This window comes from Lentilactobacillus raoultii (assembly GCF_900411375.1).
Lineage (GTDB): Bacteria > Bacillota > Bacilli > Lactobacillales > Lactobacillaceae > Lentilactobacillus > Lentilactobacillus raoultii.
Genome location: NZ_LS423004.1, coordinates 1 through 57,671, shown reverse-complemented (window position 1 = coordinate 57,671; position 57,671 = coordinate 1). Strand labels below are relative to the sequence as shown.

Annotated in this window: 54 protein-coding genes, 1 pseudogene and 1 riboswitch (1 of these 56 running past the window's edge); of the genes and pseudogenes, 17 read left to right on the top strand and 38 right to left on the bottom strand. The window is 42.0% G+C overall.

Annotation, left to right across the window (positions count from 1 at the left end; genetic code table 11):
- The 3 genes from ED605_RS13475 to ED605_RS13465 form a co-directional block, all read right to left on the bottom strand.
- Positions 1 to 284: part of a ferrous iron transporter B coding region (locus ED605_RS13475; RefSeq protein ID WP_162919815.1), annotated on the bottom strand (this coding region is incomplete at its 3' end). The annotated region extends 680 nt beyond the left edge of the window; the window shows 284 of its 964 annotated nt.
- Positions 285 to 288: 4 nt separating this feature from the next.
- The gene (locus ED605_RS13470; RefSeq protein WP_121979406.1) at positions 289 to 762 is read right to left on the bottom strand and encodes a FeoA family protein; all 474 of its coding nucleotides are present in this window, start codon (positions 760 to 762) and stop codon (positions 289 to 291) included.
- A 494-nt stretch (positions 763 to 1,256) separates the two neighbouring features.
- The gene (locus ED605_RS13465) at positions 1,257 to 2,705 is read right to left on the bottom strand and encodes an MFS transporter (protein ID WP_121979405.1); all 1,449 of its coding nucleotides are present in this window, start codon (positions 2,703 to 2,705) and stop codon (positions 1,257 to 1,259) included.
- Positions 2,706 to 2,954: 249 nt separating this feature from the next.
- On the opposite strand from ED605_RS13465, the gene ED605_RS13460 reads away from it, so the two are divergent.
- The 3 genes from ED605_RS13460 to ED605_RS13450 all read left to right on the top strand — a co-directional run bounded on the left by ED605_RS13460 (position 2,955) and on the right by ED605_RS13450 (position 4,119).
- A complete protein-coding gene (locus ED605_RS13460; RefSeq protein ID WP_191981386.1) occupies positions 2,955 to 3,308 on the top strand; it encodes a hypothetical protein in 354 nt (117 codons plus the stop codon).
- A gap of 105 nt (positions 3,309 to 3,413) precedes the next feature.
- Positions 3,414 to 3,698, top strand: a complete 285-nt coding sequence (locus ED605_RS13455; RefSeq protein WP_121979404.1) for an ArsR/SmtB family transcription factor — start codon at positions 3,414 to 3,416, stop codon at positions 3,696 to 3,698.
- Positions 3,699 to 3,783: 85 nt separating this feature from the next.
- Positions 3,784 to 4,119, top strand: coding sequence for a hypothetical protein (locus ED605_RS13450; RefSeq protein WP_121979403.1), 336 nt, complete (start codon positions 3,784 to 3,786; stop codon positions 4,117 to 4,119).
- A 99-nt stretch (positions 4,120 to 4,218) separates the two neighbouring features.
- On the opposite strand, the gene ED605_RS13445 is transcribed toward ED605_RS13450, so the two are convergent.
- From ED605_RS13445 to ED605_RS13435, 3 genes are all read right to left on the bottom strand, one after another.
- The gene (locus ED605_RS13445; RefSeq protein ID WP_121979402.1) at positions 4,219 to 4,554 is read right to left on the bottom strand and encodes a hypothetical protein; all 336 of its coding nucleotides are present in this window, start codon (positions 4,552 to 4,554) and stop codon (positions 4,219 to 4,221) included.
- Between the two features lie 232 nt (positions 4,555 to 4,786).
- Entirely contained in the window at positions 4,787 to 7,423 is a 2,637-nt protein-coding gene (locus tag ED605_RS13440; protein WP_121979401.1) for a family 78 glycoside hydrolase catalytic domain, read from the bottom strand.
- A gap of 338 nt (positions 7,424 to 7,761) precedes the next feature.
- Positions 7,762 to 8,427, bottom strand: coding sequence for a Fic family protein (locus tag ED605_RS13435; protein WP_121979400.1), 666 nt, complete (start codon positions 8,425 to 8,427; stop codon positions 7,762 to 7,764).
- Positions 8,428 to 8,868: 441 nt separating this feature from the next.
- On the opposite strand from ED605_RS13435, the gene ED605_RS13430 reads away from it, so the two are divergent.
- Positions 8,869 to 9,720 carry a C40 family peptidase gene (locus tag ED605_RS13430; protein WP_121979399.1) on the top strand — a complete coding sequence of 284 codons (852 nt, stop codon included), beginning with the start codon at positions 8,869 to 8,871 and terminating at the stop codon, positions 9,718 to 9,720.
- 127 nt (positions 9,721 to 9,847) lie between these two features.
- Here ED605_RS13430 and ED605_RS13425 read toward each other — a convergent pair whose 3' ends face one another.
- Positions 9,848 to 10,204, bottom strand: coding sequence for a YisL family protein (locus ED605_RS13425; protein ID WP_121979398.1), 357 nt, complete (start codon positions 10,202 to 10,204; stop codon positions 9,848 to 9,850).
- A gap of 229 nt (positions 10,205 to 10,433) precedes the next feature.
- Positions 10,434 to 10,571: a hypothetical protein gene (locus ED605_RS14665; RefSeq protein ID WP_162919814.1), complete on the bottom strand. Its 138-nt coding sequence runs from the start codon at positions 10,569 to 10,571 to the stop codon at positions 10,434 to 10,436.
- A gap of 423 nt (positions 10,572 to 10,994) precedes the next feature.
- On the opposite strand from ED605_RS14665, the gene ED605_RS13420 reads away from it, so the two are divergent.
- On the top strand, positions 10,995 to 11,174 hold the full coding sequence (locus tag ED605_RS13420) for a YegP family protein (RefSeq protein ID WP_121979397.1): 180 nt from the start codon (positions 10,995 to 10,997) through the stop codon (positions 11,172 to 11,174).
- A 146-nt stretch (positions 11,175 to 11,320) separates the two neighbouring features.
- Here the strand turns inward: ED605_RS13420 and ED605_RS13415 are convergent, their stop codons facing one another.
- The 15 genes from ED605_RS13415 to ED605_RS13350 all read right to left on the bottom strand — a co-directional run bounded on the left by ED605_RS13415 (position 11,321) and on the right by ED605_RS13350 (position 27,684).
- Complete coding sequence (locus ED605_RS13415; RefSeq protein ID WP_121979396.1) at positions 11,321 to 12,943, bottom strand: peptide ABC transporter substrate-binding protein; 1,623 nt, start codon at positions 12,941 to 12,943, stop codon at positions 11,321 to 11,323.
- Between the two features lie 34 nt (positions 12,944 to 12,977).
- Positions 12,978 to 13,394, bottom strand: a complete 417-nt coding sequence (locus tag ED605_RS13410) for an OsmC family protein (RefSeq protein ID WP_121979395.1) — start codon at positions 13,392 to 13,394, stop codon at positions 12,978 to 12,980.
- A 138-nt stretch (positions 13,395 to 13,532) separates the two neighbouring features.
- Complete coding sequence (locus tag ED605_RS13405; RefSeq protein ID WP_225419160.1) at positions 13,533 to 14,099, bottom strand: DUF5839 family protein; 567 nt, start codon at positions 14,097 to 14,099, stop codon at positions 13,533 to 13,535.
- Positions 14,100 to 14,510: 411 nt separating this feature from the next.
- Complete coding sequence (locus ED605_RS13400; RefSeq protein ID WP_121979394.1) at positions 14,511 to 16,451, bottom strand: ABC transporter ATP-binding protein/permease; 1,941 nt, start codon at positions 16,449 to 16,451, stop codon at positions 14,511 to 14,513.
- A gap of 200 nt (positions 16,452 to 16,651) precedes the next feature.
- Positions 16,652 to 17,617, bottom strand: a complete 966-nt coding sequence (locus ED605_RS13395; RefSeq protein ID WP_121979393.1) for an ABC transporter substrate-binding protein — start codon at positions 17,615 to 17,617, stop codon at positions 16,652 to 16,654.
- Positions 17,614 to 18,624 carry a FecCD family ABC transporter permease gene (locus ED605_RS13390; protein ID WP_121979392.1) on the bottom strand — a complete coding sequence of 337 codons (1,011 nt, stop codon included), beginning with the start codon at positions 18,622 to 18,624 and terminating at the stop codon, positions 17,614 to 17,616. The genes ED605_RS13395 and ED605_RS13390 overlap by 4 nt, the downstream gene beginning before the upstream one ends.
- Complete coding sequence (locus tag ED605_RS13385; RefSeq protein ID WP_225419159.1) at positions 18,621 to 19,646, bottom strand: FecCD family ABC transporter permease; 1,026 nt, start codon at positions 19,644 to 19,646, stop codon at positions 18,621 to 18,623. The genes ED605_RS13390 and ED605_RS13385 overlap by 4 nt, the downstream gene beginning before the upstream one ends.
- A gap of 30 nt (positions 19,647 to 19,676) precedes the next feature.
- Entirely contained in the window at positions 19,677 to 20,393 is a 717-nt protein-coding gene (locus tag ED605_RS13380) for an ABC transporter ATP-binding protein (protein WP_225419158.1), read from the bottom strand.
- A gap of 309 nt (positions 20,394 to 20,702) precedes the next feature.
- Positions 20,703 to 22,274: a hypothetical protein gene (locus ED605_RS13375; protein ID WP_121979390.1), complete on the bottom strand. Its 1,572-nt coding sequence runs from the start codon at positions 22,272 to 22,274 to the stop codon at positions 20,703 to 20,705.
- Positions 22,275 to 22,544: 270 nt separating this feature from the next.
- Positions 22,545 to 22,985 (bottom strand): hypothetical protein, encoded by a 441-nt coding sequence (locus ED605_RS14810; protein ID WP_225419157.1) that lies wholly within the window; start codon positions 22,983 to 22,985, stop codon positions 22,545 to 22,547.
- A 17-nt stretch (positions 22,986 to 23,002) separates the two neighbouring features.
- The gene (locus ED605_RS14805; RefSeq protein ID WP_225419156.1) at positions 23,003 to 23,377 is read right to left on the bottom strand and encodes a hypothetical protein; all 375 of its coding nucleotides are present in this window, start codon (positions 23,375 to 23,377) and stop codon (positions 23,003 to 23,005) included.
- A 218-nt stretch (positions 23,378 to 23,595) separates the two neighbouring features.
- The gene (thiE, locus tag ED605_RS13365; protein WP_121979389.1) at positions 23,596 to 24,249 is read right to left on the bottom strand and encodes a thiamine phosphate synthase; all 654 of its coding nucleotides are present in this window, start codon (positions 24,247 to 24,249) and stop codon (positions 23,596 to 23,598) included.
- Positions 24,246 to 25,067 carry a bifunctional hydroxymethylpyrimidine kinase/phosphomethylpyrimidine kinase gene (gene thiD, locus ED605_RS13360; protein ID WP_121979388.1) on the bottom strand — a complete coding sequence of 274 codons (822 nt, stop codon included), beginning with the start codon at positions 25,065 to 25,067 and terminating at the stop codon, positions 24,246 to 24,248. Before thiD ends, thiE begins: the two co-directional genes overlap by 4 nt.
- Positions 25,068 to 25,101: 34 nt before the next feature.
- Complete coding sequence (gene thiM / locus ED605_RS13355; RefSeq protein ID WP_121979387.1) at positions 25,102 to 25,890, bottom strand: hydroxyethylthiazole kinase; 789 nt, start codon at positions 25,888 to 25,890, stop codon at positions 25,102 to 25,104.
- A gap of 210 nt (positions 25,891 to 26,100) precedes the next feature.
- A riboswitch (TPP riboswitch) is annotated at positions 26,101 to 26,208 on the bottom strand.
- A gap of 618 nt (positions 26,209 to 26,826) precedes the next feature.
- On the bottom strand, positions 26,827 to 27,684 hold the full coding sequence (locus ED605_RS13350) for an oxidoreductase (RefSeq protein WP_121979386.1): 858 nt from the start codon (positions 27,682 to 27,684) through the stop codon (positions 26,827 to 26,829).
- 227 nt (positions 27,685 to 27,911) lie between these two features.
- On the opposite strand from ED605_RS13350, the gene ED605_RS13345 reads away from it, so the two are divergent.
- The 4 genes from ED605_RS13345 to ED605_RS13330 all read left to right on the top strand — a co-directional run bounded on the left by ED605_RS13345 (position 27,912) and on the right by ED605_RS13330 (position 31,636).
- The gene (locus tag ED605_RS13345) at positions 27,912 to 28,394 is read left to right on the top strand and encodes a GNAT family N-acetyltransferase (protein WP_121979385.1); all 483 of its coding nucleotides are present in this window, start codon (positions 27,912 to 27,914) and stop codon (positions 28,392 to 28,394) included.
- A gap of 104 nt (positions 28,395 to 28,498) precedes the next feature.
- Positions 28,499 to 29,347, top strand: coding sequence for an aldo/keto reductase (locus ED605_RS13340; protein ID WP_121979384.1), 849 nt, complete (start codon positions 28,499 to 28,501; stop codon positions 29,345 to 29,347).
- Between the two features lie 400 nt (positions 29,348 to 29,747).
- Positions 29,748 to 31,166 (top strand): 23S rRNA (uracil(1939)-C(5))-methyltransferase RlmD, encoded by a 1,419-nt coding sequence (rlmD, locus tag ED605_RS13335; protein WP_121979409.1) that lies wholly within the window; start codon positions 29,748 to 29,750, stop codon positions 31,164 to 31,166.
- A 32-nt stretch (positions 31,167 to 31,198) separates the two neighbouring features.
- Entirely contained in the window at positions 31,199 to 31,636 is a 438-nt protein-coding gene (locus ED605_RS13330; RefSeq protein WP_121979383.1) for a hypothetical protein, read from the top strand.
- A gap of 72 nt (positions 31,637 to 31,708) precedes the next feature.
- Here the strand turns inward: ED605_RS13330 and ED605_RS14660 are convergent, their stop codons facing one another.
- The 3 genes from ED605_RS14660 to ED605_RS13320 all read right to left on the bottom strand — a co-directional run bounded on the left by ED605_RS14660 (position 31,709) and on the right by ED605_RS13320 (position 33,972).
- Positions 31,709 to 31,885 (bottom strand): hypothetical protein, encoded by a 177-nt coding sequence (locus ED605_RS14660; RefSeq protein ID WP_162919813.1) that lies wholly within the window; start codon positions 31,883 to 31,885, stop codon positions 31,709 to 31,711.
- A gap of 139 nt (positions 31,886 to 32,024) precedes the next feature.
- The gene (gene glpK / locus ED605_RS13325; RefSeq protein ID WP_121979382.1) at positions 32,025 to 33,539 is read right to left on the bottom strand and encodes a glycerol kinase GlpK; all 1,515 of its coding nucleotides are present in this window, start codon (positions 33,537 to 33,539) and stop codon (positions 32,025 to 32,027) included.
- Between the two features lie 190 nt (positions 33,540 to 33,729).
- Positions 33,730 to 33,972 (bottom strand): hypothetical protein, encoded by a 243-nt coding sequence (locus ED605_RS13320; RefSeq protein WP_121979408.1) that lies wholly within the window; start codon positions 33,970 to 33,972, stop codon positions 33,730 to 33,732.
- 470 nt (positions 33,973 to 34,442) lie between these two features.
- Between ED605_RS13320 and ED605_RS13315 the strand changes: the two genes are divergently transcribed.
- Positions 34,443 to 34,649 carry a hypothetical protein gene (locus tag ED605_RS13315; protein WP_225419154.1) on the top strand — a complete coding sequence of 69 codons (207 nt, stop codon included), beginning with the start codon at positions 34,443 to 34,445 and terminating at the stop codon, positions 34,647 to 34,649.
- Between the two features lie 86 nt (positions 34,650 to 34,735).
- Here ED605_RS13315 and ED605_RS13310 read toward each other — a convergent pair whose 3' ends face one another.
- On the bottom strand, positions 34,736 to 35,356 hold the full coding sequence (locus ED605_RS13310; RefSeq protein ID WP_121979380.1) for a hypothetical protein: 621 nt from the start codon (positions 35,354 to 35,356) through the stop codon (positions 34,736 to 34,738).
- Between the two features lie 444 nt (positions 35,357 to 35,800).
- Here ED605_RS13310 and ED605_RS13305 point away from each other — a divergent pair, with 444 nt between their 5' ends.
- Positions 35,801 to 36,457, top strand: coding sequence for a YczE/YyaS/YitT family protein (locus ED605_RS13305; protein ID WP_121979379.1), 657 nt, complete (start codon positions 35,801 to 35,803; stop codon positions 36,455 to 36,457).
- Here ED605_RS13305 and ED605_RS13300 read toward each other — a convergent pair.
- Positions 36,454 to 37,302 (bottom strand): alpha/beta hydrolase, encoded by an 849-nt coding sequence (locus ED605_RS13300; RefSeq protein WP_121979378.1) that lies wholly within the window; start codon positions 37,300 to 37,302, stop codon positions 36,454 to 36,456. The genes ED605_RS13305 and ED605_RS13300 overlap by 4 nt on opposite strands.
- 947 nt (positions 37,303 to 38,249) lie before the next feature.
- On the opposite strand from ED605_RS13300, the gene ED605_RS13295 reads away from it, so the two are divergent.
- The gene (locus tag ED605_RS13295; RefSeq protein WP_121979407.1) at positions 38,250 to 38,519 is read left to right on the top strand and encodes a type II toxin-antitoxin system RelE/ParE family toxin; all 270 of its coding nucleotides are present in this window, start codon (positions 38,250 to 38,252) and stop codon (positions 38,517 to 38,519) included.
- 68 nt (positions 38,520 to 38,587) lie between these two features.
- Here the strand turns inward: ED605_RS13295 and ED605_RS13290 are convergent, their stop codons facing one another.
- The 3 genes from ED605_RS13290 to ED605_RS13280 form a co-directional block, all read right to left on the bottom strand.
- Positions 38,588 to 39,337 (bottom strand): LiaF transmembrane domain-containing protein, encoded by a 750-nt coding sequence (locus tag ED605_RS13290; RefSeq protein ID WP_121979377.1) that lies wholly within the window; start codon positions 39,335 to 39,337, stop codon positions 38,588 to 38,590.
- A gap of 4 nt (positions 39,338 to 39,341) precedes the next feature.
- On the bottom strand, positions 39,342 to 39,791 hold the full coding sequence (locus ED605_RS13285) for a LytTR family DNA-binding domain-containing protein (protein ID WP_121979376.1): 450 nt from the start codon (positions 39,789 to 39,791) through the stop codon (positions 39,342 to 39,344).
- A 227-nt stretch (positions 39,792 to 40,018) separates the two neighbouring features.
- Positions 40,019 to 42,124: an alpha-galactosidase gene (locus ED605_RS13280; RefSeq protein WP_121979375.1), complete on the bottom strand. Its 2,106-nt coding sequence runs from the start codon at positions 42,122 to 42,124 to the stop codon at positions 40,019 to 40,021.
- Positions 42,125 to 42,319: 195 nt separating this feature from the next.
- On the opposite strand from ED605_RS13280, the gene ED605_RS13275 reads away from it, so the two are divergent.
- Both ED605_RS13275 and ED605_RS13270 read left to right on the top strand, forming a co-directional pair.
- Positions 42,320 to 43,258 (top strand): helix-turn-helix domain-containing protein, encoded by a 939-nt coding sequence (locus ED605_RS13275; RefSeq protein ID WP_121979374.1) that lies wholly within the window; start codon positions 42,320 to 42,322, stop codon positions 43,256 to 43,258.
- Positions 43,259 to 43,276: 18 nt separating this feature from the next.
- The gene (locus tag ED605_RS13270) at positions 43,277 to 43,477 is read left to right on the top strand and encodes a hypothetical protein (protein WP_121979373.1); all 201 of its coding nucleotides are present in this window, start codon (positions 43,277 to 43,279) and stop codon (positions 43,475 to 43,477) included.
- A gap of 19 nt (positions 43,478 to 43,496) precedes the next feature.
- Here ED605_RS13270 and ED605_RS13265 read toward each other — a convergent pair whose 3' ends face one another.
- The 4 genes from ED605_RS13265 to ED605_RS13250 form a co-directional block, all read right to left on the bottom strand.
- The gene (locus ED605_RS13265; RefSeq protein WP_121979372.1) at positions 43,497 to 44,885 is read right to left on the bottom strand and encodes an MFS transporter; all 1,389 of its coding nucleotides are present in this window, start codon (positions 44,883 to 44,885) and stop codon (positions 43,497 to 43,499) included.
- Between the two features lie 5 nt (positions 44,886 to 44,890).
- Positions 44,891 to 46,162, bottom strand: a complete 1,272-nt coding sequence (locus tag ED605_RS13260) for a glycoside hydrolase family 27 protein (protein WP_121979371.1) — start codon at positions 46,160 to 46,162, stop codon at positions 44,891 to 44,893.
- 371 nt (positions 46,163 to 46,533) lie between these two features.
- Entirely contained in the window at positions 46,534 to 48,201 is a 1,668-nt protein-coding gene (locus ED605_RS13255; protein ID WP_121979370.1) for a glycoside hydrolase family 13 protein, read from the bottom strand.
- Positions 48,202 to 48,258: 57 nt separating this feature from the next.
- Positions 48,259 to 49,635, bottom strand: a complete 1,377-nt coding sequence (locus tag ED605_RS13250; RefSeq protein WP_121979369.1) for an SLC45 family MFS transporter — start codon at positions 49,633 to 49,635, stop codon at positions 48,259 to 48,261.
- A gap of 179 nt (positions 49,636 to 49,814) precedes the next feature.
- Between ED605_RS13250 and ED605_RS13245 the strand changes: the two genes are divergently transcribed.
- Positions 49,815 to 50,801 (top strand): LacI family DNA-binding transcriptional regulator, encoded by a 987-nt coding sequence (locus ED605_RS13245; RefSeq protein ID WP_121979368.1) that lies wholly within the window; start codon positions 49,815 to 49,817, stop codon positions 50,799 to 50,801.
- A 210-nt stretch (positions 50,802 to 51,011) separates the two neighbouring features.
- Here ED605_RS13245 and ED605_RS13240 read toward each other — a convergent pair whose 3' ends face one another.
- The 3 genes from ED605_RS13240 to purB all read right to left on the bottom strand — a co-directional run bounded on the left by ED605_RS13240 (position 51,012) and on the right by purB (position 54,727).
- A complete protein-coding gene (locus ED605_RS13240) occupies positions 51,012 to 52,277 on the bottom strand; it encodes an L-rhamnose isomerase (RefSeq protein ID WP_121979367.1) in 1,266 nt (421 codons plus the stop codon).
- Between the two features lie 26 nt (positions 52,278 to 52,303).
- Complete coding sequence (locus tag ED605_RS13235) at positions 52,304 to 53,080, bottom strand: SDR family oxidoreductase (RefSeq protein ID WP_121979366.1); 777 nt, start codon at positions 53,078 to 53,080, stop codon at positions 52,304 to 52,306.
- Between the two features lie 351 nt (positions 53,081 to 53,431).
- Positions 53,432 to 54,727: an adenylosuccinate lyase gene (purB, locus tag ED605_RS13230; RefSeq protein WP_121979365.1), complete on the bottom strand. Its 1,296-nt coding sequence runs from the start codon at positions 54,725 to 54,727 to the stop codon at positions 53,432 to 53,434.
- Between the two features lie 228 nt (positions 54,728 to 54,955).
- On the opposite strand from purB, the gene ED605_RS13225 reads away from it, so the two are divergent.
- Both ED605_RS13225 and ED605_RS13220 read left to right on the top strand, forming a co-directional pair.
- Positions 54,956 to 56,242 carry an adenylosuccinate synthase gene (locus ED605_RS13225; RefSeq protein WP_121979364.1) on the top strand — a complete coding sequence of 429 codons (1,287 nt, stop codon included), beginning with the start codon at positions 54,956 to 54,958 and terminating at the stop codon, positions 56,240 to 56,242.
- 95 nt (positions 56,243 to 56,337) lie between these two features.
- Positions 56,338 to 57,308, top strand: a pseudogene (locus tag ED605_RS13220) (GMP reductase).
- Positions 57,309 to 57,671 lie beyond the last annotated feature (363 nt).

Genomic DNA, 57,671 nt, shown 5'->3' with positions numbered 1-57,671 from the left:
CGTTCCAAGTTGGTTGCATCAACCACATCTAAAATTTCACTGGGTAAATCATCCAGTAAATATTTTCGAGTGATTAACTCTTCCGAACTGTAAGGCGACAGCGAATAAATTCCCGGCAAATCCTGGACCAGGATTGACTTATCAGACTTTAATTGGCCGCTCTTTCGTTCCACCGTGACACCCGGCCAATTACCAATATGCTGATTAGACCCGGTTAAAGCATTAAATAGCGTTGTTTTACCACTGTTGGGATTGCCCACCAGTGCTAATGATGACAGTTCCATGAGCCTAGACCTCCTCAATCAACACACAACTTGCATCCCGTTTCCGCAAACTCAATTTATAGCCGCGGACCATTAATTCAATTGGATCACCCAATGGCGCGATCTGATTAACCTTAATGACCGTATTATTAGTTAAACCCATGTCCAATAATCGGCGACGCAGAGCACGATCACCGACCATCTTTCGAACAATGCCGGTTTTGCCAATCTTTAAATCAGATAACGATCGTAATTTATCCCCTGCCTGCTCCTTGACGTCCCGGACGACAATGCGTTCCGCAATATCCAAACTGATTGCCAAGCGCTGCCCTTGAAAGTAAATCATCATGCCACTTGAATCCGTTGAAAGTGAAATGACCGTTACCTTTTTACCGGAAATCATTCCCATTTCAGATAAACGTCGGACAATTGCCCGATCTCCCAAAACGTTCATAATAATGTATTCACCACGATGTTTGGTTTCAGATAAAGCTTCCATTGCCAGTCACTTCTTTCGATTTTATACTTTTGGAATATTTAAATATGTAATAAACTTCAATTTTATTGGCCTAAAATACATTAACATGGCATATATGATAATCAAATCATAGATGTAAACTTAAAAAATGTCAATATGATAAGAAAAATGAAAATAGTTCTAATTATTTGTTGAGAATGATTCTAAGTTTTCATCGTTAAAATAACGCGGTTTACCCCGACCTATAGGGAAAAATCCTAAAAATTGGTTGAATTTATTATTTTTTTCTCGTATACTCGTAGATAGTTGAGTAACCATCATGAATGGTACTCCAATAGGTATCAGTCATTTTATATTTCGTAAGTCTTCGAGTGCAGCGGGACGGTAAATGAAAATACTGCACGCCAAAGCAGTTGGCTGACATGGGCCGGTTGCTTTTTTTACATAAAAGCGCCCCACCAAATCGATAGGTTCAACTATCGAATTGGTGGGGCGCTTGTTATCCATGACCACTCTTAGGCAGATTCTTTGGTCCCTGAATCTTTTTGAACAGCCACTTTTCTTGATTTTAAATATCTAACCAGTACAATTACCAAAGCTAAACCGGAAATGGCTGTTGCAATCCAGAATACATTATAGAATGCTTGGACAAATTTATCGCCAACTGCTGGCGTAATTCGAGTAACACCCGGCAGCTGGAAGAATAACGTAGAGGAAGCAAAACTGATCCCAACTGTCATCCCTAGGGTCCTGGCAAAGGAGTTAAACGAACCGGCAATACCGGCAAACTTTTTATCAACCATGCCCATTGTCAATGCATTATTCGGTGATAGGAAAGTGGCCATCCCCATCCCGTTTAAAATAATGGGCGGTACGATTTTCAACATATCTAAATGATTCGGGAAAAACGCATAACCCACCTGAGAGAACATCAGGACAGCCAAGCCGACAACCGTCATTAGTTCCCGATTGACCCGGTCAGCTAAGAAGCCGGCAAATGGTGTCGTTACCAGCATCATAATTGATTGAAGCATAATGACCAAGCCACTGGTAAAGGGGCTCATCCCATTGTAGCTTTGAAGATAAAATGGCAATAAAATATTAGAAATGGCGTTAACCAGCATGACTAAACTCAAAGCTAAAATGGACGTCATAAAGCCACGATTTCGTAAGATTTCCGGTGCAATCCATGGTAGATTGGCTTTGTCATCTTGAATAAACGAATAGACGGTAATAGCACTACCAATCAGGAAAAAGACCAGCCCCATCAGCAGGTGATCCCGACCACTTTGAAAGAACGAGCCACTCAAGAAGAACAGGATAATCCCAATTGTAAATAAATTTTGCCCGGTCCAATTAGCACCTTTCGTAACGGCTCGGACGTGGTGCCAGGTTTCCTTTGGAATTGGCAAAAATTTAAAGCCCAGCCAAAGTACCAAGATCCCCAGCGGAATGTTGATCCAATAAATCCACCGCCAACTGGCAGCCGAAATAATGAAACCACCAATCCCCGGTCCGGAAATTGACCCGACCGAAATGAACATTGAAATCATCGCCAGCGCTTCGGCCCGTCGATTATCCGGAAAGTATTGTGTGACAATGCCCATTGAGTTAGCCATGATCATGGCCGAGCCAACCGCTTGAATCACCCGGCCAATTAAGATAACAATGAAATCGGGCGCAAAGCCGGTGATGGTTGAACCGATTAAAAAGGCCACACCACCGGCCAAAAAAACAGCATTTTTAGATAAGATATCACCAATGTGGCCAAACATGACCAGCAAAATTGCCGTCGTAATCAACCCGATTTGGACAATCCAAGTGGCGGCACTACTTGAAATGTCCATTGAAATCGCAATTTTGGGAATAGCCAGGTTGGTACTGGAGCCTGATAATGATGTCAAAAACGAGAACATTCCCAAAACGCCAATGATCGATAGATTTTTCCCCCGACTATCAGCCATTGTTAACTCCCCCTTAGCAAATTAATTGAAATTGATCAAAAGCTGTTGATTTTTTAATTTTTAATTTCATTTCCATGATGTATCAATACATTTATAACACCAACTCGACAAAAATTTGAAAATAGTGACTTCCTAATTTACTGCTAAACCAAATTAATCGTTAATATTTTTGCATCACATATATAAATGTGTTTATATGTAGGTGGAACCTCAAATGGTTATCTTTTAAAGTATAGGAGGATGATTTCGATGGCAGATTCAAATGTTGATCCTAAAGTGGATCCAAAAGAATTAAATCCAAATCACACACACAGCTTGGCTTGTGGCCACACCAAGATTCTTCATAATGGTCACATTGATTACGTAGAGGCAAATGGTCATCTACATCACAAGCACGGCGATCATTGGGATGAATGCAAGATTGAAGTATCTGACAAGAATCCCGACGCTGAAAACCATGTCGAGGGTGAATTACACAACCAATATTGCGGTCACGAACGCATTCCACACGGCGACCACTACGACTATTTAGTTAACGGTCGTTTGCAACACGTTCATGGTGATCACGTTGACGACCATGGGCCGGTTGATGTGGTTAACTAAAACGATTATAATAAAGTGATAGCTTTGGCTGATAACTGCTTCTTTGATGTCGGTTATCAGCCATTGTTTTACCTTGATCAACTTAAAGATTGGAGGTCACTTAATATGGTTACTCTCTATCGTCGTTTATTTGTCATGACCAGAGCACTTAATCACCCGGTTCGATTGCAACTCCTATACTACTTAATGGAAAATGGCAAAAGCAATGTGACACAGCTAGTGGATCAGGTTGAGGTTTCCCAGCCGGCCGTTTCACGTCATCTTAGGATCTTGGAAGACGCTCAATTAATTACCAGGGATCAGGCTGGCAAAGAACATTTTTATTCTCTTAAGGACCAGCACGTCAAAGCACTACTAGACAACCTCCGGAATCATGTCCAAGAAAAATAAGCAGGCGAATTAGTTGCACTTCATATCAAAATATGTTTATATATAAATGTAAACAGTTACAGAAGCATTCAAGGAGGTCCTTTCAATGGCAAACGATCCAAAAGCAGAAGTAAACTCAAACCATACTCATAGTCTCGCATGTGGCCACACTAAGATTTTACACGAAGGCCATATCGATTACGTTGAACCAAATGGCCATCTTCATCACAAACATGAAGATCATTGGGACGAATGTAAGATCGAAGTTACCAGTCAAAATCCCGATACTGAGGCACCAGTAAAGGGTGAACTCCATAACGAATACTGTGGGCACCAACAAATTCCTCATGGTGATCATATGGACTACCTGGTAAACGACCGACTTCAACACGTTCATGACGGTCACGTTGACGACCACGGCCCACTTGATATTATTGAATAAGCTAAAAAAATGAAGCCGAGAAACTAAATTCTCCGGCTTCATTTTTTATTGCCGCCTTAAATACAAATTTTTAACTGATTGTTTTTTAGAAAGAATTTCTTACCACTTCATCCAACCTTGATGATAGATCCCTTTAACAACCCAGATCGTATTTGAGGATCGCTGCAGGTAAGGGGCTTTCACCACCCATCCCCACGTTGTGGTATTTTCAACTTGAATTTTAGAATTTTCCAAAAGAACCATTTTTTGTTTAACTCGTAAATTTTCGGGATTCATTTGATAAACCTTCACAGGATACTTCACGTGAACCGTCCGTGGTCGATACCAATACGAGGAATAATAGCCGGGCAACCCACTGGCATGTGACGGGGTTGTGATCAGCCCTGCCGCTAACATTAATCCAACTGTTAAAAAGAACAACAACTTTCTGGCCATGTCGGATTCCTCCTTCACACTATCCTCACCTTTAACATAGTCCTGGAATGCGACAATCCTGTAAATTTGATGTAAAGGTTACGTAAAAGATCGATGACCAAGAAATTTTTTCTAAAGTTTAAGCATCCCTAGAGTCATTCACAATGATAGTCAAAGATATCCAGGCACGCACGGTAGCAACTGTCCGGATATCGTATTAATCATATTTAACTTTCACTAAACACTGTAAAACCTAATTTGATAAATCATGGTTTCCTGAAGTTAACTCTATTTTAGTGTAAGAAACACTGCTGCCCATAGTTGGCAAGTAAACGATAGCGTGCGTATTAGCAGGAACTGTGACCTTAACCGACAATTTCGAACCAGTCTTCTGATACGCAACCAAAATTGTGCCCTTAATAGTTGGCACTTTAATTGCTGCACGGCTAACTGTTCCCGGTTGCAGTTTAATCTGAAATTCTTTGAATCCAGGTTTTAGTGGTTTAATGCCAAACATGCCACTAACAATTTGAGTTATTGGTGCAGATCCCCAAGGATGTGAAAATGTCATGTTAGGTTTAAGTGAGGGGTCCCAAGCTTCCGGTGTGATTGTCGCATGAAGGTCGTTCAAAACATGTCCCCAACTTCGCAAGCCATTTGAGTTTAGTAGTTTAACCGCTTGATCACTATTATTCCCTTCATAAAGCCCTTTCAAAACAAAGTATGCATCAAAAATACTTGTGTGAAACTCATCCCCTCGATTGTCAATTACTTGCGTCAATTTATGCGTTATATCAGAATTATCAACAATCCCAAAGGCCAAAGGGAAAGCCTGAGCATGTTCGGATGCATGATCGGTATTCTCTGAGTCTCTAAATTCACCACTCTTACTGTTATAAAGTACCTTCATCATCCCTTGCTTTACATTTTCAGCGAGTGAACTATATTGTTCCTGATCCTTGGTCTTACCAAGTACGTGAGCTATTTTGGCCATGTCACTATAGGCCCCATAGCCAATCGCATTAAATACTGTATCATAATCACCAAATACATAATCGTCTCTTTCCGATTGTGGCCAATCCATCAGCACAGCGTTCATCGTACTGGAAGTTGTATTATCATTTTTAATCAACCCATTAGCATCAATTTGATTCATGAACAAATTGTTTCGGCCTTTTTTCAATTGTTCATACACTTGAATTAATAAAGACTTGTCACCCGTGTATTGATAATCGTTCCAAGCATTCATTACGGAGAAGAATCCATATTCTGCTGGCCAAGTCGGATTATTAATGCCCCAAAGTGTACTAAATCTTGGCATCGAATATTGGCTCTCAACTGCATATGATGCAAGTGAATTAATTAACGTATCACCTTCATAGACCCCACGTTCGCGAGATTGAGAATCAACCATTAGATCTTGATTTGTAGCCTTAATGGTATATTTGGAAAGACCATAGAGCTGATTAAGCCGACTATCACTTGATTCAAATGACGCCGCTTGATCGTCAAATGGTTGTCGAAGCGCTAAACCTTCTACATTATTTTTTGTTAAATCAGCTGGACAATTTGAAATCTCAACATATCGATATGTTAATAAGTCCGTATTAGCTAATGTTTGATTACCGCTTTTTAACGTCCAGTATTCATCATAGTTGTTAGTTGTTCTCATTGGATACTTAACGGCTCCCTTGGCTAACTCCTCGCCATACCGGATCTCCATTTCACTAGCATGGGGCATTCTAAGATTTTTCAGGCCAAAACTACCAATAATCTCTCTCCCAAAATCAATTAAGTAATGACCGTTACCTTTTTTAATCACTGAAGTTGGTTTGAGTACATGACGTTTAACGTTTTCAGATGGATATGAAACAAGTGACTGATCAGGCCCCAAAAATTGCCCATCATTAAACGGTGTTGTCCAGCCTCGTTGATTAGTCTTAACGGTTGGTTTATTCCAGTTCACAGGAAAGTATTTTTGATTCAAGTTTTCAGCTGCCGCTTTGTAATAGAAAGTGCCCAAATTCATCAAATCATTCTCGCCAAACGCTTTGGTGCCGTCCATTACTTGCCATCCTGAATGGGGTTGTCCACTATTAGCTAATATCTTTTTGGTACCATCCTTATAATAAATAGTTAACTGGCTCAGGAATCCTTGATCCTCATTAGCATAATTGATTGCTCCAAGCATATTTCGGCCAGCTCGTAAATACTTAGTGATATCGTAATTATTATAATAATAAGTTTTTTGATTATTTCTGGCTGGTCCCTCGCCTACAAAGTGATTATTAACGAAGTATGAATCAATAAATTGACGGCTGGTTGTATTGCTCCTACCAGTGACGCTGACAATCGCTTTTTGAATTTTTTGAGGATCCTTAATATCAATCGCTTTTCTTGCAAAGATGAAATCAGCCGGTACCTTTGTCCCCTTTTTGAGTGCCCAAATCATGTTAGTTGATTGCCAACTGGTCTTAGTTGTAAATGCCTGAGGCGTTGAAAACTGGCTAGCTTGTCCGTGATTATCTTTAACCCTGACCTGCCAATAATATAGTTGATTATTGCTAAGCCGATTAATCTTCTTAATATGCACACCATTAGAGAGACTGGCATTTACCCAGCCAGTATCAATCACTGGATTTGTCTTTGGATTTCCTTTCATTATCTGGATCTCATAAGCAGTTTGTTGACTACCATTAATTGAATCAGACATTGCCCAAGAAAATGACGGATTACTTTGCTGATCAATCCCATAGGGGTGCGTCATTAAATTTAACGTTTGCTGAAATGTTGAGACACTTGACTCTGCAGATGCCTGAACATTTATTGATATTAACCCAACAACTGAAAAAAATACCCCAAGGAAGATCGCCAAAAATCTTTTTTGCATAATTACTAATACCCCTCCCAAATCTTTTAACCAAAGAATTATTAATAGCGATAATGATAACGCTTACTTTTCAATATAAATAATATTAACGCTTTCATTTACTAAAGTAAATATATTTTTAGTAAAATATAAAAAATGCTATGATGCTTTTACTGAATTTGCCAACATATAAAAAAGGTTATCTTATGTATTCTCCCCTTCAACTATGATCGGTTTATTCAAATGCTTTTAGACCTTTATCTATATATAATGACTCCATAAAAAAGCCCTTTTCTCTCGTACCGTTAAGGGCACATAAAGAAAAAGGCTTTAAATATTAGCGACTATCATTAAACAACTTATTTAATCATGAAGTCAGTTAAAAGACACCCCTCATACAGCCAAACCATTAAATCACTATCATGACCATTATTATAATAATTTTGAAGCAGTTTATAAAACTCCGACAACTGCTGATCATCAATAATTAATAATCCGGCACCTGCTCTAATCAAAATATCGTTGGCTGACAAAAGTGCTGTTCGCTTGTTACCATCCCAGTAGAGTTGCTTCCGCATAATATAGAGCATAACCTTTAACGCTTTCCAAGTCGCACTCTGATCGGTAGACATGATGCTGGTCAGATCGGCCACAACCTGATCATACTCTGGAATTGGTGGTAAATAATTGGTGCCACCAATTTTAACTTTGCCGGTTCGCAATTTACCCCAGGCAAGTGATTCGTCTTTGGCCACCAATCCATTGATTGCGTGACTGACCTTCAACGAAAAGGGCGCTTGGTTTCTAATAATTAGTTCAACCGCACTTTGAAGCTGGCGAATAATTTTCATATCGTCAGCCGAGAGACCATAAACATCCGACCCCAAAATAATCGTCTCGGTTTGGCGGAACGTTGCCCGATCATCTTCGAATCGGGAAGCCGTATAGACTAACCGAACCATTTCTTTGATCGCAAGTTTTTGATTCTGATATTGTGTCAACTGAAACTTGTCTGGAAAATCCATTTTTGCTTCTCCTCACTTAAGCATCCCAGTCCGCTCATCATTTCTAAACGGACCAGCAAATTAAATCATAGGCGAACCTGATAGACTTGTCTACTAAAATCACCAATTTTTCAATTGGCTTCACCAGATTTCAAGTCATCCTCCTTATACTCTAAAAATCATTAAAAATATCCTTTTAAAACCCACTCAATTATAAGCTCCCTCACAAGCCTAAATTTTTATTGCTTGCAATATTACAAAAATGTTTCAATTGATACTTAATCAATGCTTGGCATAATCCTTAAGAACATTTAAGGGTTGGGGTAAAAGCAATTGAAACCATTTCACTTCATTCGATTTGATCAGCAAATTTGTAACAGTCTTGTTACAAACCGAGCGTAGAAACATGGTATGGTATAGGTGTCTTAATAAAGTCTTAAGAATTCGGGGAGATGATTTTTGATGAGTATAAAGAAGGAAGTCGCTTTAGGTTTATTTTCAATGGCCAGCGTCTTTACCTTGAGCCAAGTTGCCGCAAATGCCGATACCAAAGTGACTGTTAAGTCCGGTGATACACTATATAAAATTGCAACAAAGTATCACACAACTGTTAACACCTTAGCTAAGGCAAATCATCTAAAAGATGCGAACACCATCGTTACTGGAACCAAGCTAATTATTCCAAGTAAAACAACTGGCAATTCAACTGCCACATCATCAAATTCAGGTGCTAAAAAGTACACGACGGGGAAAGCCTATACTGGGAAGAAGAAGCAAACCACCAGTACATATGTCAGTCCAAGTACCAACAAACAAACCAGCACCACCAAGTCTTTAAATAAAGCAGCTGCCAGTTCAACGGTTACCAAATCAACCAAAAAGACTAAGCAAAAAACGACACTGAAGGCTAATACAGCTAAGAGCACAACAACGGGTACAAGCAGCAGTTCTGCAGCCAGTGGTGTCACTACTCTAGCACAAAAGTTAGCAACTCAAAATATCCCATATCAATGGGGCGGAACAACCACTAAAGGGTTTGACTGTTCTGGATTTGTTCAGTACGTCTTTAAACAAAACGGCGTCTCCTTGCCGCGAACAGCTGAAGCTCAAGCGGAATCAACTACTAATAAGTCAGTTGCCAACGCGCAAGCTGGTGATCTTTTGTTCTGGGGGAGCAAAGGAAGCGTTTATCACGACGCCATTTATTTGGGCAATAATCAATACGTTAATGCACCAGAACCTGGTCAAACCGTTCAAGTACAAACAATTTCACCGTACTTTGCCCCAAGTTTTGCTGGTTCGGTTAACGCGTAATATTTCAGTCGTCATTAAGCAGGGCCTTTGGTTGTCCTGTTTTTTTCTGCCTAAAATTGATTATTCATATAAAATGCCGCACTTTTTGGTTGTTTTCGATAACAATCAATTAGTGCGGCTTTTTAAGTTAATGCAAAAATGGTCGTCCCTGTGACAGAATAAGTCCAACGGCCCCTACCAGGATGCAAAAGCCACATGCCCACCAGATCAGGCTGCGATGGAACTTATTTTCCTGCTTACGAGCAAACGCAATTTCAATAAAGGCAATTAAGCCAAGTGCTAAGATGACTTTGATGGCGCTCAAAACCGGATTGTACTGCCAAGTATTCCAAAGTAAAATGACACCGCTGATAATGGCGATTAAGTAAAGTATTCGAGCCGTCATTGCCCAAGGCATAACGTTTGCCGATCTGACGGCCAACCCCGCAATGACCACAATCGTCAAAACAACCCACGTAATCAGATGGATCCACAACCAAAACATCGTTTAACGTTTCCCCTCTCAATAGTTAATAGTTTCATACTACGCCTTTTTTCATGAAATGTTTAGAAACTAAAATAAGCACCTGATAACGTCAAATTGACGATTACCAAGTGCTTACCTGCTTAATATGAACTTTCATAAATCAACTACCAACCCCCTTCTTCAGAAAGGTCGGTCAATTCTCATTGACATGATGCTTCATTTTTGACAAATTTGGGGGAATTTGTAACTACGAAGCAGCGACTGCCGTTGCTTGGCCCTTCTGACGTTGCAGTTTCTTCTGTAACTTCTTTAACCTTTGACGAGACTTGAGACCGGTAACTAATTGTCCAAAAACAGTCATTTCTAATTGTTTCATTAATGTCATCCAACCACCTTCCCTTGAATACTTAAGTCAGACTACGACTAACTACGGACGAAATCAGTTACGGGTTTCAATTAATTGGCCTTGAAAGATGATCTTTCAATCACCTTTCACCTCATTATTTTAAAAAAATATTATCAAAATTCAACCCTTTTTCAGAAATTTATTATGAAAAATTAGTTATTGTTTTCACGATTATCAGCAAGTAAGCTAACCGCTTATAACGTCTCATTTAAAGTGATTTGTTCATCAATAAACCGGTTACCCATTAATCTTGTTAGCATAACATCAACGTTATTTTTGAAAAATTCAAGTTATCGTCGAAGTTGACAAGTAGCCGGTCCTTGAAAATATAATAAAGTAATGAGGGGATTATCATTTTCACTGAACATTGCGATTGTCAATTACCCAAGGAGGTCGATTTCCATGTACTTTGTGATTGATCAAGCCCCAGATGGCCACTTTCAATTTTTTATCAAATCTTCTGACCATGAAACCGTTGCGATGAGCAAAAGCTTTGATACCAAAGAAGCAGCTCAGCATGCTGTTAAAGCAATTATGAACGCTCACCTGGGTTCCGAATCTCGGATCGAAGACTTAGTTTAATTTTAATTAAGAAACAATTGGAGCCTCTCGCGTTTTCCGCCGCGGGAGGCTCCTTGCGATGTTTTACCTCAGTATTATATCATGCTTCACCCATTCTGCAATTAAGACCAACCACTGGCTAATAGAAAAGGACATGATTTTTGACACTACTTTGTCAAAGACGCCCGAGTGTAATCCGTAAAGCCGGCAACATGGTACTCAACGCCGGTTAATTTAGGATTTACCAAATGATCTTCCTTAACGTAGTAGAGTGGAATGACGCCCGTTAGCCGCTGAAGTCGGGCTTCTGCCTGGCGTAGTGATTGCCAGTAATCTTTCTGGTTATTTGCCCGCTTGGCCGTCGCAATCAACTGATCATACGTCCGATCGCTAAAGTGACCAGGATTCATTGAGTTACCGGTCGTTAAAATGCCTAAATAATTGATGGGATCCGCAAAGTCTGCTAACCAGTACCATTGACTTAGTTGCCAGTTATGACCGCTTCGGCGATTTTGATAGGCTTTATCAGGCAGGTTACTGATCGAAACCTTAATACGTGGCAAGTTCTGATTGAGTTGACCTTGAACAAATTGAGCGACGTTTCGCGTCACGTCTTGATCATCCCCGATTACCGATATTTTAAGAGTGCCGGAGACTTTAGCTTCTTTGCGTCCCTGATCCCAAAGTTGGCGGGCTTTTTTCAAATTCGGTTCAATACTACCACTGGTTTCTTCACTAAAATCACGTCCCGTTGTTGGGTCTATCGACGTCTTTGGGCTGACAAAACCACCAGCCAGTTCAGACCCATCGGCGAGCACTTTTTGGGTCAACTCATTGCGGTTGATCACTAGTGAAATTGCCTTTCGCAACTTTGCATTTGCTAGAGGCTGGCCTTTTTTCTGATTAACCTGTAAATAATAGGTCCAAGCCTTTGGAACCCGCTTTAAATTTTTATTCTTTTGCAAGCTCTTGGCAGTCACGCCCGAAATAATGGCGTCATCCAGCTTATTGGACTCGAATAAATTATGTGCCGTATTGGCATCTTTAACCGTCTTATAATTGATTTGCGTCAGCTTAACCGCTTTTTTATCCCAGTAGTAAGGATTTCGAACCAGTCGGTATTGATCATTGGTTCCAGTCCAACCAGCAATTTTAAAAGCCCCATTTGAAACTGTCTTTTTGGCGCTGGTTCCATATTTATCTGTACCGACTTTAGTGACAAACTGCTTGTCCTGAGGCATAAAAACCGGCATACAGAGCAGTTTATTGAAATAGGCCATCGGATGATCCAAGGTGACTTCGAGCGTTCGGGTTCCCATCGCTTTAATTCCAAGTGTCCGATAGGATTTTTGATGTTTCATAATTGCATCAGCATTTTTAATACCACTAAAGACATAGGTGTAAACTGGCCGATTAGCCGGATTCATTGCCCGTTTCCAAGCAAATTCAAAATCAACAGCTTTAACCGAATCTCCATTACTCCATTTTGCATCCTTTCGAATTCTAAAAATATACTTTTTCCCGTGATCGGTCGGCTTCACGACGCTGGTTGCCATCGCCGGGACCGGTTGATCATTTTCATTCAATCGATAGAGGCCTTCGGAAATGTTGGTTAGCGTATTAAATTCCGGTAGGGTCGCCTGATTAGTATTATCCAAACTTGTTAAATCCGAGGTTTGCATGAGATTAAGGGTTCGCTGATTTGATTGACTTTGTTGCCCACAGCCGGCCAAAATGACTGCCACGATTACTGTTAGTAACCCGACCATCAAAAGATTAATTGTTTTCACTATTTTTCCCCCAAAGAATCACTTTTTACAACGATCAGTCACTCGTGATTTCAATTGGCACCGCATGTTTTAACGTTTCGTGAACGGTACATTCTTTAATCACTTGATTGATAAATGTCCGGTGCGCCGACTCATCCAAATTTGTTTCTGCGTGAATAGTTACCTGAATTTTAGTCACTGCCGATCGGCCATCCTGATACTGGGTCGTTTCACCGGCTGTTTTAACTTCAAAACGTTTAATCTTAATTTCAGGTTGTCGACGAACAATATCGTTCGCTGTAATGGCTAAGCAAGAGCCAACCGCTGATAATAGAAATTGAACTGGATTTGGGCCGGCATCGGTGCCACCGCCGGCGACCGGCTCATCAACCAAAAAATGATGGATCCCGGTTTGAGTTTCAACCTGAGCACCGACTTTTCGTAACTTCGAATTGATAATATACTTTCCCATGATCGTTCTCCTCTTAATTTCTTCAAATAATCAACGACAGCCTAATTCAAATTGTTGTCCGTACTTTTAATAAGCATACCAAAATACCAGCAATGACTCAAAACAAATCATCGCTGGTATTTTGACTACCCTGTGGCCCTATTCTTCTGTCTTCTTGTCAGCTGCCTTAGCTTCCTTGGCCTTGGCTGCCGCTTCAGCTTTTCTAGCCGCTTTGGCTTCCCTAGCTTCCGCAAAAGGATCCTTAATGTTGTTATCCTTCAGAAACTTCTTAAAGGGCCTGACAACGTGGTACGTATGAACGTCATTCTTAGTGAATCGGTTGACGTGACGTAACTCATCAGCAGCTTTAACAGCCGCTTCACCAGTCACCTTTTGTTCACGCACAACCACCACTGGTCGCCAGCCGTACTGAGTCTCAACAATCGCTACTCGTCCCAATTCAGGAAAGCGACTAACTAAATCGCCACCTTCGTTGCGGGTCCGTCTGCCGATCTTCCAGAAGAATTCACGATCGGTTTGCAATGATCGCTTGCCGTTTTCTTCAAGTCGAAGGTGAATGCCGCCAATCACATAACGGGTTTCGACCTTTGGCTTTTGCCCTTTTTTATGGTGCATCGGCTTCTTATGATTAGCTTTGGCAGTTGCTTTTTTAGCAGTTGCTTCTGCTTTCTTGATCGTCTTACCATCTGATTTCTTTTTATCCATAATCTTTAATTCCTTATCCTCATTCTTTTTCTTAGAATTGTCGACCAATTATCTGAATTAAAGTTCAATTTGCCCGACATGTTACACTTTCATAATACTATCATCAATTCACAATTTCCAATAACCTTTGATTACAAATTTCGTAATATTGTTGGCTGCGCTCACTGTTCTTAGGACAGCTACCACAGGCAATTTACTGCGTCTAAGGGATCGTAAGCCAAAAAGCCAAAACCAGGCTTTTCACCATTCGACGCCTTAGTCTTCGTAAATTAACCGCCTGGCTGCGCTCACTGATACTAGGACAGCTCCTCCAAGCAGACTCCTGCATGTAAGGGATTAGATGAAAAAATCCAGGCCCAGGATTTTCCCATCTAACGCCTTACACTCCGGAATCTAACCGCTTGGATCCGCTCACTCATAACTTAGACTCTCAATTGGATCCAACCTTGCGGCTTTTCCTGCCGGTGCCAGAGCCGCCAGAAGAGAAATTACGATCGACACAATAACGCCAAACAAAATATTACCAGGAACAATCTGCATGATCTGATAATGAATGCCGGATTGAGCAATGTGGTTTGCTACCGCTGCTAAGCCCTCTGCCAGCCCAATCGCCAGGATTGACGAAAACAGTCCAATGAAAAAGGCTTCTGAGAAAAACAGATTTCGAATACTCCCTTTGGAAGCCCCCAACGCCCGCAAGATACCGATTTCCTTGGTTCGTTCGGAAACGCTGATGTACAGAACCACAATAATCATAATGGCCGATACCAAGAGTGAAATACCGGCGATGGTTGCCAAGACGTTAACCGCCAGATTAATGTAAGTATTCAAGGTATCAACAAAGCCACCCACGCCGGTAATCGTATATTGCTGCTTATGGCGACTATTTCGATACGTTTTAATCTTGTTTTGAACCGGTTTGACATTTTTAACGCTGCCGGTCACTTCAAGTGTCACAAAGTTTGGCTGAATCTTGATCTTCTTCGCCTGGTAGATTGCTTTCATCGTCTGATACGTCATTGAGGTTGACCCGGTATTAGCCTTAGCTACCCCACTGACTGTTAAAGTTTTACTCAACGTCACCGGTCGCTTTTGCCGGTTTAACGTATTTTGATAAAATGTAATTTTTTTGCCGATCAATGAATAAGGATGCTTTTTATTTAACTTAGCTGCAATCTCCTTGGTTAAAAGGATCTGACCATTTTTAGGTGCTGAGCCCTTCGTAATACTCTTTTTTAAAATCGTTGGGTTAAACGTCTGCATAAAAGAAACCGCAGCTGTTTTCCGACCCAACCGCAACTGACTGCCGCCCTGCACATAATAGCCGTCGGCCACGTTTTTGACGTGTTTAATTTTCCTTAGCCGGTTTTTATCCTTTGATTGCATGCTGATTTTGTTAGGATTGGCACTCTCACTATCGCTAACATTCTTAGCAATCTGAAGAGCGTTGGGATTAACCTGTGAGTAAATTTCGTGGTTAATATAACCCTGCACACCGTTTCCAAGTCCCAACATGACAATCACACTAAAAATTCCGATGGCAGCACCAATAATAATTAAAATATTTCGTTTTAAATTATACCGCATGTTCTCAAGTGCCATCTTTAAGGTAGCCGTAAATTTCAAGGTATGGGTCGATAACTCATTTTCATTACCAACTTGATAAGGCTGTTTGATCTGTTGATCCTCACTAATTTGGCCATCAGTCAGCCGAACAATTCGGGTCCCGTAATTAGCCACTGTTTGCGAGTGAGTAACCGTAATCACCAATTTACCATCTGTCGCAATCTGATCCAACAACTCAAGGATTTCTTGCGTATTCTGACTGTCAAGCGCGCCCGTCGGTTCATCCGCAATAATGATCTCCGGATCAGAAGCCAACGCTCTGGCAATCGCCACCCGCTGCTTTTGCCCACCGGAAAGTTGATTAGGAAACTTCTTGATATGTTCAGCTAAACCAACCTGATTTAATAATTCACGTGCCCGGTCTTCCTGCTGTTTACGAGTGAGGGTCGTCATTTCAAGTGAGACCATGACATTTTGAAGAACCGTCAAATGACTAATTAAATTAAAGTTTTGAAAAATAAAACCGATCGTTTGTCGTCGGTACGCATCCAGCTGCTTATTTGTATCGTGTCGTAACGACTGGCCGTTCAAAACCACATCACCGGTGTAATTGCTATCCAATCCGCCAATAATATTCATTAAAGTTGTTTTACCACCACCGGATTCACCCAGAATGGAAACAAATTCCCCTTGTTCAAATGAGAGATTTAACCCCTTCAATACTGGAAAAGCCTCATTGCCAAGGTAATAGGATTTTTTTATGTCGTGCAACTCTAAGTAAGCCATTTTCTCCTCCGTTCTTCTAAATCGGGAAATACCTGTACTCGGTGTATTGTAGCGCAAAACACCAGATTTGGGAATAGTGGCTCATCTCAATTTCCAACCATTATGTTCTCTCAGTCAACAATTACTTTGAGCACAATCATGACCGGCAGCTGCCAAAGTGGCTGTTTACCGGTCATGAATGATAATAATCTGATTTTAAATTAATGCGACTCATTCTTCAACATTGCATCCGTCACCAACTTTAACTGCTGGTATACTGCCGTTGGGTCAAAATAATACAGTTTATTTTCCGGAAGCTCAACCACGTGGCCCGCTCTAACTGCCGGCAAGCTTTGCCACACTGGATTTGATTTCAAATCGGCGATGGCCTGTTTGTTATTGGATTTCCCACTGGTTGTATTAGTAAAAAACAACCAATCTGCTGAATACTTTTTCAAGGATTCCAGCGAAACCTGTTTAAAGCCGGCGCCTTGATCGATTTTTTGAATCGATGTTGGTAGTTTGAACCCCAAACCGGTCACAAGCGCTTGACCGCCGCGACCCCATTTGGCTCCATCAACAAATAATTTTCCGTTCTGCATGTCGTAGATCCCAACAGTTGTTTTGCTTGGCTTAATTCCCGCCTTAGTTAGCCGCGCTGCCTGATCGGTTGACTGACGATTAAATTTGGTGATCCAACTCTTGGCCTGTTTTTGCCGATTTAGCACCTGCCCAAATTTAGTCGCTGTTTGCCTAATATTTCCAGTAGTCCCATACGGAATGTAAACGACCGGAGCAATCTTCTTCAATGCTTTGACATCTGCTTCATTTGAAGTCACCACTAAGTCCGGCTTTAACTTCAAAACTGCCTCTGGCTTCAAGGTCAGGCCCAGATTGGTGATCGATTTCTTTTGGCTTTTTGTGATGTATGGACTGGCAAAATCAATTGACGTTGCCCCCACAACATGACCACCCAATGATAAGACATCTCCAGTATAAACATTTGTCACAATCCGCTTTGGATGTGTCGGAATCTTCACCTTGCCCGTTGAGGTGTCAATCACCCGGGTGCTGGTCGACGTTTTAGTTGTCGACTGGTTGGCATTGCCGTTACCACATCCCGTTAAAAATAAGACTGCCAGTATCATAACTCCCAGTAATTTTAAATATGTAATTTGTTTTTTCATTTGTTGTCATCAAACCTTTCTGAAAATAATAGATAAATGAAATATGGCATCGTAACCGCTGAGGCCACCAGTCCCACCGGCAGTGCCGTTTTACCAAACGCATTGGTGGCAACCAGCTGGGCCAGCATCATCAAACTACAGCCGATTAACCAGCTAACCGGCAATAGGTACTTCATTCGTTGCCCCACCAGCTTTCGGCCAATGTTTGGTGCCATCAGGCCTACAAAGCTGATAGCGCCGCCAACCAAGACCGCCCCCGTCGCGCATAGAATGGCAATTCCCATTAAAACGTTGTTAATCAGCTTTACGTTGACACCAATCCCGTAAGCACCTCGATTGCCCAGAGTCAGTGCATTTAATGTCGGCACCAGAAATTCAGCCAAGACCAATAAACCTGCACAGATGATCAGCTGAACCGACAAAAACGATAAGCCAAGATTCCAAAAACTGCCATTTAGCCAAACCAGCACTTTATCAAAATCAAACTGGTTCATTTCCAACTCCAGCATCAAAATGATTCCGTTTAAAACAGCAGTCAACGCAACACCGGCCAGTAGTGTCCGAATAGCTGACTGTTGTCGATTCACCAGCATCAACAACCCTGAACTGGCCAGGCCACCCAAGAGCGCTGCAATCAATAGCCATGATGATCCCAACCGGCTACCGACGATGCCTGCAATAAACGTTGCAGCCACAACACCAAGACTGGCACCGGCGTTAATCCCAAGAATACTGGAGTCCGCTAACGAATTCTTGGTGATTACCTGAAGGATCAAGCCGCTAACGGCTAACTCACCACCAGTAATTATAGCTGCCAAAAGCCCAGGAAGTCTGAGCTGCCAAACTACAAAATTAGTGGTGAAATCAGTGCTGACGCCGATCAGCGATTTCACAACTTCTAAACTATTCAGTTTAATATCACCAACAACTAACAAAGCTAAGCCAAGAAATAGCCAAAGTCCTGCTAACCCAATTAGAATGCCGATTGCGCGTCGCCGTCGCGTCATGATGTCACCACCTTTTGTTTGACCATGACCAAAATGAAGAGGCAAATGCCACCAACGATGGCACTTAAAGCTGACAACGGCAATTCAACTGAACTAATAGCCGTCTTGGCAACCCAATCGGCCAGTAACATAAAAATACCTCCACAAACCGCCACCGGAAAAACGTTGGCCTTAAAGGAACCTGGATGAAGGAAGTTCACCATCTGAGGCACTCCCAAACCGACAAAACCAATGTTGCCGCCAACCGCGACTGAACTACCAGCCGCTAAAACAATTAAAATAATGGCAATGGTCATGAGATGCTTCACTGAAATTCCCAGTCCAACGGTTGTTTGTTGATCCAGTCCTAAAAGCGTGAAGGCAGTCGCAAACAGCCTAACGCCGACCAGAACAACGATCGCGACAAGTCCCAAAAGTAATACTTGCTGATAGTTGGTACCACTGAAACCGCCAACTAAAATCACACGAAATTGTTGACTGGTATTGGTCATTAAGCTCAGTGCCATTGAAAGGCTACTAATAAATCCTGAAAAAACTGTGCCACCCAATAACAGCCTTAGTGGATCAAATCCCCGTTTACTTAGTGACAGCGCAATGATCATTAAAAAGGCTGTCATGGCGCCCAGAATTGCCAACCAAAAGGCATTTAAAACCGTCAGCGTTATGCCTGTTAGACCACCGATAATCAATGCCAGGTTAGCCCCGGCATTCACCCCAATAATCGATGGATCTGCCAACGGGTTATGGGAGATGGTCTGCAATAACAGGCCGCCAACTGATAGTAATAATCCTACCAGCAGTGCCGCTAACATCCGGGGCACCCGAATTTCCCATAAGACCTGGGCGGCCAATCGTGAGGTTGGTTGCCATAATTCGGAAAATCCATACCATTTGGGGCCGCCCAGTGTGTCCAGAAATCCCGCCAGGACCAATCCAACCAACAGAACCCCCATCCAAAAAATCGGTCGACGCATTCTCATGATGACGTCGCCAGTGTCTGACAGTTCATGATCTGGGGGCATCCATGATCATGACGAATTTCGCCATTAACTTTAAAAACTTCGGCCAAAATTGACTCGGTAATCACATCCGTTGGGGGTCCCCGTAGCCTTCACCCGACCATTAACCAGACAAATCAAATGGTCACAGTATCTGGCAGCCTCGTTTAAATCGTGCAGTACCACGATAATCGTTTTTTGAAATTGCTGATTTAATTCTCTTAAAAGATTCAAAATTTCTAACTGGTTAGTTAAATCCAAATATGTAGTCGGCTCATCCAGCATTAGAATTCGGCTGTCCTGCGCCAGTGTCATGGCAATCAGCGCCCGCTGCTGCTGGCCACCGGAGAGATTGGTTAATAACTCGTTAGTCATTTCAGTCATGTGCACTGCCTGGATGGCATCATGAATGATAGATCGGTCGGCCTTAGATAGCCGATGCAGCCCACGTTGTCGACAATAACGGCCATACGATACCAATTCAAAAACCGTGACGCCTTCCGGAATCATCGTGCGCTGCGGCAGGCAGGCAATTTGTTGAGCTCGTTGACGGGCATTGAACGTTGTGATCGGCTTGCCGGCTAATGCCACTGTTCCGTCAATCGGCGCTTCAAAACCATTTAACGTGTTGAATAAAGTTGACTTGCCGCTGCCGTTTGGCCCAATCAAGCCGGTAATTTGACCATCAGGGATCGAAATATCTTGATGATCGATAATCACTTTACGACCATAGCCGGCTGTTAAGTCAGTCGCTTTTAAAATTTGATTCATCCCAATCAACTCCTTTAACTTATTTTCCAGATAGGCCATTCTCACCATTTTAATTTTACACAATTAAATAATAAAAAAGAGGCTGGCCCATTAAAACGTGTGCTATCGCCTCCCCCACTAAAATTGATATGCTAAGTATACGGGGTGATTATTACGATTGTCAATATATTTTTTAATATGATTAGAATAAAATTCATCATACTTTTGATCATTTTTTACATAAAAAAACACCCGTGTCATGCTAATTACACATCAGACGGGTGTTTTAAAATTATTCCATTATTATAAATCTATCGGATCACCGATCCATTAATTTAACGGTGACGTCGACTGCATTAACTCAGGTGGCCACAATGCCAAGAGGTAGCCATAACCATCTTGATCAAACGTTAAGCTTTCAAATTCACGTTTGGAATCAAAAGCCTGATAATGAATGTCATCGGCATTAAAGTCACTGTTGCGAACCTTATCAGCCGGAATTGACGTCAAAATATCATCAGAGACGAAGTAAACCCGGTCATTTTGTGGATTATAACTCATCCCTTGATTGGTACTGCCGCCACGGTTACCGACCATGTTTTGAGAAGCTTGGAAGGACACGCCGTTTTCATCTAAGCGACCATAGAAGAGAATATACCCTTTGCCATATTTACGGCCCCAATAAGCATTGCCATTCTTATCAAAAGCCAATGTATGAAGCTGTAGGTTGGCACTGTCACCATGATACATCTTGAAGTTGTACTCGCGAATTGGTTTTAGCGTATTCGGATCCATTTCAAGAACAGTGTTGTTTTCATCACGACTCTTCAAATCGCTTAACGTATTATCTTCAGCTAAATAAATGTGTTTATTTTGCGGATTAAAGGCTAACGTTTGCCCGTGACCAATATCAACTTCTGGAGACAACTGCGCCGTTTGGGCAATATCAACGTATTTAAACATTTCAGGATTCTGCGACTTAACCGCATCAACCTGACTCTGATACGTATTAATTTGATTTTGGATGGAAGCAATCTTCTTGTCGTAATTAGCAACTTTCTTCTTATGCATCTGATAAGACTTCATCCATTGCGCCATCTTGGCAGTTGCCTGTTTAACAACTTTTTTGGCTTTTTGCTTGGAAGTATAGGAGTACTTGGCTGATTTGACAATCTTCTGGTTCTTGGCCCTCTTATTCTTCCAGTAATAATACCACTTTTGCGCATTCTTCTGATAGTTGACCTGGTTGTTTTGCCAAGATTTGTTTTGGTTCAGCGTATTATTTAATGTCTTGATTTGATCAAATGACCCCTTCATTTGATTGTACGCATCCTCATATTCCTGGTTATGTGCTTGACCATCAGTCGTATACGGATTGAAGTAATCAAACGCTTGCCAGAGGGCTAAAGGCTGATTGTTAACACCAAGCTGCTGGAGTTTGGCCATGTTAAATTTAACAATCGCCCCTTGATTGGTATTGGTACCGTTTGATTCAACGAAGTAAACGTTCCCACTATCATCCATGGTGACACTTTGGAAGTTCCCATGTTGCAAGTCGGAAACGTTAAAACCATCCGGCAAAAACCACTTGGTCTTAAATGTATTGGATTGTGAACTGCCAGCAATTGTTGAGTAGGAGTTCGTATAGTTATAGCCAGTTGGGTCAAGATCATACTTAGCGTACTTTCTGGATGTATTCCCCTGTGGTGTATCATTATTGACCGTATTAAGAGATTCTTCGTCATAGTCCTTTAACACGTTACCGGCATTAACTTGTTTGATTGAGCCAGCCGAGCCGGGTTCATCGATAACGTCAGCGTTGGCGTTAGCAGCGATTCCGAATATTCCGGCGGACGCAAATAAGAGTGCTGTCAGCACAGCAAACTTAAAATGTCCCTTCATTACATATCCCCACCTTAATTTGAAATAAAAAATAAATGACTCATATTCATTTATAACGAGTTTAACGAAAAAGTACAAGGCTTACGCCTCCGTTTTCATTGAAACCCAATAAATGTAATCAGCAAGTAACTACAGTGTAACATTTTTTAAAAAATGAATGTGATTGAAAACCGTTAGCTAATAGCTTCACTCAAAAACAGATGGCCTCAACTATTCGACTAGTCAAGACCATCTGTTAATTGTTCAAAAATGAATAAGGGCAAACCAAGCTTAATTGTCCTGAAGTGAAACCGCAATGTTACGGGTTAGAATCACTAACTGCATAAATTCAGTAAACGTGTAATTGTTTGGATCAAACTTTCCGTGTTCAACCGTATGCCTGGAATAAGGCATTGTCTCCAGATTATAGGAATTAAAATCAAAAAATTTATATAATCCGGATAACACATCCAATTCGTTAAGTTCAAGCAGTCGGCCAAATTGTTTATGGCGGTCGGTTTTGATCTGCTCGTTAATTCGCTTAATTTCATTTAATGATGGGTTATAATTCCACGTTGCCGTTCGTGACTTGCCGTATTTTTGGACCGTCACCATTTCCAAGATTGAAAACAACACGTTAAACAACACGATGTAATTGTCACGGGACTCCCCCAGCAACCGTTTGATAATTCTAATTTGTTTGGCATGACCACTATCTAAAGCCGCTGCCAAATCATCCAAATTCTGATTTAGCAGTCAGTGTCCACAAACACTTGATTCAGTGCCTGATTATCTAATTCCAACAACTGATCGATTCGATTGACATCCAGTGGCATTTGATCAATCCACGACCAGTGCAGCTTGGCAATCCGTTCAAAAAAGGTCTTATGAGCCGGATACCGATCTTCCAGTTGACGACCACTTTCACTCGCCTGACGAAAGCTGTCAACCAGCCATTCAGGCCCATTGAAATCAATCGCTTTACCATGGGATTGAACCCGAAACCGGTGCTGATTGCCATTTAGCTTAGTATTGGCGATGATCTTCCCGGGTTTACCTTTATCAATTTGTTCCTGTATTTTACGAAATTGTGCGGAGAGGCTCCGCGATGATTGAGTCGCCATTTATTCTCACTGCCATTCGTTAAGAATTACTACCTTAATCATACGGTAATGGGGGAAAATTAGCAAAGTGAGCGAAGCCAAACGCTTAGCATCTGGAATATAAGGCGTCGATTGGGGAAATCCCGGGCTTGGATTTTTCCAATCGATCCCTTATATGGAATGATGCTGTTTGGTGTAGCTGTCCTATATTCAGTGAGCGAAGCCAAACGCTTAGCATTTTAACCAAACACTGTCCGCATTCGCTTGACGGTTTGAGTGATGTCCGAGCTTTGCGCAATCATCGAAATTACTGCTGCTCCAGCCGCACCGGTATCCGGCAATTCGGCAATATTTTCCTCTGTAATGCCACCAATGGCGACTACCGGCCGCTGACTGAGCTTGACCAGTTTTTTCAAACCAGTCACCCCAATAACGGGATCAGCATCCGCTTTTGAACCAGTTGGATAAACCGGGCCGCTTCCAAGATAACTAATCCCTGACGTTTGATTAGCCACTTTGACTTGCTCTTCAGTGTCACAGGATAGGCCAACAAACATGGTCTGACCTACCTCTTGGATGACAGAAGTGACCCGTTCATCCTTTTGGCCCACGTGGATCCCGTCAGCACCAACTTCACGAGCTAATGCAACATCATCATCCACAATAAAGGGTACCCGATAAGTGGTACATAAGTCTCTTAAGGTTTCCGCCATTTTCACTTTTGCGGTGGCATCAAGTGAGCCGGGGCCCTTTTCCCGGTATTGAAACGCTGTGATGCCCGCTTTTAGTGCTTGAGTAAGGACTTCTGGTAATGTCAAATTTGGGTCTTTAATATCCTGCGTGCCGGCAATAAAATAGGCTCGCAAGATTGGCGTTTTAAAAGGCATTGTCATTGGTGATCACCCGCTTCGTCGAAAGTGGCCCAGTGATTTAGTGGCCCATGGCCGTGACCAACCTGAATGCCATTGGCAATTGTTGCTTGAACGTACTTTTTACCAGTTCGAATAGCCGTTTCAACGTCATGGCCTTTAGCCAGCTCAGCTGTAATGCAAGATGACAGCGTATCACCAGTGCCATGAGTTCGGTTGGTTTTAATTCTTGGCGAACTAACCCAGAAGGAATGACCATTTTCCAATAAAACAAAATCAGCTGATTCTTTCGTGGTTTCCTGATGGCCACCCTTAATCAAAACGTTTTTAACACCCAACTGCTGAAGCTTTTTAGCCGCTTGCATCATTTGATCCCGGGTTTCAATCTTCATACCCGCCAATTCTTCTGCTTCAGGGAGATTAGGGGTCAAAATATCTGCTAACGGCAATAACTTTTCGCGAACCGTCGCAATGGCATCTTCCGATAATAGCCGGGCACCACCCTTGGCGATCATCACCGGGTCAACCGTTAGCGGCCCCAAATCATATTTCTTTAAGTTTTCAACGACTGATTCAACCGTTGGCACATCAGCCAGCATTCCCGTTTTACAAGCGCGAATCTTTAAATCATCCGCCACTGATGCGAATTGTTCATCGATCATTTTTTTAGGCATGGCCATAAAATCCTGCACCCCAATGGTATTTTGAGCTGTCACGGCCACCACAACCGCTGCTGAGAAAACGTGACGTTCCTGCATGGTTTTAATGTCCGCCATCACACCGGCACCGCCACCACTATCAGTTCCGGCAATCGTTAATGCCTGTACCGTTTCATTTACCATTTCAAAAACCTCTTTCAAGTTTAATGATCATTGATTATTCAAAATTGGCATATTTTTCAACCGTCTTTGGATCGATCAGATGCAATTCATCAATCAGTCGAGGTCCAAATGAGCCGGCTAGTGGTTGGGACATCGATTTTGCCACAACTTCACCCGCAACGTCGAAGACAACAACTGCCGTTTGAGCGGCCTCGAAGTAGTCATCCTCAACGCCAACAAAACAACCAATCGTACTGGAAAGCATATCGCCGGACCCAACGTGCAGCTTAAATAAATCCGATTCGTTAAAGACTCGAATAACTGCGTCACCATTTGTAATAATATCAGTCTTGCCGCTTTCAACCACGGTACAGTGATATTGATTAGCCAGTTTCTTTGCCGTTTCAACCAAGTCACCGGTTCCTTCACCGGCATCGATCCCCTTTGATTGCCAGTCTACGCCGGCCAAAGCTGCAATTTCGCCAGCATTTCCCCTAATGACTGCCACTTTCTTTTGATCCAGCAATTCATTGCAACGTTCCAATCGGTAATGAACTGCACCAACCGCCACTGGATCGACCACAATCGGTTTATGGTATTGATTGGCGAAAGTCATCACCGTTTCAATTTGGGTTAATTGCTGTTCGGTAAACGCCCCGAGGTTAATAGTGACAGAATCGGCCATCTGAACCATCGCTTCGGCTTCATTTTTTTCCTCAGACATAATTGGCGAGGCACCAAGCGCATTAATCCCGTTAGCAACGTCTTGAACCGTCACAAAGTTGGAAATGTTAAAGGCAATCGGGTTCTTTTCCCGTAAAGTAGTTAATAAGTCAATTTTCATGATTTTTTCTCCTTAAACTAAAATTGAGCTGCGACAACTTAAAAATTGCCTGCAGCCCAAATGCCAACGTCTGGATAATTGAGGGATTCTTTATGTAAATGAAAAATCCTTATCAGTGCTTTTGATCACTTCAACTCAACCGAGATTGTGACGAGCACAACCATAACTTCGACACACAGATAGCTCATCATCCTCGAACACTGCTATCAATATGTCTCACTGTCACTTTCCCTACGCAAGCATTGTCTTACAGGTTCCAAGGGACCAGATCGAACAGATCCATCTCAGCCGCTTGTGGCGACACCCCTAGTGTTGTCTTAATTTAAGAATAATGGATGTTGGCGGGAGAGTCAACAAAAACAGTGAACGAGCAAAGGCGGTTAGCACCCGGATGCTAAGACGTCAATCTGGGAAATCCCGCTTTTGGATTTTTCAGATTGATCTCTTAGCAGGAGCGGTGTTGCTTTTGGGAGTTGTCCTAATTCAGTGAGCGGATTCAAACGGTTAGGTCTCGTAATGTAAGGCGTTGATTTTGGAAATCCTGTTCTGGATTTTTAAAATCAATCCCTTACATGCAGAGACCTGTTTGAAGAAGCTGTCCTTAAGTGAGTGGAGCCAAGCGGTTAACATCCGGAGCATAAGGCGTCAATCCGGGAAATCCTGAACTTGGATTTTTCGGATTGAACCCTTATGCGGAGCGATGTTGCTTGGCGAAGCTGTCCTCACAGTGAGTGGAGCCAAGCGGTTAATTAACGGAGACGAAACTTCTTAAAAAAAGAGCAGAAAAAAGGGGATCCAGTAAGGCTTGAATTTACCGCATCCTCAATTCTTCCCCTCAGAAAGAATTTAACTTTTTCCTTTACATATCTAACAAAATCATTTTCACACATTATAGAAGCTTTTGCAACAAAACTGATGCCAAATCAGCTGCTGTTTTTATCGATTAAAAGCCGTCTGTTTATTCAAGATCTTTTGAGCATACTTATTGGTTGCCGTCAAGAAGGCATCAAAGCACCGATCTGGTAGTAGTCGCCTTAGGCATAAAATTGGCTTGGCGCCTGCACCACCTGCATATCTGGTCTTGGGCCGCCGGGAAAAAGCCGCTCGATCCACCATTCTGGCCACGACCCTGGGTTCCGACGCAAACTTGTAAGCTAATGAAAAGAAGTCAGCCGATTGACGGGCGAGCTTTGCATAGGGGCCATCTGCAGCTGCCGCTACCATTTGGCCGGTTGCCGTGTCTTTCCAAGCCGAGCGAATGGCGCCCGGTTCAATGACAATCACATCAATACCGAACGGTTTTAATTCCAATCTCAAGGCATCGCTAATTCCCTCAAGAGCAAACTTTGATCCCACATACCAACTGCCGAGGAGGTTATAAATCTTGCCGTCAATTGATGAAATATTGACAATTCGACCACTCTTCTGCTGACGCATGACAGGCAAAACCGCCTGAATCATCTTCATCACAGCGAAGACATTGACTTTAAATTCGTATTCACCGGCTGCCAAATCTACTTCTTCAACTGGTCCAAAAACACCTAAGCCGGCATTATTAACCAGGACATCAATTCGCCCGGTTTCCTGAACAATTTGGTCAATTACCTGCTGAACTTCATCGTAATCTGTCACATCTAAATGACGCGTGTGAATTCCCAAATCATCCAGCTCATTCATTTGATAGACTTTCCTCGATAATGCGTAAACGGTCATCCCATTTCGATGAAGATTCTTAGCAATTTGCTTGCCAATCCCGGATGACGCACCAGTCACAACGGCAACTTTTCGACTCATAAGCGATCCCGTCCTTTCATAATTTCGACCACTAAGCAACCCAGTTTAATAAAGATTCTAATAGTGCCATTATATCACGACCAGTTTCCTGCCGACCCATCAACGAATTTGTCATTAACCGGTCTGCTTAACAATTAACTATCAGCAGCCGATAATTCTTAGCATCCCTGTTATTAGAGGTAAAAATGTGCTACTATTTTTGTCAAAACCAACAGAAGGTGATTTTCATGTGTCTTATTCGACCGATTCAACAAACTGATGATCCGCAATTAGCAACCATCATTCGTGCCTCATTAAAAGCTTATGGTTTGGATATTCCAGGAACAGCTTACTTTGATAAAGAATTGGACCATTTAAGTGAGTTTTATCAACAAACTTCTACCCGCCAATACTTTGTGGCTACTGACCACTATGACCGGGTCTTAGGAGGCGTCGGAATCGGTGAATATGATCCAGCTCACGGCGTTGCGGAGTTACAAAAGCTCTATCTAACGCCGAGTGCCCGCGGTCACCATTTAAGTTACCAACTATTGGACATGGCCGTCTCATTTGCCAAAAGTGCCGGTTATCAACGACTCTATTTGGAAACTCATCATAACTTAAAAACCGCTATCCACCTCTATGAAAAATATGGCTTTAAAAATCTTGGCCACCCACTTAATCATGGTGAACACTCTTCAATGGACCTATTCTATTCCCTAGCCCTTTAGTATCTGCCAGTTACAGGAAATGGTCACTACTTGTCTAATTTATCATTTTCAAGTACGATAAGCGTATTGAATTAAAAGATTTGCAATCACAAGGAGGAATCAAAATGTCATTAACGGATACGTATACCCTTTCAAACGGCGTTAAAATCCCCCAGGTTGGCTTTGGAACTTGGCAATCAGCCAATGGGGATGAAGCTTACCACGCTGTTTTAGCCGCTTTAAATGCCGGTTACCGGCACATTGACACAGCGGCCGCTTATGGCAATGAAGAAAGCGTTGGCCAAGCGATTCGCGACAGTGGTGTCAGCCGTGAAGACCTATTTGTCACGACTAAACTCTGGAATGCCGATCACGGTTATGAAAAAACCAAGGAAGCTTTTGGGCGATCACTTGAGAAATTAGGGCTTGATTACGTCAATCTTTACTTAATTCACTGGCCCAATCCGATTGACTTCCGGAATAATTGGCAGCAGGCAAATGCCGAATCTTGGCGGGCAATGGAAGAATTTTATGCAAGTGGGACTGCTAAGGCGATTGGCGTTTCCAACTTCCGCGAAAAACATTTGGATGCATTACTTGAAACGGCAAAGGTAGCCCCAATGGTCAACCAAATGTTCATCAACCCTTCGGATATGCAGCCGGGAGTCGTTGAATACAATAACAATCATGACATTTTGACCGAAGCTTACAGCCCACTTGGCACTGGCGGCATCTTTAAAATTCCGGAACTGGCTCCAATTGCCCGCAAATACGGTAAGACACCGGCTCAGGTGGTCCTGCGGTGGTCTCTTCAGCACGGCTTTTTGCCACTGCCAAAATCAGTTCATGAAAAATACATCAAAGAAAATGCCGACATTTTTGACTTCAATTTAGCAAATGCTGACATGAAAACAATTGATGGTTTCCACGGAAAAGCCGGCTTGGCAACCGATCCGGATACCGCTACTTGGTAATTTAGGATCTGAATGCTAACATTATGTGGATTATGCTATGGGTACGATTCTCAAATTAGGGGGTCGTGCCTTTTTTGATTTTCTAAATTAACGTCTTAGTCTCCAGGTATTAATCTTCCACACGCTTAGGACAGCTTCGCCAAGCAGACTCCTGCGTGTAAGGGATCAATCTGAAAAAGCCCAACCCAGGCTTTCCCAGATTGACGCCTTACACTCCGGATTCTAACCGCTTGGCTCCGCTCACTCTCTTAGGACAGCTCCTCCAAGCAGACCCCTGCATGTAAGGGATTAGATGAAAAAATTCAAGGACGGGATTTCTCCATCTAACGCCTTACATTTCGGGGTCTAACCGCTTGGCTCCGCTCACTCTCATAAGATGCACCCGATTCCACTCTGTGCTATGATACTTAATAACTATAGAGATAAGGACGGTTTCATGTATACTAACAAATCACGCGTTCACGTTCAACAAGGTGAACGCTTAAAACTAACGATTAAACGACTCGGCATTAATGGTGAGGGCATCGGCTACTATGAACATAAATTAGTATTTGTGCCCGGTGCCCTGCCCACTGAAAAAGTGATTGCCGAAGTGACCGAAGATCTTCACAATTTTATTCGAGCTTCCTTGGTTGAAATTCTTGTGAAAAGTGATGATCGCATCAAACCGGTTGATGATTATGCAAATGAGGTTGGCGGATTTGAATTAGAAAATTTAGCCTATTCCAAACAACTCGAATTCAAACGAGACGTCATCAAAGATTCGCTGGAAAAATATAAACCTGCCGGCTATCGGAAATATCAATTATTGCCAACTATCGGCATGGCAGAACCCATTCATTACCGCAATAAAGCCACCTTTCAGATCCGCAGTGATGGTGAAAAAGTCATCGCCGGTCTGTACAAACACCGCAGCCATACCGTTGTTGATTTAAAAACTTCAGCACTGCAGTATCCTTTAACCATGAAAGTGATGCGAGCCATTGTAGGGATGATTGATGAATTGGGCATTCCGGTTTACGATGAAGAAAAGAATGCCGGTATTATTAAAACAGTCGTTGTTAGAGCAGCAACTGCTACCAATCAGGTACAGGTCACCTTTATTACACAAAGCCAAAAACTTCTGAAGAAACGACCCCTTTTGGAACGAATTGCCAGCGAATTGCCGGAGGTCGTGTCCGTCATGCAAAACGTTAATCCAGGTAAAACATCCCTGGTTTGGGGTGACAAGATGATTCACTTAGCCGGCCGTGAGCGCATTACAGAGGTCTTAAACGGGCTATCCTTTGATCTTTCTGCCAGAGCCTTTCTACAGGTCAATCCTCAAATGACCGAAGTGCTTTACCGAGAAGCTTTTAAAGCGCTGGAATTAACCGGAAAAGAAAAATTGGTTGATGCTTATTCCGGAGTTGGCACTATCGGACTCTCGGTCGCAAATCAGGTCCGAGAAGTTCGCGGTATGGATACCATCAAAGAAGCTGTCGATGACGCCAATGCCAATGCAATTAAAAATGGCATAATGAACGCGATCTACGAAGTTGGCGAAGCTGAAAAGCTCTTACCACTTTGGCTTGAGGATGGCTGGCGGCCCAACGCAATGATTGTTGATCCGCCCAGAACTGGTCTAGCCGATTCATTAATCAAAACCATTTTAGATGTGGCGCCTAAAAAATTCGTTTATATTTCATGTAATCCTTCGACTTTAGCACAGGATTTAGTAAAATTAACGAAGAAGTATCGGGTCATTTATATCCAATCAGTTGATCTGATGCCCCAAACATCACGATGCGAATGTGTTGTAAAATTTAAAAAGAAATAACCATTGAAACACCATCAAGAAGGGAGACAATCATGCAAAATCCATTCGGAAATGGTAATGACAATAACGATAATAACAACGACAATGATCCACGGAATCTGATTCCGATCCCACCCAACTTTGCGACCGTTGTTAATAAAAAGACGGGCCAAATTAGAATTGCCAAAGTCGGACTTTCATTTACAGCGCTCTTCTTTCAAATCCTAGTACCGGTTTTTCGCTCTGATTGGTATAATTTTTTCTGTATGCTCGGCGTTGAAGTCATTGTCGGCATGGGCTTGTCAATGTATTTAGTTCAACCTTTAAACATGACCTTTTATACAGGTGAATCTTTTTTAGGCATTGTTTGGATGCTGATTTATAACATGATGTACTTCAAACATTTATTCAAATTAGGCTATACGCCTGCCGATCAGCGGTCAAAAGAGCTGCTAATTAGCGCCCATTATTTAAAAAATGACCAACAATAAACCATCTAAAAAGACTGGGTCGCATCGCGTTGATATGACGTGATGACGGCTCAGTCTTTTTAGATGACTTTGTTATAGCGCTGTATAAACCTGTTCAAACTCTTCTTGTGTAAAAATCTCAATTCGATCACCGAGGCTCTTTACAACGACCTCGTTTGGTTCAACCGAAGTCGCGCCCCTGGGGGTTACAATTTGGATTTTATTTTTCTTTTTGGTGACATGACTATCAAGTGGCTTGACAAAATTCATCACTTCATCATGATTTTCACCATCATAAACAACATAGCTTTCTTCGATCTTTCGCTTAGCTTTTCCATTATTTTGAATCTTAATCGCCTTCTCACAATAATTTGATCTTTGCTTATTTTACCATTAAGTTCAATTATTTTTAAAGTTTAGTCAAGCGATAGGAACGCGTTGCTTCAATGGCGGCCTGCCAACCCCGATACAGCCGATTTCGTCGACCGGCTTCCATGTTAGGTTCGAATTGTCGACCTGGTTCGGCCAATGCCTTGACTTCATCCAAATTCTTCCAGTAGCCCACTGCTAAACCAGCCAAAATAGCGGCGCCAAAAGCCGTGGTGTTTTCGTCAGCGGCCCGCTGAATCGGAATATTTAGGATATCTGCCTGGAATTGCATCAAATAACTGTTTCGCGATGCCCCACCATCCGCTTTCAAAGCCGGAATATGCATGTGAGTATCCTCTTCCATTGTTTGAATAATATCCTTTGTGCCGTAAGCAATCGACTGCAGGGTGGCCTTGACGAAGTCTTCCCTGGTTGTCCCACGAGTTAGGCCAAAAACAGCGCCCCGAACATCCTGTTCCCAATACGGCGCACCCAACCCATTAAAGGCCGGTACAACATAGACTTCATCATCGTCTGTCGAATTCATTGCAGCCTGTCGGGATTCCGGAACGTTATCAATTAGTTTCAGACTATCCGCTAACCAGCTCATCGCCGTGCCGGCTGAAAAAATCGATCCTTCAAGCGCATACGTGACTTTACCACCGATATTATAAGCAATTGTGGTTAACAGATTATCATCAGAAAGTTCCGGTTTAGTGCCGGTATTCATCATGATAAAAGCACCATCACCATAAGTATTTTTAATCATGCCAGGGTCAAACGCTAGCTGGCCAATCAAAGCAGCCGACTGGTCACCGGCAATCCCCGCAATCGGTACCTCAATCCCGTAAAATTGGTAATTTTTAGTTGTCCCATAAAATTCACTGGAAGTTTTAACGGTTGGTAGAATTGCCCGTGGAATATTCAATAATCTCAAGATATCGTCATCCCAACGGAGCGCGTGAATGTTAAACAGCATTGTTCGACTGGCATTGCTATAGTCAGTCACGTGATATTCGCCACCTGACAGCTTCCAGACCAGCCAGGTATCAACGGTTCCAAAAAGTAATTCACCCTTCTCAGCCCGCTTCTGAGCGCCGTCTACGTGATCTAAAATCCACCGAACCTTGGTTGCCGAGAAATAGGAGTCAATGATTAATCCGGTCTTCTTATGAATGAGATTCGAATAACCATCATCCTTCAACTTTCGAGCCAAAGCAGCGGTTTGTTTGGATTGCCAACCAATTGCATTATAGATTGGGTCACCGGTTTCTTTGTCCCAGACCAACGTTGTTTCACGCTGATTGACAATGCCGATTCCGGAAATATCTTCCGGGTGAATGCCGGCATCGATAAAAGCTGACGAAATCACGTTCAGAACCGATGTCCAAATTTCATTTGGATCAGTTTCTACCCAACCATTGTGGGGGATAATCTGTTTAATCGGTTTAAAGGCTTCAATTACCTTGCGTCCATTATGGTCAAAAATCATCGCTCGGGTACTCGTCGTACCTTGATCAATAGAAAGTACATATTTTGGTCTATCAGTAAGCATCTAATTCCCTCCGATCGTCGGAAACGATTTCATTATTATGAAAAAATAGTACCATGAATCGCGCCGAATTAATTGTTTGACAATCCCATTTTCTTAACAAAAAAGCACATTATGAACTATACCATAATGCACTACTTAGTTCAAATTGCCTAGTAATTAATGATTTAGAAGAATCAGACAACTAGACCAATTAACGTTTTACGTCAACATGAATATCGTCACCGTCGCTTGTATTCAGTTGCTCGTCATAACTAAAGTTAGCGTCGGTAAAGTAATGCTTGATTTCTTTATTAATCTCTTCGAGTGGTCGTTTGTCACCATCCTGACGATTAATCACAATCTCGTATTCCTTTTTATCATCATCGGTGTTGACAAACTTATAAATCACATCGACGGTGTTTAAAATTTCCTGGATTAATTGGCGTTCCGTCATCTCCATGTTCATTTCACCTCACTTGTCTCACTATATATCCACTTTAGCGCTAAATTGAAAAAAGTGACAGTAAAAGTTGTATTGGAGATGAATTTTAAGAAACCAGATCCGAAATTCCCCGGATTGACACCTTACATTTCAGAATCTAACCGCTTGGTTTCGCTCACTCTTCTTAGGACAGTTATGCCAAGCAGCATCGTTCCGTATAAGGGATTGATTTGAAAAAGCCAAGCCCAGGCTTTCCCAAATCAACGCCTTATACTCCAGATGCTAACCGCTTGGTTTCACTCACTCTTCTTAGGACAGCTACACCAAGCAGATCCCTGCATGTAAGGGATCAGGTGGAAAAATCCAAACCCGGGATTTCCCCACCTGACGCCTTACACTTCGGAATCTAATCGCTTAGTTTCGCTCACTCTTTACTTTTTGCTTCTTCCTGCACTATACTTAAGGTTATTATCGAGGTGAAAATGATGACAATTACGTCAAAAGACTTTTCAAACGAATTAATTAATGCTTACAAAACTCAGAAATTAGTGATGCTGATCACCAGCAATGGTCATATTACCGGTACCGTTGCAGCAGTGAACGATGATCGGGCCTATATTAACCGCCCAGCCAAAGGAGTAACTGCCATCAAGCTGAGTGAGATTATTAAAATCAAAGAATTCAATTAACCATAATCAAAATCCCCTTTCAAGAACCAGTTTTTCAACTGGTTTTGAAAGGGGATTATTGTTGCCTTCTGTTGATTAAATTAAGATTAGTTGTGTTTTTCATAAAGAATTTGTTCAAATTTCTTTCGTAACCCTTCTGTCAGTAAAATAATATTCTTGGGTTTGTGGTAAACACCCAAATCAAAGCAGAATCTGATTGGAACGCCCATATTATAATCATCCTCCAAGATGGTTATCTTTTTGGGAGCCACGTGTTCTTCAGCCCCCATTAAAATCGACATTGCTTCTGTCTTATGGGCATCCCAATTTTGGTGATTTTGATGTGCATCCAGCAATTGTTGAGTATTAACTTCATCAATTGCACGGACTAACGTTTTGGCATTGCTGATCTTGTGCTGAACCCCTAAAAAGATGAAGTACCTCCGCATGACAGGAATAACTGAAGTAAAAAAGACGTTAGTGGCCGCAATTCTTTTAGGGAATAACTCCAGTAATACTTCCCTAACCAACTTAGCAGTGTAACGTCGCGGTTCCCGTAACTCATACCGATAGGCTAAACCAACAAATGCCTGTGTGACATACTTTGCAGCTACCTTTTCCGGTTTTGTCAGCTTTTGAAATGAACGAGTCGTTTTAAAGCGACCAAACCAAAGGCGATTTTTTTCGAAGTTTTTTTCTGCTTCAACTTCTGAATATGCTTTTTCCACAAGATCACCTTCTTATCATAAATGTTAACATGATTAATTCAGTAATTGAATCAATTAGACCTGTGATTTAAGGATTGGTGTTAGGTTTGTTTCCAAAGTGTTAACCGCTTTGCTCCACTCACTTTTCCTAGGACAGCTCCTCCAAGTAGACCCCTGCATGTAAGGGATTAGATGAAAAAATCCAGGCCCGGGATTTCCCCATCTAACGCCTTACATTCCGGAGTCTAACCGCTTGGATCCGCTCACTATTTTAGGACAGCTACCAAAAAGCAAGACCACTTCAGATAAGGGATCGATTGGAAAAATCCAGAACCAGGATTTCCCCAATCGACGCCTTATCCTCCGGGTGTTAACCGCTTTTTGTCCGCTCACTATCATTTTCAAACCCAAAAGATTATTATACAATAAGTCGTACTGAAATTTTTGAGGAGATTTAAAAATAAAATGGCTAAAATTCAAGATTTTAATCAGCGGTTTAATTACTTGTGCCTTTCCATCATTATTAATTCTGCTGGAAATGCTCTGGCAATTTCTTCCAATCTGGGAAGCGCTGTATGGACAGCTTCGGCAGTTAATCTTTCCAAGTGGATCAACATTTCGCTGGGGACCACCCTCTTCCTATATGGGATTATCGTCACCATTACCAACCAGCTGATGATCGGTTCGTTTGATCGTCGCAGATTTGTGTCCAACCTGCTTTACACCATTCCATTCAGCTACCTGGTTCAATTTTTTCAATGGATTTTTGATTCCTTAGGAGTGCCTACATATAGCTTTTGGCTACGGCTAATTTTAGATATGATTGGTCTCTTCTGCGTGGCCATGGCCGTTTCCATGTATTCCCGTGAAAATTTAATCATGCACCCAAACGATGACCTGGCCTACATTATTCGGTTTAAATATATCTCGGGCAGCGCGGTCCTATCGCAGTGGTTAAGTTATATTCCACCCGTGATCATTTCAACGTTGGCCTACCTGTTTACCGGCAAAGTTTTTGCGATCGGCTTTGGAACTGCCTTTGCGCTTATTTTCCAAGGCTCTATGATGAAGTGGTCGGATACCCACGCCTTTCCAAAGCTTAAACATCATGTGGACCTTTAAACTAACGATCGAATAAATTCCACAATTTTCTTAAAGGTTTTTTTGGTTTCCGGCAATTTAAACCATAAACTATAATCATGAAACCCATCCTTAAAAGCCGTCACTTCTACTTCAGCATTGGCTGCCTGATTAAGGGCAGCAATAAATTTTCGGTTAACCGGTGCCAATAATTCATTTTCTCCGTAAAAAATTTGAATTTTACCAACTTCTAAATTTTGCGGATTAAATACATCTGACCAATTTTCATCAGTTAAATCAGCAGCGAACTGCCTGCCAATTTGTCGCAGCACTGACAGCGATAACATGACGTCTGTCGCTTCCCGTGCTGCCAGCTCCGGCGCTTCTAATCCCATATCCAACCAAGGAGAAATTAGCGACGTCCCACCGATCTGATCTGCGTGCCGAATCAACACCTGCATGGCCAAAGCAGCTCCAGCGGAATCAGCGACAATAAAAATTGGCAACGACTTGGTCTTGGCAAACTCAAAGGCAGCTTGAGCCGATGCCAAGAGATCAGCAGAGGAATTCGTTGGCAATAACGGGAAATCAACTACCTGCACCAAACTGTTCGCCTTAGTTGCAATTTTAGTAATCATCTCCAGCTGATCTGCATTCATCGGCACGGTAAAAGCACCACCATGAAAATATAAAATTTGATTATCAGGATGATCGGTCGGCTGCAGTGTCACGACCTGGCCATAATTCATCAGATGAATCTGCTGATTAAACTTTTTGTCCGTAAACAAGCTGACTTTTTGATTAGGATGTAAAAAAATATGGTTAACCGTTGTTTTGTAATCCTTTTTTTTAAATTTTTTGAGCAATCTTTTTGCCATGAAACTCATTTCAAACACTCCCAACAATTAAATTTATGTCATAAATGTCATAATTGACGCAAAGATCCATATATATTTCCTAAAATAATCGATAAATTCACAAAATCTTCACAAAAATTTCACTATTTGGAAACAACTCACCTATATAGTTATAGCTGTTGCATGAGGTAAGTAAGTTCACTCATGCCGCAATAAATTAAATCCCCCTTTAATTTAATTTATTACTTTTGTATTCATATTCTTCCCCTAGAATATAGGTATCAAGATAAGACATCCCCGTGTCTTATCTTTTTTTGTGGTGAAAAAAGTAGGAAACATATTACTTTTGTATCAATGTAAGCGTATCACCTTTGCCCCCTTTTTCGACTAAAAAGTGTCCAGCAAGATCATTTAAGCAAAATCCACCCTTTTTGAGGGCGTCTAATGGCTTGCCCTTCAACGGTTTTGACGATCTTCACACTTTCTTCACATTTTGAGCATAATTTCGTTACAATTTTAGAGTACATTATAGACAGTGAAGAGATGTCAAAGAACCGTTAATTAATTTCCACTAAAAACGAAATTCAGGTTATTTTGGCTTCACTTTCATTTCCCCCTCAAATTAATAAAGATATTAGCAAAGAAAAGGTGCCCCCACACCTTTTCTTTTTTGGTTTTAGTTCAAACAATTTCACCATTTGTCAATAGAATTTAAGAAATTTCCGACTGTTTTTCCACTTTCTTAAAGGTGTCGCCAAAGAAATCACAAAATATTCACAGTTTCGTCCTTTTTTGTTTAAATTTATCCTGTATATTAAAAACATGAAGAAGAGATAGGTGATAAATTAACCCCCATTAATTTGTTACTTTTCATATTCATATTCCCCTCAGAATATTGATACTACGAAGCCAAGGCCCCCCAGCCTTGGCTTTTTATTTGGTATAATGTGCTTAAAGTCCATGACAAAGAAGTGAATATTACGAAATATCGGGTAAAATACCAATCACGTTTCAAAAAACATTATCGAAATATGATTCGAGCCAACCGCTATTCCGAAGCCGAATTTAAAGCCATTGAAACCATTCTTACCAGTGGCCGACGCCCTGATGAGCGATATGATGACCACGTTATTAAGAATCGAAAACCGCAACGTGCTTTATTCATTAAGGGAGAATGGTTGCTAATTTACGATTATCAAGGTGACCAAATTCGATTTTTGGATACTGGCCGCCATGGAGATATCTAGATCAACGAAAAGCCGCCGTAAAAGTAAGTTAAAAAATCTACTTTTGTGGCGGCTTTTAACAATCTCCCTTAGGCATACAATACTTTCAAATCACCCAAACTAACCCGGCCGTTTAGATAGACTGTCGGTTGACTTGGATCTACCGTTTTGGTGTTGGCAGAAACGCCACCCAGATACGGATCAATATGATTGACCACATGCCAATAACTGGGGACTGTGATGTTGATATCGCACATATAACCTTCAATATTAATGATTGCCGAATCTCCTTTGATCTTGGCCTTATTAAAATAAATATTCACATCAGCCATTGAGGCTCGAATATCGGCCTGTTTGAAATTTTGGCTTTCAATATACCGGTCCGCACTGCCCATCTGAGCATTAACGTGAATATAGGAGCCATCGTCAGCACCGGTATTTTCAATAAAATTTGGTCGATGCCAGTCATTTCTTTGATCATCCCAGTCAAACCATCGCTGCCACTTTTTCCAGCGTTGCTTATGGATAAGGGGTCTCAAAATTAGTGACAAGCCAATTCCGATCAACAGAGCAATGCCTAAAATTGTCCATGGGACGAGTCGTGTAATTCCGAGTGGTCCTGCGTACAACATCACTAAAAAGGCTGCTGAAAAGACACTGCCAAAAACATTTAAATTGATTAAACAGGACCCTAAAATAATCACTAAAACAATTGTCACCAAAAAAGTCATTAAACTAACGTGGAAGTTTAACCACCCAACTTCAACCGACAACCAGGCCAGAGCAGCCAACAAAAACACCAAACCGGCTAACCAACGTTGTCTAACTGCTTTTCTCATAATTCTACCGTCTTCTTTCTAACCGATCTTTCAGCGCTTTGTAATAGCGCCGAGAAACATAAACCCGCTTTGGGGAGTTTTGAAAACGAACTACTGTACTAGAGAGGGAGTGGGTCAAAGCATAGATTTGATCAAGATTAATAATGGCTGATTTGGAAATTCGTGCAAAGCGCCCCGTCAATAACTCTTCCAGCTCATACAAACGATGATGAATCACGTACTGATCATGACTTGTATGTGCAAGGACCTGCCGCCCGTCCGTTTCAAAAAAGAGAATTTCGCTCAAATCAAGGTAATACTCTGATGCTCCCTTATAAAAGACAAGCGGCTGGTGTTGGCCAAATGATTTTTGAACCGATTGATACAGCGCCGCCACTTGAGCATCATAGTGTGGCGTTTTGATCACGATTTCTTTATCAGTTAATTCATTATCTATTTCCACTCGAACTTTCATGACTTGCATCCACTCCCTATAACCTTATTAGACCATTATAAGCTAAGCCGGTAAATCTATTTTGCGCAAGTGGTGCCTTAATTCGCTTAAGCGGTCAAAAAATTAGCTCTATCAACAACTTTTCAAACAAAAAATCGTGGAATCAAGAGCTGCCTTCCTGCCGCTTAATTTAAATGACAAGAAGTGTGCCACTCAACCACGATTTAAAAGTAATCGAAGAAATAAGTCTATTTTAAGTGTAGGCGATACAGGCGAGCCATCTTAGGCTTTGGAAAAGTTAATTCAAGTGTTTGATTAACTAATTTGTGGGTCGTACTCCGATCCTCGTGAGGATAAAGCTGCTCAACCTGAGTGACTTGACCATAACGGCTTAAATCAATTTGATGATTTTCCTGGTCACCTTTACCCCGCCAAACGGCCAGATAAAGCTCATGATCACCCTTTAAGCCGTAGCTGAACCACGGATCATCCAGTTGACTCAAACCTTCCGGCCAAATTGGCAGCATTGATGGGATTTTATCCCAATAAATTTTATATGTCTTAATTCCTTCTGCAACCAAATCCAACCGATGACCCGTCACTTTATTTAACAACCCACTTTGGTGAATTCGTACTAACATCGCGTTGACCATGTTAAAGATGACTTCCTCTTCATCCCCCTTTTGCAGTGGATAAGACCAAATGGCACATTGCTCTGGTGTGACTACTGAAGCACCCACCGCTGCGATGTTGCCGTTACGAACATAATCGGTTTGATCAGTCATTGATTGGATGCTGTGACGTTGTAACATGGCGTAATCGTGACGCATGCCACCGCTACCACAGTTTTCAATCACCAAGTCAGGATAACGTTTGAAAACGGCATCCAGCCATTTCAGATAAGCCCGATTGTGTTTTAGCAATCCATCTCCGACACTGTCTGAATTTAATTCCGTGCCAATGCCAGTCGTAATGTTGTAATCCATTTTAATGTATCCAACACCATATTGCTTAACCAATCGATCAATGACTTCATCAGCGAATTTTCGGACTGCCGGATTGGTAAAATCGAGGTGATAACGATCGGCATCGATGACTCGCTTACCATGACGCATAAAGAACCAGTCATCTGGCAGCTTATCTGCCAATGGCGACTTGATGCCAATTACTTCTAATTCCAACCACAAGCCAGGGGTTAATCCCTGATCACGAATATATTGAATCAATTTTTCAATGCCACCTGGGAAGCGTTCTTCTGAAGGCTGCCACTCACCAACACTGTCCCACCAATAACCAGGGGCGTACCACCCACAATCGATCACAAAATACTCGCAACCAACCTTTTTGGCTGCATCAATTAGGGGCATCTCTTTGGACGTCGTCGGGTCACCGGACAAGCCATTCATATAATCATTGAAAATAACGGCCAAGCTTTTGTTGTCTTCATTTAACCGCCGAATATTTCGACGATACTGAGTCATTGCGTCTAAAGCCGCTTCATAATCACCGGATAGTTGACCAAATGCCACCTGAGCTGTTGTGAAGCTTTCACCAGCCTTTAAGTTTTTCCACCAGTGATTATCCAGCTCTTCCGGTCCGGAAAGACGAATCGCCAATAAATTACCACGACCAATATCCGTCAATTCATAATGCCAGGCACCATTGTTTTCGATTTGCCAAACTGCCGCCTGATTAGTTTTAGTGTTAACTAAGATGCCATTAGGTGAATATTCGGAACACGACCAGGAAGAATTATTGGTAATACTAATTCGTTTGGTAGAAGCTTGATTCTTTTCACCATCTACCCAATAATCCAAGCCGGCATCTTTTAAAGAATTGGCTTTCCACTGGGCTTCAGCTGTCCAATCGTTGTTAGGAATATAAATCACATTGTCTTCTGAATAGTTGCCGGCCAGATCATTAGCCTGGTTGACCCCACTTAGTGCAAAGGAAGAAACGTATTCGATTCCCAGTGCTTCTGTTCCCACATTCTTAATCTCGACCCAACTTCGAATCACTGGCGTGTTTTGATAAAGCTGATAATAACTGGTTGCTTGCAGTTGCTTAGCATCATCTTCTTGCACGATAGTTAATAACTTGCCATCCGGCCGATCTTCAACATGATGACTGACATATTTTAAATCACGACCAGGATTAGTATCCACAAAGCTCAAGCCCTTGTGATGAAAATCCCTTCCGGTAACTTGAACTTCCACCAATGTCATGTGTTGTTTTAACTCCGGATCAGCCTGAGATAAATCGTTTGTGCCAACAGTGGTTAAAACGACTTTATGATTTTTTAAAATCTTAAAGCCCATTTTGGTTGCATCAGTTTCAATGTTAAATAACGTCACATTTTTCACTCCTATATTTTTAAACTAGCTTTTAAATTAACCTTACAAGTATCATTGTAATCGGTTTCACTTTCGTTTAAAATGGAAGATGTGATAGAAAAGGTGTTGTTTTGTAACTATTTTTTCTCACATTAGGTGTTCTTTTATCACTTAAGTCAGTTTCGACATTTTCGGCACGGATAGGAGGCCAAACCAATGCTTTCAGTTACCTGTTTTAATCTCAGTGCACCCGTCCTCCACATTTCTTCAGGTAAATTTACGGCAGGTAAAAATTGGATGCACAAGCCTATGTATCACAATGGCAACTTCGAGATTATTATTGTCATTAAGGGAACCTTGTACATGCAGGTTGACGATAACCATTATGAGCTTAATGTCAATGACGTTTTTGCTTTGCCACCTTACCATCACCTACATGGTTATAAAGTTTCTCCTGAAGGTACTCAATATTTCTGGTTTCATTTTTTCACCAAACCCAATGGCTTAAAGGTGGTGGATTTGGAAAAGCAAAACATTAAACCAATTGATCTATTCGATGGCCAAACTGCTGTTTTACCACTCATCTTTAATCTTAAGTCAGTTGAAAAGGAATTTGTTTTGGCAAAACAAATTCTTGATGTTGCCTCAAATCATTATTTTACAAGTTTATCAGTTGATTACTTACTAACTGAGTTGCTTATTCAGTTATCTGAAGACTATTATCAAAAAGTGATTGGTCCGCCATTAACTGAGCGTGCAGCTCGAGTTAATTCAATCAAAAGTTGGATTCGTGCAAACTTATCAAAATCTCTCAGAGTAAGTGACGTTGCCGAAGCGTTTGACCTAAATCCTCACTATTTGGTTAGGATTTTTAAACAACAATCCAAACAAACTGTTATTCAGTATATTAACAGCTTAAAGGTTGACAAGGCTAACGAGTTATTGGTGCGCACCAATCTGCCAATTAAACAAATTGCCGGGATGGCCTATTATTCAGATGAAAAGCAATTTATGAAAATGTATAAAAAGCATACCAGTTTGACGCCTTCTCAATTTCGTCGGGCCTATCCCCAACAATTTCTTGATAGTAGCAGCTTCGATCCAGAAGTTCCCATCACAAAAAACACGGAAAATTATCGTCGTCGCTTTAAATAATTCTTTGGAGGCTTAAAAATGAATCATCCAAAAAAACATGGCAATTTTTTGTTTCTATTACTAATCATTATTATTGTAGATGCACTTTTCATTGGTTACTCAATGCTTCAAAAACATCACCAAGAAGGCCAACCAATTCAAACTTCGCTATCATTAAATTACGACTTCTTAAAAAAGAGTGGACAACCAGCACAATCGCTGATTACCCACTCTTTTTAATTGACCACACAAGCTAATTTTAAGCTCGAGTCTTAGAAAGTTCTTTAGTAATATCCTTTTCCATCTTTTCATAGTGGAAATAAAGAAGTGCCGGTACAATTGCAACTCCATACATTAAAATTGTGACCCAGTTAAAGGAAAGCTTGATCCCAATTAACGCATGGGCAGTTTGCGCCTGATTAGCCACGTAGCCAAAGGCTGACATAATTTTACCGTTCAAAGCGCCAGCCAGTCCTTGGCCCATTGACATACAGAATGCTGAACCGATCGTAGTCAAAATGCCAGCTGCGTTAACGCCATTTTTCCATTCACCGTAATCAACAGCAGAGCCTAACATCGCAAACGGCATCGATACAGCAATTCCGGACCCAACATTAGCTACCAGCCAGCCGACAATTGCGCCAACTGGATTTAAACCAGAAAACATAATGATAAATTGGCCAATTACAGCAATTGCTAATCCTGAGGCCCAGATATGGCTTTTAGACATCAACTTGTTCAGGAATGGAATGGAAAGGACGCCAAGTACTTGAATGATCGCAATTGAGTTAAATAATGTCACAAATCCTTTATTGTGGAAGTAATACGTGAAGTAATAAACCATTGATTGCTGACGGCCTTGTTGTGCCACCCAAAATAGGAAATTACCCCCAACAATAATGAACCATGGCCAATTTTTGTTCATGGCATGGATACTTCTTCTTAAAGTAACTCGCTGGCTACTTGGCACAATAACCCGTTCACGAACGTGGCCAAATGAGAACAACGTTCCAGCTAAATTCAAGCAGGCAAAAATGACAATAAAAATTCGAAAACCAACAACATCATTTCCACCACCAAAGAAAGCAACTAATGGTAACGTTAATGAATTAACGACAAACACACCTAAATTTGAACCAACCATCCGCCAAGAGTTCAATACAACCCGTTCGTCAGGCTTGGAACTAATCAACGGTAAAATCGTAGTAATTGGTGCGTTGATCCCTAAATACAAAACACCATAAATCATGTAAACAATTGCACAATATAAAGCTTTAGCAGACGTACTTAAACTGGGTGCCCAAAATAGCAGAATACCACTGGCCGCATAAGGTAACGCCAACCACAGGAAATAGGGTCGTGCTTTGCCGTATTTTGAATGGGTCATATCGATAAATGTTCCCCACACTGGCGCACCAACGGCATCTACTACTCGAGCGATTAACAAAATGAGTCCGGTCGAAGCAGCCGAAATTAAGGCGACATCAGTAAAGAAATACATTAAATAACTATTGACTACCGTTGCAACCAGTTGTCCTGAAAAGTCCAAGTTAGCATAACTTAACTTTTCAAGAACACCAACTTTTTTGCGGGATGAACCCGCTGGAAACTTCTCATTTTTCACTTTCATTGCTGTATTTTCAGCCATTTTTATCAACTCCTTAGTAAATAAACATCATGCGACTCAATTTTAATTGACTGATCTTTCGAAAGTTCAACATCTTTGTTCTGCCAAATATCATGGCCAGTTAGTGGTAATCCCAAAGCAACAAATTGGGCACCAGTCAGTTGCAATTCAGTATCTGAAATATTAAAAATTGCATCGTACTTGCTCTGTAAGCTTTCCGCATGCCACGTGATAAGTTTGGCATCCCGATAAGTTTGATATTTTTCAGTAATTTGATCATCCATTTTTAACAATTCCTGATTAGTCAGTAAGCTGGTCGTCCACTCATCAAGATCTGGCAACTCTCCGCCCATGATTAATGGTGACTGCATCATTGTCCAAAGGGTCATCATAGTTTTTTGTTCAGACTTGGTAAAACGGGTTTGTCGATTTCCGCCAGGCCCGTCAACTGAACGAATCCCAATATGTCCCAGTGGTAACATATCACAATCCGGCCAATTTCCTGGGCGTGACATGGCTGACCATTTTTCGGCTCGATCAAACATGTTTAAAAGCAGTGACCACTCATCCCAAAAATCATCCGTAATTCGCCACATATTGGCATTACGCTGGAAAAAAGCCCCATTTTCAACTGGCGCCGGACCTGGCGACAACGACAATACAATGTTACGGCCGGTTTTATCGATGGCTTTTCTTAACGCTTCAACTTCTTTCTTAAGCGTCCCATTATAAATGACGGAATTAGCAATATCATCACATTTGATAAAATCAACGCCCCAGGAAGCATACAGTGCCAATAACGAATCATAATATCCCTGGCCTTCCGGCATGTCTGTATTGACACCATACATATCTGAGTTCCATGGGCAAACGTTATTTAACGCAATGTCGCGCGCAGTTTTACTCGTCCCTTTAATTGGTGTGGCATTATGCACTGCCTGACGCGGAATGCCACGCATGATATGAATCCCAAATTTAAGTCCCAATTTGTGAATATAGTCAGCCAGCGGCTTGAAACCGTTACCATTTCCAGCTGAAGGAAACCGCTTTGCATCCGGTACTAATCGTGAGTACTCGTCCATGACCAACGGCGCAAAATTATGATATTTTGACGAATCGGCTGTGGGCTCATACCATTGAATATCAACTGTAATATATTGCCAGCCAAATTGTTTTAAGTGCTGACTCATATAATCAGCGTTTCGCTTGACTTCATCTTCACGAACTGAGGCCCCATAGCCATCCCAACTATTCCAACCCTTGGGCGGCACTTCGGCGAATTGTCTAAACTTTTCCATTTATAATTCAACCCCTCCAAAATTTCTGATTACCCATCATTAGTCAATTTATTAAACCGTTGATGCACCCCTTTTTATTTATGATTACCCGTACCTCATTGTCCTTATGTGATTCACAATTATATGTTAATACAGCAAAGAAACCGGTTTCAACGTCATCAAAAGTAGATTTAGTGCTAAAATGTCACACGAATCTGTAGGTTTAGTGTATAAAAGTGACATTTCTCAAAACTCAGAAAAATTAATCATTAACTGATCAACTTTTGACCATCCATTTCTATTAAATTTAAAGAAAAAAGTATCACTAGCCAACACCAACTTCCTTATTTTTCGGAAGTGATGACGACTAGTGATACTTTTACTTTGTAGTATTAGTTAAACAAGTAACATTTACTTTCGTACGGTCGCAATTGGGTTCCCCGATCATCCCGATAATTACTAATCAACAGTTGACCAGCTTCGCGCTGCTGATAATCGCGGGTAACGGTTTGATCGGTGAAGTTACTGATCACTAACAATGTCTGCCCCTGATAATGGCGTCGATAAGCGTAAACTTGGTTATCGGCTGGATCAAGTTCCTCAAACGTGCCATATTTAATCAGATCTGTTTCATGCCGCAACTGAATCAACTTTTGATAGTGATAAAAAACCGATGTGCGATCTGCCAAGGCTTGTTTAACATTAATTGCCGGATAATTAGCATTTAAGGCATACCATGGATTCCCTTTGGTAAAGCCGGCGTTTTCCCCATCCGTCCACTGCATCGGGGTTCGAGCGTTATCTCGAGAGATATTAGCCATGTACTTTAGCATGGTTGGTCCGTCAACCAGTTTTCGGTGATCAACCATCTCGTGATAAATATTAATGGACTCTAAATCCTCATATTGATCAAGCCGGGTGAAATGGGCATTGGTCATCCCAATTTCTTCACCTTCATAAATATATGGTGTGCCTTGCATCATATGAAGTGTAGTTGCTAACATTTTCGCTGCCCGGACACGGTACTCGGGATCGTCGTTACTAAAGCGGGAAACGGCTCGCGGTTGATCATGATTATTCCAGTACAAGCTGTTCCAGCCTTTACCATCAAGGGCCTTCTGCCAACGATTTAAAGCGACTTTCAAGTCAGTTAGCTTAACTGGCTGATCGTACCATTTCCCGATTCGTACATCCGGGTTGGGACTTAAATTAACGTGCTGAAATTGAAAGACCATATTTAGTTCATGACTATTCAACCCAGTGTATTTAATCGCGTCTTCCGGCGTTGATCCTGGCATCTCACCAACCGTCATCACATCGTAGTGCGACAAAACTTCAGCATTCATTTGTCGTAAAAATTCGTTTAGACGCTTCCCATCAGCGACAAAATTTAACGTGGTCCCAGCCGTTGGGGTTCCCGGAACATCCGGTAGTCCTGCCGGTTTGGCAATTAAATTAATCACGTCCATTCGAAAACCATCAACGCCCTTATCCAGCCAAAACCGTTCAATGTTGAAGACTTCTTCTCGAACTTTAGGATTTTCCCAATTCAAATCGGGCTGCCCCGGTGCGAACAGGTGCAAATAATACTGACCACGCGCCGGCACATAGGTCCAAGCCGGGCCACTGAAAGCTGATCGCCAGTTATTTGGTTCGTGACCATCAACCGGGTCACGCCAAATATAGTAGTCAGCATACGGATTGTCCTTTGATTTTTGACTTTCTTGAAACCACTTGTGCTGAGCTGACGTATGATTGACCACTAAATCCATCAACAGTTTCATCCCATGCGCATGCGTAGCCGCCAATAGCGCGTCAAAATCGGTCATCGTGCCATACTTTGGGTTAATTGCTCGATAATCGGCAATATCGTAACCGTTATCTTGATCGGGTGACCGGTAAATCGGGTTAAGCCAAATCACGTCAACCCCCAACTTTTGAAGATAGTCCAAGCGGCTGGTAATTCCTGGTAGATCCCCGATACCATCCTGATTGCTGTCTTGAAAACTCATTGGATAAATCTGATAAACCACTGCGCTTTGCCACCATTTATGTGTCATGTCAATTCTCCTTATCTTCGTTTTCTAGTTTGATTATCATGCGGAACCTGCTTAATTTCAATCAAATTTTGAATGAATCAAACGAACCGACAGTGTCGCCAAAATCAACGAGATACCACCAACCAGAAACATTCCCGGCATCGAGTGGCCAACCAGCGGAAAAATCCAAAAGCTGGCCACCGAAGCCACAATTTGTGGCAGGCAGATACTGCAGTTGAATAAGCCTAAATAGGAGCCTTCATGGCGACCATTCAAAGCTTCAGTCAACAATGAAAACGGCTGGGTGTTCATCACCAGATAGGTAATCCCAATCAAAACAAACGGGATAATCAACAAATATTTACTGTGGATGAAAAAGATCGAAATGAAGCCAACCGCCCCAGCTGCCAATCCAACTTGATACCAGAATTTTCGGTGACTTGGTTGGGTATGAGATTGCACCAGTAATCCCCACAGGACGGCCGCAATTGACTGAATGCAGGTCAAGACGCCAAACCAATTTCCAGCCGCTTGATAGCCTGCCGAAGCTGGATTACTGGTGTGCCAAACATTAAGTGAAATCGCACCAGTCGCATAGGTCCAAGAATATAGAATCGCAAACCAAGTGAAAAATTGGACAATTGAAATTTCCCAGAAAACTTTTGGGGCCTCTTTTAATAATTGCAATAATCCCGGCTGATCCGCCTGTTGATTGACATCTAATCCATGATAAGCAGCATACTGCTTAGGATTGTATTCGTGAACCTTGATAATCGTCAAAATCGATGTCAGCAATAAGATTGCGGCAGCTAAATAAAATGCAATGCGAACGGTCAGTGGAACTTCCCCTTTGGATGCCACGTTGGGAATCCCAATAAATGCCAAGATAAACGGAATGAGTGTGGCAACGACACCACCCAGGTTTGAGAAAGACTGCTGCCACGACCAGGCCAGATCTTTTTGATCCTCATTCACCATGTCACCAATCACCATCTTGAACGGCTGCATGCAAACATTGGACGTTAGATCCATAAAAAGTGTCGCAACGGCTGCAAACCACAAGGCAGCGGCCGAGCCGTACCCAAAGCCAAATGAACCGGCATTGGGCAACAAAATCAACACGATGGCAGCGGCCGGCGCACCGATTAACAGGTAAGGCATCCGTCGTCCGAAGCGATTCCACGTCTGATCAGAATATTTACCGATTAATGGCTGAATCACCATGCCTGCAAGTGGTGGCAGAATAAAGAAGAAGCCTAACTTATTCGGATCAGTGCCAATGGTTTGAAAGATTCGCCCCAGTTGGGATTGCTGAAGTGAAAAGGCCATGTTGACCCCAAAGAAGCCAAAGGTCATCGCAAAGATGGTCAGGCGGCTTAATCGCGGTAAATGCTGGCTTTTTGTCTGTGTTGATGGGTGAGAGACAATTTCTCCTTCGTTAGATGCAACTTTCATTATTAAATTCCCCCTTATAAATTAAGTTAAGCGGTTACATTTTTGACTAATTTGACTTAAATCAATTGAATTGGCTATCCCCTGTTAGCCAGCCAATCATTAAAACTAAAATTTAGCTTATCGATCCATGTTGATCATGTATAATTAAGTTATTAATGATAAACGGGGATGACGAGCCATTGAAAGTTAAAATTTCAGATATTGCAAAAGCTGCCGACATTTCTACCGCTTCGGTTTCCAGAGTGCTTAATCACCAAGGCGGCTATAGTCAAGCAACCGCCGAACGAATTACTAAAATCGCCGATGAAATGGGATATTTCAAAAATCGTTCAGCTTCAGATTTAGCCAGCCGAAGCAATAACACCATTGGCATTATTTATACCGATTTCGAAACTAATTTTAACGATCTGATCATTCGAAATACGATGCTTGAAGCCAAGCAACATCATTTGGACGTCATTTTGATGATTGCTCAGCAAAATGACCCAGCTGGCCTCACCAAAATCATTCGGGATATGATCGAACGGCGAGTCTTTGCCCTGCAATTTATTTCAACCCACCCTAGTCCACAGATGATTGAGATGCTGAATCGGGCCAACGTCTTCCCCCAGGTAATCGGTGACGCAACTAATCACACCGTGTCATCCGTGTCATCTGACGATTACGAAATTGGTTATCAGGCAACCAGCTATCTAATCAATCATGGTCACCAACGAATCGGCTTTGTGAGTCCAAGTGTGACCCGGGATTACGTCACCAGGTTGCGGTTTTCGGGGTATCAACGTGCTTTAGACGACCATCATCTTCACTTTAAGGCCGACTGGCTGGTTGAAGAAAACTACAGTTATCAAGCTGGCCTTAAAGCCGCCAACCATTATCAGCAAACCGATATTGACGCGGTCATCGGTGTCAGTGATGAAGTTTCATGGGGGTTACTCAACGGCTTTTACGACGCCGGCTGCAAAGTTCCCGATCAAGTCGCACTCATCAGCGTTGACGGCACCCAATTATGTGAGCAAACCCGTCCACAATTGTCAAGTGTGACCCAGGATTTTGCCTCAATGGGTAAAACCGCTGTCAGACAACTCATCGATAATCGCGCCACACCCCATCAGGTCACCACTTTGACGGTCCCATTTAAAATTGATGCTCGTCAAACCACTTAGTTGCGAATTCGATTATTAGAGTAATAACTAAAAAGCTAATTTTTAATTACGTAAGCGCTTACGTAACTTTATTGTATGACACTTTTTCAAATTGTCAACCTGTCTTATTTCCTCTGCAACTAAAAACCGCCATGTTAGATTTTCCAAGTCACCTCTCTTTGGAAAGTTCACATGACGGTTTTTAGTGTCAATACTGACCATTTAATATCTTTAAGATCGCTTAAACAGGACTTCCTGTTCATATTTTCGAATAGGTTTAAGCCAATCCAACCCTACCGGGACATTATTTCGAAGACAAAATTCATCCCAGACCGCGCCAAACGGGTAAGATTTAAGTTCCTCTGTCTCAGCTAGCCGCTGCGTAAAGTCAAAATTCAACTCCGCTTTTTTAAGATCATCAATTGGCGCCAACATTGCTTGTAAGAGTGCCTTTTGAGTTGCTCGGGCGCTGACAACCCAACCTGAAATTCGATTAATCGTTGCATCAAAGAAATCCAGCCCAATGTTGGTTCGAGCCAACTCGTTGTCCCGGACCAGGGTTCTGGTAATCCGCATCAATGCATCATCCATAATCACAACGTGGTCACTATCCCAGCGAACCGGGCGGGAAACATGGAGCATCAAGCCTTTGCCGAATAACAAAAATGATGAAAATTTATCTGAAACATCTTCCGTCGGATGCCAGTGACCAACATCAATCGTCCACAGCTTATGCCGACTAATTGCGTAATTGTTATAGAAAAGATGCGAGCCAACTGTATACGATTCAATGCCAGTGCCAAACAGTTTTCCTTCAACTGATTCAATCGTATTCTTCTCGTCAAACTTTTTAGTAAAAATTTCATCCAATGAATTTAACAATCGGCGTCGAGGATCAACCTTATCGATTGGATTATCTTTAAAGCCGTCTGGGATCCAAAAGTTATTAATTGCTTGTTGTCCCAAAGACTCACCGAAATAATTGGCAATCTCTCGAGAACGCTTGCCCACCTCAATCCAATAGCGCCGAACCGCTTCATCAGGACTCGCCAAAGTAAAATTATGTTTAACCATCGGATGCGAGAAGAACGTTGGATTCATATCCAATCCCACGCCCTCTTGCTTTGCCCAATCAACCCAGTATTTAAAATCATCAGGCCCGACTTCATTTAACTCTTTTTTGTGATCGGCTACCGCATAGATGGTGTGCAGCTGAACCTTATGGGTCCCTGGAATCAGTGACAGCCCTTCATGTAAATCAGCCGTTAATTCGTCAGGCGTTCGGGCTTTACCTGGATAATGACCACTCACACCAATTCCACCCGTCAACTCGCCATTTGGATTCAAGAATCCCGAAACGTCATCCCCTTGCCAACAGTTAATGGATAAACTAACTGTCTGCAATCGGTGAATTGCTTGTTCAGTATCAACACCGAGTTCGGCATAACGCGACTTGGCAACTTCATATGCCTGTTGAACTTCTTTTTCCTTAACCAAACTGAACTCCTCCTTGCCCTACGTTACTAAACTTGCGTAAATCCGCCATCGATTAGGTAATCGTCACCCGTTGAGAAGCTACTGGCATCACTGGCTAAGTAAACGGCGATTCCTTGCAACTCATCAGGTCTTCCCATCCGTCCAAGGGGCGACCAAGCTTCCCATTGCTTAATCAGCGGTTGCAAATCTGGTGACTTGAGTGTCATGTCGGTTCCCATATAACCGGGACTAATAGTATTTACTCGAACGCCGCGTTTCGCCCACTCAATTGCTAAAGATTGGGAAAGCTGAAGGACGCCACCCTTGGTTGCATTATATGAACTTTGTGGTTGTGGTCGATTAGCGATATGAGCAGACATTGAAGCCGTATTCACAATTGATCCTTTTCCCTGCTTTAACATATGACGGCCAGCCGCCTGTGAGCAAAGAAAAACCGAATTTAGATTTAAGTCAACGACCCGTAGCCAATCTTTGTAAGCCATCTTTTCAGCCGGAATCCGTAATGACATCCCAGCATTGTTAAAGGCTACATCCAAGCCACCCAGTTTTGCGACTACCTCATCAACCATTTCAGTGACGGCCTGTGGATCTGTCACATCGGTCTTAATTGCGATCACTTGTTGGCCTGTAGCATCTGCAATTTCCTTTGCGGCTGCAGTAGCCTTTTCACCATTAATGTCAACAATTGCTAAATCTGCTCCCGCTTCTGCCAAAGCAGTAGCCATGGATTTGCCCAATCCTTGGGCACCACCGGTTACGTAGATTTTTTTACCTTTCAATGATAGCCGATCTAAAATTCCCACTTTCCAAACCCCTTTCGATTTCTAATCATTAACAAACATCATCGTTGGTACATGTTGAATTGTAAAATATTCACAATCTTTAATCAATATTCGTTTACTAAAATTAAAAATGTTGATATTACAGCATTGTAAAATATTTTTAAATGAATTTTAAATCACAATAAAACATCTTTATTCTTGATAACGCCAACCTGTATAAATGATAATTGGTTCTTGGATCAACCCTAATTAAAATAAGTTAAAAATAATAAGAAAAGCCTTGATTCCCACCAGTTTTAACCGATAGTCATCAAAGCTTCCCGTTTTTAATTCAATTAGTTGTCTTACTTTTTAGTAATAATCAGGAAAATTTTACTCCAACCCAACTCGGGCAAAAATTTCATCCACGTGACGAATATGATAATGATAATCAAATGCATCTGCAATTTGATCTTCAGTTAAAGCATTTGTAATCTTCTTATCGCCTTCTACCAAATCACGGAATTGAATTCCCTTGTCCCAGGATTGTTTCGTTAATGGCTGGACCAAATCATAAGCTTGTTCACGCGTCATACCGGAATCAATTAATTTTAACATCACCCGCTGACTGTAAATCAAGCCATAGGTTAACCCCATATTTTGTTTCATCCGCTCAGGGAACACGGTTAACCGTTCCAAAATTCTTGAGAAACGATGCAACATATAGTCCAGCAAGATTAGTGTGTCTGGAATGATAATCCGCTCAGCTGATGAGTGAGAGATATCTCGTTCGTGCCATAATGGGACATCTTCATAGGCCGTAATCATATGACCGCGAACCACTCTGGCCAGTCCACAAATATTTTCAGAGCCAATCGGGTTCTTCTTATGGGGCATGGCCGATGATCCCTTTTGACCGGCATCAAAGTGCTCTTCAACTTCATGGATTTCAGAACGTTGAAGGCCACGGATTTCAGTCGCAAATTCCTCTAAGCTGGTCGCAATTAGTGCCAACGTTGAAATATAGTCGGCATGCAAATCACGCGGTAAAATTTGACTGGTAATTTCCTGAGCGTGCAAGCCTAATGAATCACAAACATACTGTTCAACAAACGGCGGCACATTGGCAAACGTTCCAACTGCACCGGAAATTTGTCCCGCTTCCAGTTCTTTAGAAGCTGTTTCAAACCGGCGTTTATTCCGATTCATTTCTGAATACCAGCGAGCCAGTTTTAACCCAAAAGTTGTGGGCTCGGCTTGAACACCGTGAGTCCGGCCGATCATCACCGTGTCTTTGTACTTTTTGGCTTGTTTGGCAATCACATCAATAAAGTGATCAATGTCTTTTTTAATAATCTGATTAGCCTGCTTAATTCGAACACCATAAGCGGTATCGACTACATCCGTACTGGTCACGCCATAGTGGACCCATTTCTTTTCGGGCCCCAGCGACTCCGAAACGTCCCTGGTGAAGGCCACAATATCATGGTGAGTCACGGCTTCAATTTCGGCAATCCGTTTGGCATCAAATTTGGCATTCTTTTTAATCTTCTCAACATCTTCTGCCGGAATCTTTCCCAACTTTGACCAAGCCTCGTCAATTGCAATTTCAACTTTTAGCCAAGCAGCATATTGATTATCAAGTGACCAAATCTGCTTCATTTCTGGTAACGAATATCTATCTATCATAATGGATCCTTTCCATATAAATATTAACACCCTCATAATATCATATTGTTCACGTTTTAGCTACATTCTATATAATATGGAAAGATTTTGTTCGCATTTAAATCTAAAGTCGAACGTTGAACGTTTTAACGTTTAAAATCATTAATGTTTTTGTTGACATTCCCGTGCAAGTTGGTAAAATTAAAAATGCTGGGTTGATTCCCGGCAATAAAATTTAGAGGTGTTCATATGTCATCTATTGTGGTTGTTGGAAGCCAATGGGGCGACGAAGGAAAGGGTAAAATTACCGATTTCTTTGGTCAAAATGCCGATATTACCGCCCGCTACCAAGGCGGCGACAATGCCGGCCACACCATTGTATTAAATGGCAAAAGTTACCATTTACAACTAATTCCATCCGGAATCTTCGACCAGGAAAAGTACAGTGTGATCGGAAACGGTGTGGTTGTGAATCCAAAATCCCTAATCAGTGAAATTGATCAGTTGAAAAAGGACGGAATCAGTACTGATAATTTGCGGATTTCCAATCGGGCTCACGTGATTATGCCATACCATATCCTGCTGGATGGATTGCAGGAACAGAAAAAGGATGCCAAAATCGGGACAACCAACAAAGGAATCGGCCCCGCTTATATGGATAAATACGAACGAATCGGCATTAGGATTGCAGACTTAATCGATAGAGACAGCTTTGAAGAAAAACTTCACAGTGCTTTAAAGATTAAAAACGAGTTACTGACCAAAATTTACAATGTTGAACCGTTGGATTTTGATACCATCTTTAATGAATACAATACCTATGCGGATCGAATCCGGCCATACGTCATTGACGCTTCCTATTTAATCAACAACGCATTAGATGACCACAAAAATGTTTTGTTTGAAGGTGCCCAGGGCGTCATGTTGGATGTTGACCACGGCACTTATCCGTTTGTCACATCTTCCAACCCCACTGCCAGTGGTGCAGCGGTTGGGACCGGGATTGGACCTAATCGCATCGATAATGTCATTGGTGTCTGCAAAGCCTACACCTCTCGAGTTGGCGAAGGTCCCTTCCCAACCGAGTTAAAAGACGCAACCGGTGACCATATCCGAGAAGTCGGTCACGAGTACGGTGTGGTCACAAAACGCCCACGTCGAATCGGTTGGTTTGACAGTGTCGTTTTGCGGCATTCAGCTCGAGTTTCAGGCTTCACTCACTTATCATTAAACTGCCTGGACATTTTAACCGGCATTAAAACGTTGAAAATCTGCGTAGCGTACAAACTAAATGGTCAAGAAATTGACGACTATCCCGCAACCTTAAAAGAACTAAACAAATGTGAAGCCGTTTATGAAGAATTACCCGGCTGGAACGAGGATATTACCAAAGCTAAAACCCTGGCCGACCTTCCTGATAACGCCCGTCACTATTTAGAAAGAATCTCAGAATTGGTTCACGTTCCGCTGGCCACCTTTTCCGTTGGTCCAGATCGGGAACAAACCAACGTGGTTGAAAAAGTTTGGGCAGATTAAGTTCAGCTTATCTAAAAATTCAAAATGCCAATGACATCTGGGAACTTCTTGTCATTGGTATCACACCCCGCTCATAATTCGGAGGTAACAAATAAATGGAAGTTTTTGATTACGAAGATATTCAATTGATCCCTAATAAATGCATCATCAAGAGCCGTCGCGATGCTGACACATCCATTAAGTTCGGCCCAAGAACCTTTAAGATTCCGGTTGTACCGGCTAACATGGAAACCGTCATTAACGATGACTTGGCAATTTGGCTGGCAGAAAATGATTATTTCTATATTATGCACCGATTCCAGCCGGAAAAACGTGAAGGGTTTATTGAAATGATGCACGCCAAGGGGCTTTACGCCTCCATCAGCGTTGGCATTAAAGATGATGAATATAAATTTATCGACGACCTAGTGGCCCATGATCACAAGCCGGAATACATCACAATTGATGTCGCACATGGCCACTCGGATTTTGTCATTCAAATGATCCACTACATCAAAGAAAAATTGCCAGACAGTTTCTTAATCGCTGGTAACTTGGGCACACCGGAAGCGGTTCGTGAAATTGAAAACGCCGGTGCAGATGCAACTAAAATCGGGATTGGCCCCGGAAAAGCCTGCATCACTAAGCTCAAAACCGGCTTTGGTACCGGCGGTTGGCAGCTGGCAGCATTACGGCTATGCTCAAAAGCGGCCAGAAAACCATTGATTGCCGATGGTGGGATTCGGTTTAACGGTGATATTGCTAAATCGGTCCGGTTTGGTGCCTCAATGGTCATGATCGGTTCTCTACTAGCCGGCCATGAAGAATCACCGGGCAGCGTCATCAGTATTGACGGCAAGAAATACAAACAGTATTGGGGATCGGCATCCGAAAAACAAAAGGGTGCCTATCGCAACGTTGAGGGCCGTCAAATGTTGGTTCCTTATCGGGGCAAACTTTCAGATACGTTGTTTGAAATGCAACAGGATCTGCAGTCATCCATCTCGTATGCCGTTGAAAAAAGCTAAAAGACATTCGAACCGTTGATTATGTGATTGTTAAAAACTCAATTTTGAATGGAGATTAATTCCCCTAGCATCAGGGTTTCAGCTAAACACTTTTGGCTGAAACTTTTTTAGTCTCCGGCAATTGACATTTAACTGACTAAGCTGTATTTTTTAAGTGTAGTTGAACACGTTGATGATTTGTCATATCTTATTCAACCAGACATTGGAGTGATCATGATGACACTAAAAAAGGCCTTACTATTAAGTATTATCACCCCCTTAATGATGATCGGGTTTCTCACCATAAATCCGACCACTAGTGTAACGTATCTTTGATATACTTAAAAATTTACTAATCAGTTACGAGCGTAATATCGGGATACAAGGAGCGCAATTTAATGCGGGCATCCGCGGTTGTGAACTGCCAATGAATCGCTTTTTTC

What these genes read in the sequence shown, in the direction of transcription:
- ED605_RS13445 (WP_121979402.1), bottom strand. Translation starts at nt 4,554, where the DNA reads ATGGCCAGAAAGTTGTTGTTCTTTTTAACAGTTGGATTAATGTTAGCG.
- ED605_RS13350 (WP_121979386.1), bottom strand. Translation starts at nt 27,684, where the DNA reads ATGAGTCGAAAAGTTGCCGTTGTGACTGGTGCGTCATCCGGGATTGGC.
- ED605_RS13315 (WP_225419154.1), top strand. Translation starts at nt 34,443, where the DNA reads ATGATGACAATTACGTCAAAAGACTTTTCAAACGAATTAATTAATGCT.
- ED605_RS13260 (WP_121979371.1), bottom strand. Translation starts at nt 46,162, where the DNA reads ATGGAAAAGTTTAGACAATTCGCCGAAGTGCCGCCCAAGGGTTGGAAT.
- ED605_RS13330 (WP_121979383.1), top strand. Translation starts at nt 31,199, where the DNA reads ATGCAAAATCCATTCGGAAATGGTAATGACAATAACGATAATAACAAC.
- ED605_RS13320 (WP_121979408.1), bottom strand. Translation starts at nt 33,972, where the DNA reads ATGACGGAACGCCAATTAATCCAGGAAATTTTAAACACCGTCGATGTG.
- ED605_RS14805 (WP_225419156.1), bottom strand. Translation starts at nt 23,377, where the DNA reads ATGGCGACTCAATCATCGCGGAGCCTCTCCGCACAATTTCGTAAAATA.
- ED605_RS13405 (WP_225419160.1), bottom strand. Translation starts at nt 14,099, where the DNA reads ATGGATAAAAAGAAATCAGATGGTAAGACGATCAAGAAAGCAGAAGCA.
- ED605_RS13460 (WP_191981386.1), top strand. Translation starts at nt 2,955, where the DNA reads ATGGCAGATTCAAATGTTGATCCTAAAGTGGATCCAAAAGAATTAAAT.
- ED605_RS13265 (WP_121979372.1), bottom strand. Translation starts at nt 44,885, where the DNA reads ATGGCTGAAAATACAGCAATGAAAGTGAAAAATGAGAAGTTTCCAGCG.
- ED605_RS13400 (WP_121979394.1), bottom strand. Translation starts at nt 16,451, where the DNA reads ATGGCTTACTTAGAGTTGCACGACATAAAAAAATCCTATTACCTTGGC.
- ED605_RS13385 (WP_225419159.1), bottom strand. Translation starts at nt 19,646, where the DNA reads ATGCCCCCAGATCATGAACTGTCAGACACTGGCGACGTCATCATGAGA.
- ED605_RS13395 (WP_121979393.1), bottom strand. Translation starts at nt 17,617, where the DNA reads ATGAAAAAACAAATTACATATTTAAAATTACTGGGAGTTATGATACTG.
- ED605_RS13470 (WP_121979406.1), bottom strand. Translation starts at nt 762, where the DNA reads ATGGAAGCTTTATCTGAAACCAAACATCGTGGTGAATACATTATTATG.
- ED605_RS13425 (WP_121979398.1), bottom strand. Translation starts at nt 10,204, where the DNA reads ATGTTTTGGTTGTGGATCCATCTGATTACGTGGGTTGTTTTGACGATT.
- thiE (WP_121979389.1), bottom strand. Translation starts at nt 24,249, where the DNA reads ATGACAATGCCTTTTAAAACGCCAATCTTGCGAGCCTATTTTATTGCC.
- ED605_RS14660 (WP_162919813.1), bottom strand. Translation starts at nt 31,885, where the DNA reads ATGAATTTTGTCAAGCCACTTGATAGTCATGTCACCAAAAAGAAAAAT.
- ED605_RS13275 (WP_121979374.1), top strand. Translation starts at nt 42,320, where the DNA reads ATGCTTTCAGTTACCTGTTTTAATCTCAGTGCACCCGTCCTCCACATT.
- thiD (WP_121979388.1), bottom strand. Translation starts at nt 25,067, where the DNA reads ATGGTAAATGAAACGGTACAGGCATTAACGATTGCCGGAACTGATAGT.
- ED605_RS14665 (WP_162919814.1), bottom strand. Translation starts at nt 10,571, where the DNA reads ATGACATTAATGAAACAATTAGAAATGACTGTTTTTGGACAATTAGTT.
- ED605_RS13440 (WP_121979401.1), bottom strand. Translation starts at nt 7,423, where the DNA reads ATGCAAAAAAGATTTTTGGCGATCTTCCTTGGGGTATTTTTTTCAGTT.
- ED605_RS13390 (WP_121979392.1), bottom strand. Translation starts at nt 18,624, where the DNA reads ATGACGCGACGGCGACGCGCAATCGGCATTCTAATTGGGTTAGCAGGA.
- ED605_RS13340 (WP_121979384.1), top strand. Translation starts at nt 28,499, where the DNA reads ATGTCATTAACGGATACGTATACCCTTTCAAACGGCGTTAAAATCCCC.
- ED605_RS13380 (WP_225419158.1), bottom strand. Translation starts at nt 20,393, where the DNA reads ATGAATCAAATTTTAAAAGCGACTGACTTAACAGCCGGCTATGGTCGT.
- ED605_RS13420 (WP_121979397.1), top strand. Translation starts at nt 10,995, where the DNA reads ATGTACTTTGTGATTGATCAAGCCCCAGATGGCCACTTTCAATTTTTT.
- ED605_RS13465 (WP_121979405.1), bottom strand. Translation starts at nt 2,705, where the DNA reads ATGGCTGATAGTCGGGGGAAAAATCTATCGATCATTGGCGTTTTGGGA.
- ED605_RS13305 (WP_121979379.1), top strand. Translation starts at nt 35,801, where the DNA reads ATGGCTAAAATTCAAGATTTTAATCAGCGGTTTAATTACTTGTGCCTT.
- ED605_RS13250 (WP_121979369.1), bottom strand. Translation starts at nt 49,635, where the DNA reads ATGAAAGTTGCATCTAACGAAGGAGAAATTGTCTCTCACCCATCAACA.
- ED605_RS13435 (WP_121979400.1), bottom strand. Translation starts at nt 8,427, where the DNA reads ATGGATTTTCCAGACAAGTTTCAGTTGACACAATATCAGAATCAAAAA.
- ED605_RS13270 (WP_121979373.1), top strand. Translation starts at nt 43,277, where the DNA reads ATGAATCATCCAAAAAAACATGGCAATTTTTTGTTTCTATTACTAATC.
- ED605_RS13345 (WP_121979385.1), top strand. Translation starts at nt 27,912, where the DNA reads ATGTGTCTTATTCGACCGATTCAACAAACTGATGATCCGCAATTAGCA.
- ED605_RS13255 (WP_121979370.1), bottom strand. Translation starts at nt 48,201, where the DNA reads ATGACACATAAATGGTGGCAAAGCGCAGTGGTTTATCAGATTTATCCA.
- ED605_RS13375 (WP_121979390.1), bottom strand. Translation starts at nt 22,274, where the DNA reads ATGAAGGGACATTTTAAGTTTGCTGTGCTGACAGCACTCTTATTTGCG.
- purB (WP_121979365.1), bottom strand. Translation starts at nt 54,727, where the DNA reads ATGATAGATAGATATTCGTTACCAGAAATGAAGCAGATTTGGTCACTT.
- ED605_RS13410 (WP_121979395.1), bottom strand. Translation starts at nt 13,394, where the DNA reads ATGGGAAAGTATATTATCAATTCGAAGTTACGAAAAGTCGGTGCTCAG.
- ED605_RS13290 (WP_121979377.1), bottom strand. Translation starts at nt 39,337, where the DNA reads ATGAGAAAAGCAGTTAGACAACGTTGGTTAGCCGGTTTGGTGTTTTTG.
- ED605_RS13450 (WP_121979403.1), top strand. Translation starts at nt 3,784, where the DNA reads ATGGCAAACGATCCAAAAGCAGAAGTAAACTCAAACCATACTCATAGT.
- glpK (WP_121979382.1), bottom strand. Translation starts at nt 33,539, where the DNA reads ATGCTTACTGATAGACCAAAATATGTACTTTCTATTGATCAAGGTACG.
- rlmD (WP_121979409.1), top strand. Translation starts at nt 29,748, where the DNA reads ATGATACTTAATAACTATAGAGATAAGGACGGTTTCATGTATACTAAC.
- thiM (WP_121979387.1), bottom strand. Translation starts at nt 25,890, where the DNA reads ATGAAAATTGACTTATTAACTACTTTACGGGAAAAGAACCCGATTGCC.
- ED605_RS13300 (WP_121979378.1), bottom strand. Translation starts at nt 37,302, where the DNA reads ATGAGTTTCATGGCAAAAAGATTGCTCAAAAAATTTAAAAAAAAGGAT.
- ED605_RS13285 (WP_121979376.1), bottom strand. Translation starts at nt 39,791, where the DNA reads ATGAAAGTTCGAGTGGAAATAGATAATGAATTAACTGATAAAGAAATC.
- ED605_RS13455 (WP_121979404.1), top strand. Translation starts at nt 3,414, where the DNA reads ATGGTTACTCTCTATCGTCGTTTATTTGTCATGACCAGAGCACTTAAT.
- ED605_RS13225 (WP_121979364.1), top strand. Translation starts at nt 54,956, where the DNA reads ATGTCATCTATTGTGGTTGTTGGAAGCCAATGGGGCGACGAAGGAAAG.
- ED605_RS13430 (WP_121979399.1), top strand. Translation starts at nt 8,869, where the DNA reads ATGAGTATAAAGAAGGAAGTCGCTTTAGGTTTATTTTCAATGGCCAGC.